The sequence below is a fragment of the Brevundimonas sp. G8 genome, assembly GCF_902506205.1.
Lineage (GTDB): Bacteria > Pseudomonadota > Alphaproteobacteria > Caulobacterales > Caulobacteraceae > Brevundimonas.
In genome coordinates, this window is the sequence record NZ_LR732816.1 from 720,061 (window position 1) to 772,348 (window position 52,288).

At 68.1% G+C, this 52,288-nt stretch carries 64 protein-coding genes and 1 tRNA gene (2 of these 65 running past the window's edge); 19 read left to right on the forward strand and 46 right to left on the reverse strand.

What is annotated here, in order from left to right:
* The 3 genes from CHRYSEO8AT_RS03505 to CHRYSEO8AT_RS03515 form a co-directional block, all read left to right on the forward strand.
* On the forward strand, window positions 1-1,102 hold the 3' portion of the coding sequence (locus CHRYSEO8AT_RS03505; RefSeq protein WP_159846321.1) for an ammonium transporter. Its footprint begins 212 nt before the window's first position; the window shows 1,102 of its 1,314 coding nt (coding positions 213-1,314); its start codon lies beyond the left edge, outside the window; its stop codon occupies window positions 1,100-1,102.
* 127 nt (window positions 1,103-1,229) lie between these two features.
* On the forward strand, window positions 1,230-1,652 hold the full coding sequence (locus tag CHRYSEO8AT_RS03510) for an Hsp20 family protein (RefSeq protein WP_159846324.1): 423 nt from the start codon (window positions 1,230-1,232) through the stop codon (window positions 1,650-1,652).
* 64 nt (window positions 1,653-1,716) lie between these two features.
* The gene (locus tag CHRYSEO8AT_RS03515; protein WP_159846327.1) at window positions 1,717-1,968 is read left to right on the forward strand and encodes a DUF1150 domain-containing protein; all 252 of its coding nucleotides are present in this window, start codon (window positions 1,717-1,719) and stop codon (window positions 1,966-1,968) included.
* A gap of 36 nt (window positions 1,969-2,004) precedes the next feature.
* On the opposite strand, the gene ptsN is transcribed toward CHRYSEO8AT_RS03515, so the two are convergent.
* The 8 genes from ptsN to CHRYSEO8AT_RS03555 form a co-directional block, all read right to left on the reverse strand.
* On the reverse strand, window positions 2,005-2,469 hold the full coding sequence (gene ptsN / locus CHRYSEO8AT_RS03520) for a PTS IIA-like nitrogen regulatory protein PtsN (protein WP_159846330.1): 465 nt from the start codon (window positions 2,467-2,469) through the stop codon (window positions 2,005-2,007).
* Between the two features lie 80 nt (window positions 2,470-2,549).
* Window positions 2,550-3,224 (reverse strand): ribosome hibernation-promoting factor, HPF/YfiA family, encoded by a 675-nt coding sequence (hpf, locus tag CHRYSEO8AT_RS03525; protein WP_236547409.1) that lies wholly within the window; start codon window positions 3,222-3,224, stop codon window positions 2,550-2,552.
* A gap of 64 nt (window positions 3,225-3,288) precedes the next feature.
* A complete protein-coding gene (gene rpoN / locus CHRYSEO8AT_RS03530) occupies window positions 3,289-4,788 on the reverse strand; it encodes an RNA polymerase factor sigma-54 (RefSeq protein WP_159846333.1) in 1,500 nt (499 codons plus the stop codon).
* 230 nt (window positions 4,789-5,018) lie between these two features.
* Window positions 5,019-5,807, reverse strand: coding sequence for an LPS export ABC transporter ATP-binding protein (gene lptB / locus CHRYSEO8AT_RS03535; RefSeq protein ID WP_159846336.1), 789 nt, complete (start codon window positions 5,805-5,807; stop codon window positions 5,019-5,021).
* Between the two features lie 27 nt (window positions 5,808-5,834).
* Complete coding sequence (locus tag CHRYSEO8AT_RS03540) at window positions 5,835-6,323, reverse strand: LptA/OstA family protein (protein ID WP_236547410.1); 489 nt, start codon at window positions 6,321-6,323, stop codon at window positions 5,835-5,837.
* 2 nt (window positions 6,324-6,325) lie between these two features.
* On the reverse strand, window positions 6,326-6,985 hold the full coding sequence (gene lptC / locus CHRYSEO8AT_RS03545) for an LPS export ABC transporter periplasmic protein LptC (RefSeq protein ID WP_159846344.1): 660 nt from the start codon (window positions 6,983-6,985) through the stop codon (window positions 6,326-6,328).
* A gap of 7 nt (window positions 6,986-6,992) precedes the next feature.
* Entirely contained in the window at window positions 6,993-7,607 is a 615-nt protein-coding gene (locus tag CHRYSEO8AT_RS03550) for a ribonuclease D (protein ID WP_159846347.1), read from the reverse strand.
* 101 nt (window positions 7,608-7,708) lie between these two features.
* Window positions 7,709-7,795: transfer RNA gene (locus tag CHRYSEO8AT_RS03555), tRNA-Leu, on the reverse strand.
* Window positions 7,796-8,019: 224 nt separating this feature from the next.
* Between CHRYSEO8AT_RS03555 and CHRYSEO8AT_RS03560 the strand changes: the two genes are divergently transcribed.
* From CHRYSEO8AT_RS03560 to CHRYSEO8AT_RS03570, 3 genes are all read left to right on the forward strand, one after another.
* Window positions 8,020-8,874 carry a WecB/TagA/CpsF family glycosyltransferase gene (locus tag CHRYSEO8AT_RS03560; RefSeq protein ID WP_159846350.1) on the forward strand — a complete coding sequence of 285 codons (855 nt, stop codon included), beginning with the start codon at window positions 8,020-8,022 and terminating at the stop codon, window positions 8,872-8,874.
* 99 nt (window positions 8,875-8,973) lie between these two features.
* A complete protein-coding gene (locus CHRYSEO8AT_RS03565) occupies window positions 8,974-10,305 on the forward strand; it encodes an FAD/NAD(P)-binding protein (RefSeq protein WP_159846353.1) in 1,332 nt (443 codons plus the stop codon).
* Between the two features lie 56 nt (window positions 10,306-10,361).
* Window positions 10,362-10,910 carry a polysaccharide biosynthesis/export family protein gene (locus CHRYSEO8AT_RS03570; protein ID WP_159846356.1) on the forward strand — a complete coding sequence of 183 codons (549 nt, stop codon included), beginning with the start codon at window positions 10,362-10,364 and terminating at the stop codon, window positions 10,908-10,910.
* A gap of 190 nt (window positions 10,911-11,100) precedes the next feature.
* On the opposite strand, the gene fliE is transcribed toward CHRYSEO8AT_RS03570, so the two are convergent.
* From fliE to flgB, 3 genes are read right to left on the reverse strand one after another with little or no spacing between them, the layout of a single operon-like run.
* The gene (fliE, locus tag CHRYSEO8AT_RS03575; RefSeq protein ID WP_159846359.1) at window positions 11,101-11,403 is read right to left on the reverse strand and encodes a flagellar hook-basal body complex protein FliE; all 303 of its coding nucleotides are present in this window, start codon (window positions 11,401-11,403) and stop codon (window positions 11,101-11,103) included.
* A 10-nt stretch (window positions 11,404-11,413) separates the two neighbouring features.
* Window positions 11,414-11,833, reverse strand: a complete 420-nt coding sequence (gene flgC / locus CHRYSEO8AT_RS03580; protein ID WP_197458415.1) for a flagellar basal body rod protein FlgC — start codon at window positions 11,831-11,833, stop codon at window positions 11,414-11,416.
* Between the two features lie 25 nt (window positions 11,834-11,858).
* Window positions 11,859-12,263 carry a flagellar basal body rod protein FlgB gene (gene flgB / locus CHRYSEO8AT_RS03585; RefSeq protein WP_135194750.1) on the reverse strand — a complete coding sequence of 135 codons (405 nt, stop codon included), beginning with the start codon at window positions 12,261-12,263 and terminating at the stop codon, window positions 11,859-11,861.
* A gap of 143 nt (window positions 12,264-12,406) precedes the next feature.
* On the opposite strand from flgB, the gene CHRYSEO8AT_RS03590 reads away from it, so the two are divergent.
* The 3 genes from CHRYSEO8AT_RS03590 (at window position 12,407) to CHRYSEO8AT_RS03600 (ending at window position 14,055) form a co-directional block, all read left to right on the forward strand.
* On the forward strand, window positions 12,407-12,682 hold the full coding sequence (locus CHRYSEO8AT_RS03590) for a flagellar biosynthetic protein FliO (RefSeq protein ID WP_159851598.1): 276 nt from the start codon (window positions 12,407-12,409) through the stop codon (window positions 12,680-12,682).
* Window positions 12,683-12,861: 179 nt separating this feature from the next.
* Entirely contained in the window at window positions 12,862-13,662 is an 801-nt protein-coding gene (fliP, locus tag CHRYSEO8AT_RS03595; RefSeq protein WP_159846362.1) for a flagellar type III secretion system pore protein FliP, read from the forward strand.
* Between the two features lie 114 nt (window positions 13,663-13,776).
* Window positions 13,777-14,055 (forward strand): HU family DNA-binding protein, encoded by a 279-nt coding sequence (locus tag CHRYSEO8AT_RS03600; protein ID WP_087120554.1) that lies wholly within the window; start codon window positions 13,777-13,779, stop codon window positions 14,053-14,055.
* A 78-nt stretch (window positions 14,056-14,133) separates the two neighbouring features.
* Here CHRYSEO8AT_RS03600 and CHRYSEO8AT_RS03605 read toward each other — a convergent pair whose 3' ends face one another.
* Window positions 14,134-16,977: a lipopolysaccharide assembly protein LapB gene (locus CHRYSEO8AT_RS03605; protein ID WP_159846365.1), complete on the reverse strand. Its 2,844-nt coding sequence runs from the start codon at window positions 16,975-16,977 to the stop codon at window positions 14,134-14,136.
* Between the two features lie 144 nt (window positions 16,978-17,121).
* Between CHRYSEO8AT_RS03605 and CHRYSEO8AT_RS03610 the strand changes: the two genes are divergently transcribed.
* Window positions 17,122-17,511, forward strand: a complete 390-nt coding sequence (locus tag CHRYSEO8AT_RS03610; RefSeq protein ID WP_159846369.1) for a DUF983 domain-containing protein — start codon at window positions 17,122-17,124, stop codon at window positions 17,509-17,511.
* Here the strand turns inward: CHRYSEO8AT_RS03610 and CHRYSEO8AT_RS03615 are convergent.
* Complete coding sequence (locus CHRYSEO8AT_RS03615) at window positions 17,508-18,095, reverse strand: nucleotidyltransferase family protein (protein ID WP_159846372.1); 588 nt, start codon at window positions 18,093-18,095, stop codon at window positions 17,508-17,510. The two genes, CHRYSEO8AT_RS03610 and CHRYSEO8AT_RS03615, sit on opposite strands and share 4 nt — an antisense overlap.
* Window positions 18,096-18,151: 56 nt before the next feature.
* Here CHRYSEO8AT_RS03615 and CHRYSEO8AT_RS03620 point away from each other — a divergent pair, with 56 nt between their 5' ends.
* Window positions 18,152-18,493: a VOC family protein gene (locus tag CHRYSEO8AT_RS03620; protein ID WP_159846375.1), complete on the forward strand. Its 342-nt coding sequence runs from the start codon at window positions 18,152-18,154 to the stop codon at window positions 18,491-18,493.
* Window positions 18,494-18,499: 6 nt separating this feature from the next.
* Here the strand turns inward: CHRYSEO8AT_RS03620 and thiD are convergent, their stop codons facing one another.
* From thiD to folP, 4 genes are all read right to left on the reverse strand, one after another.
* Window positions 18,500-19,300 (reverse strand): bifunctional hydroxymethylpyrimidine kinase/phosphomethylpyrimidine kinase, encoded by an 801-nt coding sequence (gene thiD, locus CHRYSEO8AT_RS03625; RefSeq protein ID WP_159846378.1) that lies wholly within the window; start codon window positions 19,298-19,300, stop codon window positions 18,500-18,502.
* Window positions 19,297-19,641 carry a multidrug efflux SMR transporter gene (locus CHRYSEO8AT_RS03630; RefSeq protein ID WP_159846381.1) on the reverse strand — a complete coding sequence of 115 codons (345 nt, stop codon included), beginning with the start codon at window positions 19,639-19,641 and terminating at the stop codon, window positions 19,297-19,299. Before CHRYSEO8AT_RS03630 ends, thiD begins: the two co-directional genes overlap by 4 nt.
* Before the next feature lie 53 nt (window positions 19,642-19,694).
* A complete protein-coding gene (locus CHRYSEO8AT_RS03635; RefSeq protein WP_159846384.1) occupies window positions 19,695-20,051 on the reverse strand; it encodes a DMT family protein in 357 nt (118 codons plus the stop codon).
* Between the two features lie 65 nt (window positions 20,052-20,116).
* Window positions 20,117-20,953, reverse strand: coding sequence for a dihydropteroate synthase (gene folP, locus CHRYSEO8AT_RS03640; RefSeq protein WP_159846387.1), 837 nt, complete (start codon window positions 20,951-20,953; stop codon window positions 20,117-20,119).
* A 209-nt stretch (window positions 20,954-21,162) separates the two neighbouring features.
* On the opposite strand from folP, the gene CHRYSEO8AT_RS03645 reads away from it, so the two are divergent.
* A complete protein-coding gene (locus CHRYSEO8AT_RS03645) occupies window positions 21,163-21,579 on the forward strand; it encodes a GreA/GreB family elongation factor (RefSeq protein WP_159846390.1) in 417 nt (138 codons plus the stop codon).
* 6 nt (window positions 21,580-21,585) lie between these two features.
* Here CHRYSEO8AT_RS03645 and CHRYSEO8AT_RS03650 read toward each other — a convergent pair whose 3' ends face one another.
* The 22 genes from CHRYSEO8AT_RS03650 to CHRYSEO8AT_RS03755 all read right to left on the reverse strand — a co-directional run bounded on the left by CHRYSEO8AT_RS03650 (window position 21,586) and on the right by CHRYSEO8AT_RS03755 (window position 39,833).
* Entirely contained in the window at window positions 21,586-22,182 is a 597-nt protein-coding gene (locus tag CHRYSEO8AT_RS03650) for a YdeI family protein (RefSeq protein WP_159846393.1), read from the reverse strand.
* A gap of 133 nt (window positions 22,183-22,315) precedes the next feature.
* Window positions 22,316-24,274 carry an ATP-dependent zinc metalloprotease FtsH gene (gene ftsH / locus CHRYSEO8AT_RS03655; protein ID WP_159846396.1) on the reverse strand — a complete coding sequence of 653 codons (1,959 nt, stop codon included), beginning with the start codon at window positions 24,272-24,274 and terminating at the stop codon, window positions 22,316-22,318.
* 86 nt (window positions 24,275-24,360) lie between these two features.
* Entirely contained in the window at window positions 24,361-25,605 is a 1,245-nt protein-coding gene (gene tilS / locus CHRYSEO8AT_RS03660) for a tRNA lysidine(34) synthetase TilS (protein ID WP_201304349.1), read from the reverse strand.
* The gene (locus CHRYSEO8AT_RS03665) at window positions 25,596-26,441 is read right to left on the reverse strand and encodes a tol-pal system YbgF family protein (protein ID WP_159846399.1); all 846 of its coding nucleotides are present in this window, start codon (window positions 26,439-26,441) and stop codon (window positions 25,596-25,598) included. The genes tilS and CHRYSEO8AT_RS03665 overlap by 10 nt, the downstream gene beginning before the upstream one ends.
* 41 nt (window positions 26,442-26,482) lie before the next feature.
* Entirely contained in the window at window positions 26,483-27,625 is a 1,143-nt protein-coding gene (locus CHRYSEO8AT_RS03670) for a DUF3667 domain-containing protein (RefSeq protein ID WP_159846402.1), read from the reverse strand.
* A gap of 124 nt (window positions 27,626-27,749) precedes the next feature.
* Entirely contained in the window at window positions 27,750-28,313 is a 564-nt protein-coding gene (gene pal, locus CHRYSEO8AT_RS03675; RefSeq protein WP_159846405.1) for a peptidoglycan-associated lipoprotein Pal, read from the reverse strand.
* Window positions 28,314-28,457: 144 nt separating this feature from the next.
* Window positions 28,458-29,840: a Tol-Pal system beta propeller repeat protein TolB gene (gene tolB, locus CHRYSEO8AT_RS03680; RefSeq protein ID WP_159846408.1), complete on the reverse strand. Its 1,383-nt coding sequence runs from the start codon at window positions 29,838-29,840 to the stop codon at window positions 28,458-28,460.
* Window positions 29,841-29,945: 105 nt separating this feature from the next.
* Window positions 29,946-30,827: a hypothetical protein gene (locus CHRYSEO8AT_RS03685; protein ID WP_159846411.1), complete on the reverse strand. Its 882-nt coding sequence runs from the start codon at window positions 30,825-30,827 to the stop codon at window positions 29,946-29,948.
* A gap of 5 nt (window positions 30,828-30,832) precedes the next feature.
* On the reverse strand, window positions 30,833-31,288 hold the full coding sequence (locus tag CHRYSEO8AT_RS03690) for an ExbD/TolR family protein (protein WP_159846414.1): 456 nt from the start codon (window positions 31,286-31,288) through the stop codon (window positions 30,833-30,835).
* 3 nt (window positions 31,289-31,291) lie between these two features.
* A complete protein-coding gene (gene tolQ / locus CHRYSEO8AT_RS03695) occupies window positions 31,292-32,044 on the reverse strand; it encodes a protein TolQ (RefSeq protein ID WP_159846417.1) in 753 nt (250 codons plus the stop codon).
* A 139-nt stretch (window positions 32,045-32,183) separates the two neighbouring features.
* Window positions 32,184-32,615 carry a hypothetical protein gene (locus CHRYSEO8AT_RS03700; protein ID WP_159846420.1) on the reverse strand — a complete coding sequence of 144 codons (432 nt, stop codon included), beginning with the start codon at window positions 32,613-32,615 and terminating at the stop codon, window positions 32,184-32,186.
* A gap of 27 nt (window positions 32,616-32,642) precedes the next feature.
* A complete protein-coding gene (ybgC, locus tag CHRYSEO8AT_RS03705; protein ID WP_159846423.1) occupies window positions 32,643-33,104 on the reverse strand; it encodes a tol-pal system-associated acyl-CoA thioesterase in 462 nt (153 codons plus the stop codon).
* Window positions 33,105-33,113: 9 nt separating this feature from the next.
* Window positions 33,114-33,488 carry a hypothetical protein gene (locus CHRYSEO8AT_RS03710; RefSeq protein ID WP_159851600.1) on the reverse strand — a complete coding sequence of 125 codons (375 nt, stop codon included), beginning with the start codon at window positions 33,486-33,488 and terminating at the stop codon, window positions 33,114-33,116.
* 5 nt (window positions 33,489-33,493) lie between these two features.
* Window positions 33,494-34,960 (reverse strand): alpha/beta fold hydrolase, encoded by a 1,467-nt coding sequence (locus CHRYSEO8AT_RS03715; RefSeq protein WP_159846426.1) that lies wholly within the window; start codon window positions 34,958-34,960, stop codon window positions 33,494-33,496.
* A 55-nt stretch (window positions 34,961-35,015) separates the two neighbouring features.
* The gene (ruvB, locus tag CHRYSEO8AT_RS03720) at window positions 35,016-36,053 is read right to left on the reverse strand and encodes a Holliday junction branch migration DNA helicase RuvB (RefSeq protein WP_159846429.1); all 1,038 of its coding nucleotides are present in this window, start codon (window positions 36,051-36,053) and stop codon (window positions 35,016-35,018) included.
* Between the two features lie 223 nt (window positions 36,054-36,276).
* The gene (gene ruvA / locus CHRYSEO8AT_RS03725) at window positions 36,277-36,909 is read right to left on the reverse strand and encodes a Holliday junction branch migration protein RuvA (protein ID WP_159846432.1); all 633 of its coding nucleotides are present in this window, start codon (window positions 36,907-36,909) and stop codon (window positions 36,277-36,279) included.
* Window positions 36,906-37,424, reverse strand: a complete 519-nt coding sequence (gene ruvC, locus CHRYSEO8AT_RS03730; protein WP_159846435.1) for a crossover junction endodeoxyribonuclease RuvC — start codon at window positions 37,422-37,424, stop codon at window positions 36,906-36,908. Before ruvC ends, ruvA begins: the two co-directional genes overlap by 4 nt.
* A 59-nt stretch (window positions 37,425-37,483) precedes the next feature.
* On the reverse strand, window positions 37,484-37,849 hold the full coding sequence (locus CHRYSEO8AT_RS03735; protein WP_159846438.1) for a hypothetical protein: 366 nt from the start codon (window positions 37,847-37,849) through the stop codon (window positions 37,484-37,486).
* A gap of 24 nt (window positions 37,850-37,873) precedes the next feature.
* Entirely contained in the window at window positions 37,874-38,392 is a 519-nt protein-coding gene (locus tag CHRYSEO8AT_RS03740) for a hemerythrin domain-containing protein (protein WP_159846441.1), read from the reverse strand.
* Window positions 38,393-38,470: 78 nt separating this feature from the next.
* On the reverse strand, window positions 38,471-38,749 hold the full coding sequence (locus CHRYSEO8AT_RS03745) for a type II toxin-antitoxin system RelE/ParE family toxin (RefSeq protein WP_159846444.1): 279 nt from the start codon (window positions 38,747-38,749) through the stop codon (window positions 38,471-38,473).
* Window positions 38,746-39,024 carry a hypothetical protein gene (locus CHRYSEO8AT_RS03750; RefSeq protein WP_159846447.1) on the reverse strand — a complete coding sequence of 93 codons (279 nt, stop codon included), beginning with the start codon at window positions 39,022-39,024 and terminating at the stop codon, window positions 38,746-38,748. Before CHRYSEO8AT_RS03750 ends, CHRYSEO8AT_RS03745 begins: the two co-directional genes overlap by 4 nt.
* A gap of 35 nt (window positions 39,025-39,059) precedes the next feature.
* Complete coding sequence (locus CHRYSEO8AT_RS03755) at window positions 39,060-39,833, reverse strand: YebC/PmpR family DNA-binding transcriptional regulator (RefSeq protein ID WP_159846450.1); 774 nt, start codon at window positions 39,831-39,833, stop codon at window positions 39,060-39,062.
* A gap of 204 nt (window positions 39,834-40,037) precedes the next feature.
* Here CHRYSEO8AT_RS03755 and CHRYSEO8AT_RS03760 point away from each other — a divergent pair, with 204 nt between their 5' ends.
* Entirely contained in the window at window positions 40,038-40,238 is a 201-nt protein-coding gene (locus CHRYSEO8AT_RS03760; protein ID WP_159846453.1) for a hypothetical protein, read from the forward strand.
* On the opposite strand, the gene CHRYSEO8AT_RS03765 is transcribed toward CHRYSEO8AT_RS03760, so the two are convergent.
* Window positions 40,235-41,524: an acetamidase/formamidase family protein gene (locus CHRYSEO8AT_RS03765; protein ID WP_236547411.1), complete on the reverse strand. Its 1,290-nt coding sequence runs from the start codon at window positions 41,522-41,524 to the stop codon at window positions 40,235-40,237. The genes CHRYSEO8AT_RS03760 and CHRYSEO8AT_RS03765 overlap by 4 nt on opposite strands.
* 112 nt (window positions 41,525-41,636) lie before the next feature.
* A complete protein-coding gene (locus tag CHRYSEO8AT_RS03770; RefSeq protein ID WP_159846459.1) occupies window positions 41,637-42,071 on the reverse strand; it encodes a thioesterase family protein in 435 nt (144 codons plus the stop codon).
* 133 nt (window positions 42,072-42,204) lie between these two features.
* Here CHRYSEO8AT_RS03770 and CHRYSEO8AT_RS03775 point away from each other — a divergent pair, with 133 nt between their 5' ends.
* From CHRYSEO8AT_RS03775 to CHRYSEO8AT_RS03785, 3 genes are all read left to right on the forward strand, one after another.
* Entirely contained in the window at window positions 42,205-43,338 is a 1,134-nt protein-coding gene (locus CHRYSEO8AT_RS03775; RefSeq protein WP_159846462.1) for a zinc-dependent alcohol dehydrogenase family protein, read from the forward strand.
* Between the two features lie 40 nt (window positions 43,339-43,378).
* Window positions 43,379-43,885: a DUF1993 family protein gene (locus tag CHRYSEO8AT_RS03780; protein ID WP_159846465.1), complete on the forward strand. Its 507-nt coding sequence runs from the start codon at window positions 43,379-43,381 to the stop codon at window positions 43,883-43,885.
* A gap of 259 nt (window positions 43,886-44,144) precedes the next feature.
* A complete protein-coding gene (locus tag CHRYSEO8AT_RS03785) occupies window positions 44,145-44,789 on the forward strand; it encodes a hypothetical protein (protein WP_159846468.1) in 645 nt (214 codons plus the stop codon).
* 4 nt (window positions 44,790-44,793) lie between these two features.
* Here the strand turns inward: CHRYSEO8AT_RS03785 and CHRYSEO8AT_RS03790 are convergent, their stop codons facing one another.
* Window positions 44,794-47,262: a prolyl oligopeptidase family serine peptidase gene (locus CHRYSEO8AT_RS03790; RefSeq protein WP_236547412.1), complete on the reverse strand. Its 2,469-nt coding sequence runs from the start codon at window positions 47,260-47,262 to the stop codon at window positions 44,794-44,796.
* A gap of 175 nt (window positions 47,263-47,437) precedes the next feature.
* Here CHRYSEO8AT_RS03790 and CHRYSEO8AT_RS03795 point away from each other — a divergent pair, with 175 nt between their 5' ends.
* Together CHRYSEO8AT_RS03795 and CHRYSEO8AT_RS03800 are read left to right on the forward strand one after the other, a co-directional pair.
* A complete protein-coding gene (locus CHRYSEO8AT_RS03795; protein ID WP_159846471.1) occupies window positions 47,438-48,478 on the forward strand; it encodes a cupin domain-containing protein in 1,041 nt (346 codons plus the stop codon).
* Window positions 48,475-49,170 carry a YoaK family protein gene (locus tag CHRYSEO8AT_RS03800; RefSeq protein ID WP_159846474.1) on the forward strand — a complete coding sequence of 232 codons (696 nt, stop codon included), beginning with the start codon at window positions 48,475-48,477 and terminating at the stop codon, window positions 49,168-49,170. The genes CHRYSEO8AT_RS03795 and CHRYSEO8AT_RS03800 overlap by 4 nt, the downstream gene beginning before the upstream one ends.
* On the opposite strand, the gene CHRYSEO8AT_RS03805 is transcribed toward CHRYSEO8AT_RS03800, so the two are convergent.
* The 4 genes from CHRYSEO8AT_RS03805 to CHRYSEO8AT_RS03820 form a co-directional block, all read right to left on the reverse strand.
* Entirely contained in the window at window positions 49,113-49,964 is an 852-nt protein-coding gene (locus tag CHRYSEO8AT_RS03805; RefSeq protein WP_159846477.1) for a ribokinase, read from the reverse strand. The genes CHRYSEO8AT_RS03800 and CHRYSEO8AT_RS03805 overlap by 58 nt on opposite strands.
* On the reverse strand, window positions 49,961-50,899 hold the full coding sequence (locus CHRYSEO8AT_RS03810; protein WP_159846480.1) for a nucleoside hydrolase: 939 nt from the start codon (window positions 50,897-50,899) through the stop codon (window positions 49,961-49,963). Before CHRYSEO8AT_RS03810 ends, CHRYSEO8AT_RS03805 begins: the two co-directional genes overlap by 4 nt.
* Before the next feature lie 81 nt (window positions 50,900-50,980).
* Window positions 50,981-51,655: an aspartate/glutamate racemase family protein gene (locus CHRYSEO8AT_RS03815; RefSeq protein WP_159846483.1), complete on the reverse strand. Its 675-nt coding sequence runs from the start codon at window positions 51,653-51,655 to the stop codon at window positions 50,981-50,983.
* The gene (locus CHRYSEO8AT_RS03820) at window positions 51,652-52,092 is read right to left on the reverse strand and encodes a helix-turn-helix domain-containing protein (protein WP_201304350.1); all 441 of its coding nucleotides are present in this window, start codon (window positions 52,090-52,092) and stop codon (window positions 51,652-51,654) included. Before CHRYSEO8AT_RS03820 ends, CHRYSEO8AT_RS03815 begins: the two co-directional genes overlap by 4 nt.
* Window positions 52,093-52,176: 84 nt before the next feature.
* On the opposite strand from CHRYSEO8AT_RS03820, the gene CHRYSEO8AT_RS03825 reads away from it, so the two are divergent.
* Window positions 52,177-52,288 carry the start of an SDR family NAD(P)-dependent oxidoreductase gene (locus tag CHRYSEO8AT_RS03825; RefSeq protein WP_201304351.1) on the forward strand. It continues 623 nt past the right edge of the window, so 112 of the gene's 735 nt are visible here — the first part of the coding sequence; its start codon is at window positions 52,177-52,179; its stop codon lies beyond the right edge, outside the window.

Consider the following 52,288-nt stretch of genomic DNA (forward strand, 5'->3'; position numbering starts at 1 on the left):
GAACATCATCAGCGTCATCGCCCAGTCGGCGGCCGCCTTCGCCATCGTCTCGGTGCTGTGGTTCCTGGTCGGCTACAGCCTGGCGTTCGGCAAGGGACCGGACGCGATCAACGGCTTCATCGGCGGGGTCCAGGCGGCCTTCCTGAACGGGGTGACGTCCCAGACGGCCCACAGCCTGCTGCCGGGCCTGCCCGAACTGCTGTTCGTCAGCTTCCAGATGACCTTCGCCATCATCACCCCGGCCCTGATCGCCGGCGCCTTCGCCGAGCGGATGAAGTTCTCGGCCAGCCTGCTGTTCTTCGCCCTATGGCACCTGATCGTCTATGCGCCGATCTGTCACCAGGTCTGGGGCGGCGGATATCTGGGCGGGCTGGGCGTGCTCGACTTCGCGGGCGGGGCGGTGGTCCACGTCAATGCGGGCGTCGCCGGCCTGGTCTGCGCCCTGGTGCTGGGGCCGCGTCACGGCTTCGGGCGCGACAACATGGCCCCCGCCAACCTTGTCTACAGCGCCATCGGCACCGGCCTGCTGCTGGTCGGGTGGCTGGGCTTCAACGCCGGGTCGGCTGGGGCTGCCGACGCCCTGGCCGCCACGGCCGCCTTCAACACCATCCTGGCCGCCGGGGCCGCGGCCCTCGGCTGGATGACCATCGAATGGTTCGACCGCAAGCGCCCTACCCTGCTGGGCCTGTTGTCCGGCATCGTCGGTGGTCTGGTCGCCATTACACCCGCCGCCGGCTTCGTCGATCCCAAGGGCGCCTTCTTCATCGGCCTGATCGCCGGCCCGGCCTGCTATGCGGGCGCGGTCTGGCTGAAGCATGCGCTGAAATACGACGACAGCCTGGACGCCTTCGGCGTGCATGGCGTCGGCGGCATCGTCGGCGCCCTGCTGACCGGCGTCTTCGCCACCACGACCGTCAACGCCCTGTCCGATGGCGCCACGGTGTGGAAACAGGCCATCGGCCTGGGCGGCGTCATCGTTTGGAGCGCGGCCGGCACCTTCGTCGTCCTGATGATCTGCAAGTTCACCACGGGCCTGCGCGTGACCAAGGACGAAGAGGTCGAGGGGCTGGACTATACCCAGCACGGCGAGGCCATCCACTAACCGGCCCACAGGGCGCCGGACGCGGGCGGTTGATCCCGCCCCCGTCCGCCCCCATCTTCATCTGTGACGGAAGGTCTTGCCGATTGCGGGAGACCGGCCGCTCGGTCGCTTTACGCAAGGACCTCAGATGACGACGACGCGCACCATCCTGTTCGACAGCCCCTTCCTGCTGGGCTTCGACCACACCCGCGCCCTGATCGACCGCGCCGCCAAGGCCGCAGCCGAAAGCTATCCGCCCTACAATGTCGAACAGATCGGCGAGGCGGGCGTGCGCATCAGCCTGGCCGTCGCCGGGTTTGCGCCCGACGAACTGGCCATCACCCTGGACGGCCGCCAACTGACCATCGCCGGCAAGCGCGAAGACGCGGGCAAGGGAGAACAGGCCTTCCTGCACCGAGGCATCGCCGCACGCGGCTTCGTGCGCAACTTCGTCCTGGCCGACGGCTTGGAGGTCGAGGGCGCCCGGCTGGAGCACGGCCTGCTGCACGTCGACCTTGTCCGGCCCGAGGCCGAGCGCCAGGTGCGGCGCATTCCGATCACGGCCCGCTGAAAAGCGCGGCTGTCAGAACCGCCCGTCGATATGGGCGTTGTAAAACTCAAAGGAGGCGGTCCTAATGACGCCGATGACGATGACCAAGGAAGATTTTGCAGGACTGGGCGCCCCTGACCTCGTCTATGTGCGGGAGATCAAGGCCTCCGACCTGCTTGAGGAAGCGGTCGAGATCAAGGACGTGGACCTGAACCCCGGCCAGTCCCTCTATGCCGTCCACAGCGCCGACGGTGAACGTCTGGCGGTCATGATCGACCGCGACACCGCCTTCGCCGCCGCCGTGGCGCACGAGCTGGAGCCGGTTTCGGTTCACTGATTGCAATGACGGGCGGCGCGGAACACGCCGCCTGTTTCAGGCTGCCGTGGCGGCCGTATCCTTGACGAACAGCGCCCGGATCGCATCGGTCGTGCGCGCCTGCCGCAGTTGTTCGCGCAGTTCGGGCGAACGCATGGCGCGCGACACCGCCGCCAGCGCCCGCAGATGCTCCGCACCCGCCTTGGACGGGGCGTACAGCCCAAAGATCAGATCCACCGGACGATCGTCCACGGCGTCATAGGCCACAGGCGTATCCAGCCGCACGAAGACGGCCGTCACCTGGCTCACTTCGTCCAGACGGGCATGCGGCACGGCCACGCCAGATCCCAGCCCGGTCGATCCCAGCGCCTCGCGCTCCATCAGGGCGTCGAAAATCCGTGATTCGTCGATGCCCAGGGCGTGAGACGTCGCCTCGGCCAACGCATGCAACGCCTGTCGCTTGGACGACGCGCCACCGCGCAGCACCACGCCCTTGGGCGCGAGCAGATCACCGATGTCCATCAGACAACCTCGATACACGCAGACGACAACGGCGCGGGCGCCCGTTTAGAGGCTCCCGCGCCGAAGTCAAACTTGGCTGTTCAGTTCACTGAGCCGTTGGTCTTGCCATTGCCTTGGGCCTTGCCGTTGGTCGCGCTGGCGATTTCGGGATCGATCCAGCCCACATTGCCGTCCGGGCGACGATAGACGACCGCCAGGCCGCCATGCGCCGCGTTACGGAACAGCACGACGGGATAGCCCGTCATATCCAGCTCCAACACCGCGCGTCCGACCGTGATGGTGCGGATTTCGTGCTCGGTCTCGGCGATGACCATGCCCACCGGCGGCGGGCCGTCGTTCTCGCCAGTGTCGCCGAAGACATCGTCCTCCACGCTGTCGGGATCACGCAGCACGATGCTGCGTGCGACTTCGCGGGCGGCGTTCTCGGTCTTCTCGGGCGACAGACCCTTGGGTCCGATGTGGTGATCCTTGAGCCGGCGCTTGTAGCGACGGACCCTCTTTTCGAGCCGATCCAGCGCCTCGGTGAAGGCGGAATGAGCGTCGCCGCCCATGCCGGTCGTCACCAGAGTCTGGCCCGACGCGAGGCGGACCCAACAGTCCACCTTGAAGTTGTGGCCGTCCTTGGACACCACGACTTCGGCGTCTTCACCGCCTCGGGCGAAGTATTTTCCGACCCCGTCTTCGAGTTCCTGGGAGATGCGCGAGCCTAACGCTCCGCCAACATCCACTTGCTTGCCGCTCACTTGGACTTGCATGCAGACAGAACGCTCCCGACCGGATTTGGTGTCAATCGGGATCACCGTTTTGTGGTCACGCTTGTCAGGCGGTCTTCATCATCCTGCGGCGCTCGACAGACGAGGGAATCCTCAAGGCTTCCCGGTACTTGGCCACGGTCCGGCGAGCGATGTCGATGCCCGTTTCCTTCAGGATTTCCACAATCTTGTCGTCGGACAAAACGTCGCCCTCCAGACCCTCGCCGTCGATCATCGACTTGATCCGGTGACGGACGGCCTCGGCCGAATGGGTCGATGCGCCGTCCACCGACTGGATGGCGGCGGTGAAGAAGAATTTCAGCTCGAACACGCCGCGCGGGGTGGCGATATATTTGTTCGAGGTGACGCGGCTGACCGTCGATTCGTGCATGCCGATGGCGTCGGCGACGGTCTTCAGATTGAGCGGCCGCAGGAACTCGACGCCGAAGGCCAGGAAGGCGTCCTGCTGGCGCACGATTTCGGACGACACCTTCAGTATGGTCTTGGCTCGCTGGTCCAGCGACTTGACCAGCCAGTTGGCCTGGGCGGCGCAGTCGGCGACGAAGGTCTTTTCCGTATCGGACCGCGCGCCCGCCTGCACCAGCCCGTGATAGCGCTTGTCCACCAGCAGCCGCGGCAGGGTGTCGGCGTTCAGCTCGACCCGCCAGCCGCCGGCCGGGTCGGGCCGCACATGGACATCCGGCACCACCGTCTGGGCCGGTTCGCCGCCAAAGCCCGCGCCAGGGCGCGGCGTCAGCGCCTTCAGCTCGGCGATCATGTCGGTCAGGTCCTCGCCGTCGACGTCGCAGACCTTCTTCAGCCCCGCCAGGTCGCGCCTGGCCAACAGGTCCAGATTGTCCAGCAAGGCCGCCATCGCCGGATCGAACCGATTGCGCTCGATCAGCTGCAGCTTCAGGCATTCCGGCACGGACCGCGCCATGATCCCGGTCGGCTCGAATCCATGACAGACGGCCAGAACCGCCTCGATCCGCTCCAGCGGCACGCCCAGCCGGTCGGCGAACTCGGCCAGCTCGCCGCGCAAATAACCGCCCTCGTCCGTCGCATCGATCAGGGTCAGGGCGATTCCGTGATCGGAAGGCGAAAACCCGGCCGAGGAGGCCTGGGCCTGAAGATGTTCCCACAATGTCAGTTCGTGCGTGTCGGGCCGTTCGCCGTCGCCCTCGAACATCTGGCCGCCCTTGCCGGCGCTGGACCAGTCCGACAGACCCGGCTGGGCCTCGTCGATCATCCGGTCGCTGGTGCGCTCGCCCGGCGCGGCGTCGCCATAGACGTCGTCCGAGCCGGCATCCATGCCGGACACGGACTCATGCCCGACCCCGTCGCCGAACGACATCTCGCCGTCCGCCGTCGCCTCGATGCGCTCGACCGGCTCGGGCGTGTCGCCCTCCTGCTCCTCGCGTTGCAGCAGCGGATTGCGTTCCAGCTCGGCCTCGACGAAATCGTCCAGCTCAAGATTCGACAGTTGCAGCAGCTTGATCGCCTGCTGCAGCTGGGGCGTGATGACCAGCCCCTGCCCCTGCCTGACCTCTAACCTTTGCCCGATCACGTTCGAAATCTTCCCGCCCGGCCGCCGAGTGGCCCGGAACTTGCTGGGGCAGAATGTCGCCTAACCGGTTAACGTGAGACGAACGTCACATCGTCTCCTCCTTGTCGCGCAGCGATGGGGAGGTGGCGCGGCGCTCTTCGCGCCATGACGGAGGGGTTCTTCACCGCATCGCAAGCGCCTGTAGGGCTTCCAGAGCCCCTCCACCGCTTCGCAGGGAGGAGACGTCGCGATCAAACGTAGTTTTCGCCCAGATACACCCGGCGCACTTCGGCGTCGTGGACCGCCTCGTCCGACGTCCCTTCGAACAGCACGGCGCCGTTCGAGATGATCGAGACGCGGTCGGTGATGTCCAGGGTCTCGCGCACATTATGGTCGGTGATCAGCACGCCGATGCCTTGGCTGGCCAGGTAGCGGATCACGGTGCGGATGTCGGCGATGGCCAGGGGATCGATGCCGGCGAAGGGTTCGTCCAGCAGCATGAAGGACGGCCGGCCCGCCAGCGCGCGTGCAATCTCGACCCGCCGACGCTCGCCGCCCGACAGGGCCGTGGCCCCAGCATGGCGCAGGTGGTCGATATGCAGTTCGTTCAGCAGCCGATCGGTCTCGGCGCGGATCTGGTCGCGGGGATAGTTCAGCTCGACCACCGCCTTGACGTTCTGCTCGACCGTCATGCCGCGGAAGATCGAGGCTTCCTGCGCCAGATAGCCCAGGCCCATGCGGCTGCGCTGGTACATCGGCTGGCCGGTGATGTCCTCACCGTCCAGCCAGATCGTGCCCGAGTCCGGCGGGATCAGGCCGGTGATCATGTAGAAACAGGTGGTCTTGCCCGCGCCGTTGGGACCCAGCAGGCCCGCGACCTCGCCCCGCTGCACCGTCAGGGACACGTCACGCACCACCTGACGCGGCCCGAACGACCGGGCGAGGTTCAGCACCCGCAGACCCTTTTCCGCAGGCGAAACGACGGGCGCCAGTTGGGGCCGGTCGTCCAGGTTCAGGGCTGACAGTTCCTTGCGCGCCAAATGCTCAGGTCCAGACGGCCGACGGCCTCAGTTTGCGTTGGGGTAGAAGACGCCCTGCACGCGGCTTCCGGCGGCGCCGCGCGGCGCACCATCCATGCGGGCGGCTTCGGTGTTGATATTATAGACCAGGCGCGAGCCGGTCAGGACGTTCTTGCCCTGGGTCAGGACGACATTCCCCGTCACCACGATCTCGCCATTGCCCAGATTATAGACGGCGCGGTCGCCGCGCATCGACTGGTCCGGGGTCACGAAATAGACGGTCCCGGCCGCTTCCGCCCGTTGCAGGTCGCCGCCCTCGCCGCTGACCAGGGTCAGGGTGTCCGCGCGGAAACGGTTGCCGCCCTGCGTCGCCTCGGCCCGGCCTCTCAGGATGATGCGGTTGGGGCCATATTCGACCGAGTCCGCGCCATAGGCCACGGGCTGGTTGCCCGTTTGCGATTGCGCGTCGCCGACGGCCGGCAGGGCCACGATCGTCACGACGGCGACCGCCGCCAAAGCCTTTGAAATCTTCGTCATGATCATCCGCCAGACCCCTTGGGCGTCAGCACGCCCATCACCTTGTTGTCGCCCGCGCCGTCGAAGACGACGCGCTGTCCCTGATCATAGATCGCATAGGACGATGCGTTGATGGTTCCAATAGGGCCGGAACCCTGAACGCCCTTTGAACCGGTGACGTTTCCGGTCGAGGTGTCGACCACCGCCTCGGGCGTGGTCAGGACGAAACCGGTGCCGCCGTCCGAAATCCGCACGTTCGGACCGATGGTCACCGTCTTGGCCTGCTCGTTGTATGTGCCGCCGTCGGCGGTCAGCTCGGTCACCTTGCGTCCGCCCAGGTTCAGCTTCAGCGCCGGGCCGATCAGGCGGAAATGGCCGGTCGCCGGATCGCGCACCGCCCCTTGGGCGCCGACGGTGAAGGCGCGGCCCTGGGCGTCCTGGCCGTGGAACAGGGGTGCGTCCAGGCGAACTTCCTGGCTCTGGCTGGCCTTGCGCTCCACACCCGACATCACGGTGCGGAAGACGGTCCAGGTCAGGGCGCCGCCCGCCAGCACCAGGATGACGATCGGCAGCACCCGACGCAGCAGCTTGACCCGCCGCGAGCGCGCACGCCAGCGGGCGCCGGCCAGGGCGACCCTGGCCTCGTCGGCCTCGATGCGGGACTGTTCGCCGGGTTCGGTCAAGCGCGCCTCAGCTATGGGCGAAGATGTCGATCTCGTCCCAGCCGGCGAGATCGAGCGCCGAACGGGTCGGCAGGAAGTCGAAACATTTGGCCGCCAGCTCGGCGCGCCCCTCGCGCGCCAGCATCAGGTCCAGCTTGGCCTTGGCCGCATGCAGATAAAGGACGTCCGAAGCGGCGTAATCTAGCTGCGCCTGGGTCAGTGTTTCCGCGCCCCAGTCCGACGACTGCTGGGCCTTGGACAGATCCACGCCCACCGTCTCGCGCACCACGTCCTTCAGCCCGTGCCGGTCGGTATAGGTCCGCGCCAGCTTGGAGGCGATCTTGGTGCAATAGACAGGCCGCGTCTCGACACCGAGGTGCAACAGGAACATGCCGATGTCGAACCGGCCGAAGTGGAAGATCTTGGTCACCGCCGGATCGGTCAGCACCCGCTTCAGGTTCGGACAATCATAGTCCGGTCGTCTCATCCGCACGACATGGGCGTTCCCGTCGCCGGACGACAGCTGCACCACGCACAGCGGATCGCGGCGGAAGCGCAGGCCCATGGTCTCGGAATCGATGGCGACTTCGGGCCCCAGGTCCAGGTCGTCGGGCAGGTCGCCCTCGTGCAGGTAAACGGTCATGCTCTGGCTCTTACACGGCGAACGCGGCGGGCGAAACGGGCAAGCTTGGGCGCTGAAACAACAACGGCGTCGTGTCCAAGGACACGACGCCGTCTGAAAGATGGTGCCCAGAAGAGGACTCGAACCTCCACGGCCGTTAAGCCACTGGCACCTGAAGCCAGCGCGTCTACCAATTCCGCCATCTGGGCCCCGTCGGCAGCGCCTTGCGGCGTTTCCATCGGGAAGGCGCGGACCTCTAAGGGAGGCTCCGGGCGGGGTCAACAAGGATTTTTCTCGCCATGTCGTTTTATTCCGCAAGCGGCGCTTCAAGCCTTGCCGCATAGCCTTTCGGACCCGCGTTCAACGGAGACTTAACGTCCGCTAAGCCTCTTTTCTAACCCCGTCTTGAGGTTGGGCCGCCTAGAAGCGCCCCATGGCGGACCCGTCCCTCAGCCCCCAAACGCCCGAACGCCGCGCCAAGCCGCGCGCGCCATTCCGCCAGCGCCGCCGCGCCCACGAGCGCGTGCGTATGCTCGGTCAGCCGGTCGATCTGGTGAAGCCGGAAGAGGTTCTGCACCATGTGCAGCAGGCGGTGCTTCAGGGCGAGAAGAGCCTGATCGCCAATCACAATCTGCACAGCCTGTATCTGATCCAGAAACGCCCCGAGCTGGCGGCCTTCTATGATCGGGCCGACCTGGTCGAGGTCGATTCCACCCCCCTGCTGTGGTTCTCGCGCGCGCTGGGCCTGCACAGCCGGGGCTTTCACCGCTGCACCTATCTGGACTGGCGCGACCATTTCTGGAGCGTGGCGAACCGCGAGGGCTGGCGCGTCATGTCCATCGGCGGCGCGCCCGGCGTCGGCGACGAGGCGGCCCGGCGGCTGAAGGCGCGCTATCCCGGCGCCGACATCGCCATCCACCACGGCTTCTTCGACGCCCGTCGCGACGGGCCCGAGAACGCGACGGTTCTCGCTCAGGTGACGGCCTTCCAGCCCCACATCCTCTTCGTCGGCATGGGGATGCCGCGCCAGGAGCTGTGGATCGCCGACAACTTCGACCGCCTGCCCGATTGCATCATCCTGTCGGTCGGCGCCGCCTTCGACTATGAGGCGGGCGTCCAGAGCGCGGCCCCGCGCTGGATGGGGCGGGTCGGAATCGAATGGGCCTATCGCCTGTTGCACGACCCCAAACGGCTGTTCGTCCGCTACTGCGTCGAGCCCTGGACTCTGCTGCCCTTGGCTTTGCGCGACATCCGCGACGCCCGACGCCGCCGGTCTCCCCCCGCCTGATCACTTTATTCCTACTGGTCAGATAGATATTTATCGCCATGATCGGACCCCGCCCGTCGTGTGCTATCGACACGGACGGAAACCGGAACAGGGGCGCGAATGCCACAGCAGAATGGACCGCATGTCGCCATCGTCGGCGCGGGTTTCAGCGGCCTGCTAACCGCCGTCAATCTGCTGAAGGCCTCTCCACATGTGCGGGTCACCCTGATCGAACGACGCGGCGTCTTTGGTCCCGGCACGGCCTATGACACCGGCAATCCCGGTCATCTGCTGAACGTCCGTCTGGACAATATGAGCGCCTTTCCCGACCAGCCGGGGCATCTGGCCGACTGGCTGGCGGAACAGCCGTCGTGGCGCGCCCAGGACGGCTTCATCACCCGCGGCGTCTATGGCGAATATCTGCGCTTCCTGCTGGACGAGGCGCTGGACGACGCCCCCGACCGGCTGACCCTGATCGGCGGCGAGGCCCGCTCCATCGATCGCCAGGACGACGGCTGGCATATCGCTGCCAGCGACGGCGAGATCACGGCCGATCAGGTGGTGCTGGCCCTGGGCAATCTAGAACCCGCCTCGCCCCCCGGCGTCGAGGCCGAGGTTCGGAACTCTCCCGCCTATGTCGAGAACCCCTGGCGGTTCGATCCCCACTCGGCCGGCGACGCGCGCAACGTCCTGCTGATCGGTTCGGGCCTGACGATGGTGGATGCGGCCCTGACGCTGCGCCGACCGGGACGCAGGCTGACCGCCCTGTCGCGTCACGGCCTCCTGCCCCGCGCCCACGCCACCGTCCCCCCGGGCACCTATGCCGGGACCTTTGCCGGCAGCCCCTCCCAGATCCTGAAACAGGTTCGCGCCGCGACGGCGCAGGCCGATTGGCGCGCCGTCTTCGATACGCTGCGCCATTCCGCTCGCGACATCTGGCGCGGTTGGTCGCAGGTCGAACGCAGCCGCTTCCTGCGGCACCTTCGCCCGCTGTGGGACGTCCATCGTCACCGCCTGTCGCCCGGCCCGGCGCGTGACATCCACTCCATGCTGGCCGGCGGCGAGCTGACCATCCTGGCGGGCAAGCTGACCGAGCTGAAGACCACCGACGTGATCGAGGTTTCCTGGCGTCCGCGCGGGAAGAAACGCGCCATCCGCGACCGCTTCGACCTGGTGGTGAACTGCACCGGCCCGCTGGGCGTGATCTCCAAGAGCACCGAGCCGATGATCCGCGACATCCTGGACAAGGGTTACGGCCGCCCCGACCCCCTGGGCCTGGGCCTTCAGGTCGACGACGACGGCCGGCTGATGGACGGGGCGGGCGGACCGGCCAAGGGACTGCACGCCATCGGCCCCCTGACGCGCGGCGCCTTTTGGGAAATGACCGCCGTGCCCGACCTGCGCGGCCAGGCCCGCGACCTGGCCCACCGTATTCTGTCGGATCGGTCCTAGACCCGAACAACCGACGCGTTTAGCTTCCACACCCAGGAAGTCGGGGAAGGGCTGACATGCGGCAAGGACGGCGCACCGGCATAATCGGCTTGGCCCTCATGGTCGCATTGGCGTTCGCCCTGGCCGGCTTCGCGCCCCAAACGGTCCCGGATTATCGCCTGGCCTCCGCCGACAAGGTGCGCATCGACGTCTTCGGCGAGGAAGCTCTGGGGGGCGAGTTCGTCGTCAACGCCGAGGGCAAGCTCGCCCTGCCCCTGATCGGCGAAATCCAGGCCGCCGGCCTGACGGTCGCCCAGCTTCAGGACGCCGTCGCCCAGGCCCTGCGCCAAGGCTATCTGAACCAGCCCCGCGTCACCGCCCATGTGATGGCATATCGCCCCATCTACATCCTGGGCGAGGTCAATCGGCCGGGCGAATACCCCTATGTCCCGGACCTGACGGCCCTGAACGCCGTGGCGACGGCCCAGGGCTTCACCTACCGCGCCAACACCCGCCGCATCTTCGTGCGCCGCGCAGGCTCGCAGACCGAAGAGCCCCAGCCGCTGACCGCCGACACGCGCGTCTCGCCCGGCGACACCCTGCGGATCGGCGAGCGGTATTTCTGACGTTCAGTCCGTCCGCCCCTCACCCCAATCGTCGTCATCCTAGGCCTTGTGCCTAGGATCCAGAATCCCGGTGGTGGACGGAGGGTGCGCAGCCTTCGACATCGAGCGCATGGATCCTAGGCACAAGGCCTAGGATGACGGGCTTGAAATGGAGATGTCTTTCAAGAAGCGCCGCGAGAGCGCGACGCCCTCAGATCGGCATCGCCATGATTTCCTTGTAGGCGGAAATCACCTGGTCGCGCACCGAGATCACCGTCTCCAACGACGCCTCGGCCGAACTCAGCGCCGTGACCACATCGATCAGATTGCCTTGGCCCTGAACCGACTTCGTCATCTGGGTTTCGGCCGCGCGCGACTGCTGGGTCATGTCGGTCATGGCGTTCTTGACCAGGTCGGCGAAGCCGCCGTCGCCTGCGCCCGGCGCTTGCGCTGCTGTAGGCATGGCGCCGCCCTGGACGGCGGCATAGGCCTTGGCGGCCATCATCGGGTTCATGGCCTAGTCCTCAGCGTTTGATGATGTCGAGCGTGCGGCTGTCCATCGACCGCGCCGTCTCGATGACGTTCAGATTGGCTTCGTAGGCGCGCTGCGCCTCGCGCATGTCCATCGCCTCGACCAGAGTGTCCACGTTCGGCCGCATCACATAGCCCTGGGCGTTCGCGGCCGGGTGCGACGGGTCGTAGTCCATCTTGAAGTCGCCCTGGTCGGGCCGGACCTCGGCCAGGGTGACGCCTGTCGCGCCATCGACCTCGCGCGCCTGGAAGACGGGGATCTGGCGGCGATAGGGCTCGCCGCCCGGCGTGCGGGCCGTCGACTGGGCGTTGGCGATGTTCTCGGCGATGACGCGCATGCGCGACTGCTGGGCCTTCAGGGCCGAGGCCGCCACGGCCATGGTGCTGTTCGAGGGCGCGATAGGATCAGGCATTTATCAGTCCTTCTCAGCCACGGGCTCAGCCGCCGGGCCGCTTGGCGGCCATGCGGATCATGGACATGGATTTCTGGTAGAAGCCGATGGCGGCGTCATAGGCCATGCGGCTCTCGGCCATCTTCAGCATCTGCTCCTCGACCACGACCGAGTTGCCGTCCAGCGTGGTCTCGGAATCGGGCGACTTGGTCGGATCGAACCGCACCGGCGACCCTGCCGGCGCGATATGGGCGGCGTTGGTGCGCACCATCTGCAGCCCCCCGCCCGACCGCATGGCGGCGGCGAAGTCGGTCGGCTGCTTCAGGTCGCGACCGACGAAGCCGGGCGTATCGGCGTTGGCGACGTTCTCGGCGATCACCCGCTGGCGCTCGTCCAGCCAGCCCAGCCGGCCCTTGATCTGCCCCAGCAGTGGTATGTCGGCGACGCCCATGGCGATCTCCCGTGCGACGCGGATGCGCGCGATCGGCAGAAAATGCCGCCTCCATGGTTAATAACCCCTTATCTCAACGCCTCGTTAACCGTGGTGGTTAACAGTTGTCCCCTAAGCGCCGACTGCGCGGGGCCTTGCAGCGTATGAATTTCCTCGATCTCGTCCGGGCGGTCTTCGGCCTGGCCTTCACCCTCGGCCTGATCGGGATCGTGGCTTGGGCCGCGCGTCGCTATGCGCCCCAGCTCATGGCCAAGCTCAGCGCCGAACGCGGCGCCCGCCGGCTTCAGGTGGTCGAGACCCTGGTCCTGGACCCCGCCCGCCGCCTGGTCCTGGTCCGCGTCGATGACGAGGAACGGCTGATCCTGCTGGGCGAAGGCCGCGAACTGATCGAGCCGCGCCAGCAGGGGTCCGACAAATGAGCGGCCGTAACACCCGTCCCCCTCCCCGCTCCGGGGAGGGTCGTCGCGCAGCGACGGGGTGGGGGCGGCTTGGCAAGGCCGCACTGCTGGATACAGGAAAGATCGGTGGGGCGTCGCCTTGCCCTCCCCACCCGACCTCGCTCCGCTCGGCCACCCTCCCCCGCAGGGGGAGGGAGAAGGTGTTCGCCACTCCCACGGGCGCCGAGCTGAAACGCGCGGCCCTGCTGTCGCTGTTCACCACACTGGTCTGCCTGGCCTGGCCCGTCGCGGCCCTGGCGCAACAGGCGGCGCAGAGCGGTTCGGCGCTCAACATCGACCTGGGCACCGGCGCCGGCCTGACCCAGCGGGTGGTCCAGCTGGTCGGTCTGATGACCGTGCTGTCGCTGGCCCCGTCCATCGTCATCATGACCACCAGCTTCGTGCGGATCATTGTGGTCCTGTCGCTGCTGCGCACGGCGCTCGGCCTTCAGCAGTCGCCGCCGAACGCCGTCCTGGTGTCCCTGTCGCTATTCCTTTCCGCCATCGTCATGGCCCCGACCTGGCAGGACGCCTATGATTCGGGCATCCGTCCGCTGCTGGATCAGCAGATCGAACTGCCCCAGGCCTTCGATCAGGCGTCCGAACCTGTGAAAACCTTCATGCTGGCCCAGGTGGACCGCGGCGACCTCGCCCTGTTCACCCGCCTCAGCAAGATCGAGCCGCCCCAGAACGTTCAGGACCTGCCGCTGCGGGTGGTCACGCCGGCCTTCATGATCAGCGAGTTGAAGAAGGCGTTCGAAATCGGATTTCTCCTTTTCGTTCCGTTCCTTGTGATCGATCTGGTGGTGGCCAGCGTGCTGATGTCCATGGGTATGATGATGCTGCCTCCGGTAGTGGTCTCCCTACCGTTCAAGTTGATCTTCTTCGTGCTGGTGGACGGCTGGCGACTGGTCGCCGGAAGCCTGGTCGAGAGCTTCCAGCGGGCGTCCGGTACCGGATAATCCCCCGCCCCATATGGCTTTCCGCGTCATAGGCGCTTGCAAAGCTAATCAAAATCCGTGTTGATCCCCCGGTCCTCGCCCTGAATCGGGCGACTAACACTGGAAACGCTTCTTATGACCACTCAAGCCGAACTGATCGCCGCCGTCGCCAAAGACGCCGGTGTCTCGCAGGCCGACGCCGGCAAGGTGCTGACCGCCATCGTCGAAAACATCCACTCGACCCTGAAGTCGGGCGGCGACATCCGCATCTCGAACCTGGGCGTCTTCGACACCGCCGCCCGCGCCGAGCGCGAAGGCCGCAACCCGGCTACCGGCGCGACCATCAAGATCGCCGCCTCCAAGGCCGTGCGCTTCCGCGTCTCCAAGCCGCTGAAGGACGCCGTCAACGGCTAAGCCTTTTCGGTCCCGCCAGGCGGGATCGACGATGCAAGACGGGCGGGGGTCGCGATGCGATCTCCGCCCGTTTCAATTTCAGGCGGCGGCCTTGGCGTCGGCTTCTTTTCTGAACGCCTGTTTGGCGCTGTTGACCCAGCCGACGAAGGTGTCCGCCTGGCTGGACAGGTTGGCGAAGTCGCTGGCCCCCGCCACGCCCGACAGATTGTCGTCCAGGGCCACACGAAGCGCCGCTGCGGATCGCGCACCGGCGACGTAGGGCGCATAGCGCGCATTCAGTCGTTGCAGCGCCGCCCGGTCGCCGCTCAGCGAATAGCCCACGCCCGCCCGGATCAGCCAGCTTTCCTCGGCCGGCGTCAGCGCCCCCGCCGTCTTGTAGCGTTCGCCCAGCCGCGCCTCATAGACCGGCGCCGCATCGACCCATTTCTGCTGCTTCCAGAAGATGTCGGCCCGCACCTCGCGCGCCGGGTTCGACTGGTCACGGTCCAGCACCTCCTGCGCATGATCGAACCGGCCCAGGTCCATCAGGGCGCGGGCCTCCAGCGCCCGGCGCTCGCTGTTCATCGCATTGGGCAACAGGGTGGTGCGCGAGCCCCAGATGGCCTGCAACGCCTTCTCCGGCTGGCGATCCATCAGATAGACGGTGGCCAGGTTGGTGGCGACCTGGGCCTTGGCCACGCCGTCCAGACGCTCGTCCACCTGGTGTTTCAGCAGTTCGGCGGCCTGGTCCAGCAGGTCGACGTCGATCAGGCGGCGCGACAGGCGGCGCACCATCTCGTCCCCGTCGGCCCCGATGGGCGTCAGCTCGCGGAAATCATAGAACAGGGCCAGCGCCTGCACCGGCTGCAACCCGTCCGCCGCCCCTTCCAGGAACAGGGCGCGGAAGGCGTTGGATTGATCGGCCTGGACCTCGGCCGCGCCCGGCACGCCCGCCATCCGCTTGCCCGCCCCGCGCAGGGCGTCCAGCGCCTCGCGGTATCGTCCCTGTTGCAGATAGATGCCCGACAGCTTGCGCACGACCGCCATCTCGGTCGCATCCCCGCGCCAGCGCCATTTCAGCTGTTCCAGCTGCGCCGTCGCCTGATCCGGCGTGATCGCGCCCTTGTCCAGCTCCAGACTGATGGCGCCCAGTTTCGCCGGCGTCGCGATCCCGTCCAGCGGCGCGCGCGCCACGGCCTTGTAGACCGCCAGCGCCCGGTCCTTGTCGCCGTTCAGGTCGAACATCCGCGCCTGCACCAGCCGCGCCGTCAACTGATCGACGGCCGGCGCGTCCTGGCTGAACACATAGGCCAGCAACTGCTGGGCGGCAGGCAGGTCGTTCAACTGGATGGCCGCCATGGCGTGGGCCGCGCCGAACCGCGCGCGCCATTCCTTGGGGAAGCTGTCGATGACCGAGGCCCCGGCGGCGAAGTTCCTCCGCGCCCCCTCCCAGTCGCCCATCTCCGAGGCGATATAGCCCAGCCAAACCTTGGTCGCCGGATCGTTGGTCAGCGACGCGCCCGAGAAATCGACCTGGGCCTCTTCCAGCCGTCCGATGCCGACGCGCGCCACGCCGCGCAGGCCCCGCACTTCCGGCTCGCCCTGCAGATTGGGCGCCTTGGCGATCAGGGCGTTCAGCACGCCGATGGCCTCATAGTTCAGGCCCGACCCGACCAGGAACCGCGCCAGCGCCATCCGCGCCTCGATCGGTGCGCGGGGATTGTCGCTCGCCGCGATCGTCTCCAGCCCCGCCGCGTCCTGCAGCCGGCGATACCGATCCGAAAACCCCGCCTCGCCCGTCGTCGCCCAGGTCTCGTCGATCAGGGCCGGATAGGCCGCCCGCTTGGGCGCATCAGCCGCATGGTCGCCGGTCTCCAGCCCCGCCGTCGGCGCCGACAGCGCCAGCCCGTTGGGCCGGCTCAGCGTCACCAGATCGCCCGCCGCCTCGATCTTCAGATCGTCGGCCCCGGTCTCGACCGCCAGGCCTTGGGCCGTCGGGATCAAGGTCAGATCGACCGTGCGGCGTCCCCCCGCATACCCCTTGCCGGGCGCCAGCGCCGTCACCGCCGCGAATCGGTCCCCGACCAAGGGATCGGTCAGCCAGATCGTCTTGGTCGCCCCGGCCATCTGCGCGACCAGCACCGGCGCGCCGTCGTCGGATCGGCCGACATCGACCCCCTCGACCGCCGACTGGACCCCGCCGATGGTCACGGTCCAGGTTCCGCCCTGGCCCTGGGCCGAAACGCCCAGACCTTCCGGCGCCGCGATCCGCATGGCGGTATAGCCCGGCCCCGCCGCCCAGTGCGCGTCCTTGGCCGGCCCCAGGGCCTTGGCCCCGGTCATGTCCATGCGTGCGGCCGTGTCGAACACGATCCACACCGCATCGCCCCGACGGAAGACGGCGGCCCCCACGGGCGCGCCCCAGTCGAAGGTCAGGACGGTCTTCTGTTCGCTGGATTCGGCCCGCACCGGCACCACGGCCTTGGTGGTTTCAGGCTTGGCCGCATCCGCCCCCTGCGGCGCCTTGCCCGGCGCATAGAGGTTCAGCCACACCGCCCCGTCCGCGACGCCGGAACGGGCGTCCGCCCCCTCCTCCAGCGTCAGGATCAGGTCCGTGCCGCCCGCCCGCGCCATGCGGGTCTCGACCGACTTCACCCCGGCGGGCGGATCGACCCTCAGGCGCGACACGTCGGGCGCGGCGGTCGTGCCCATCCGCACCACCACCTTGTCGCCCTCGCGGCTGATGCGCGAGCGCACCCCGATGACGCCGCCGAATTCGACGCGGGTGAAGGTGTCGTTCTGGCCGATGCTGATCGACAGCGGGTCGCGCGACCGGCCGACTTCCTGGGCCAGCGGCGCCATGGGCGCAAACACGACGGCGCCCGCCGTGGCGGCGGCCACAGTCGTCTTCAGCATGCGCTTGGTCGGCGAGGCCCCGGACATATCTCCCGACCCATGCCCCACAAGGCCTTTAATCGCGGTTAACCGCCGTTCACCGTAGTTCTACGGATAACCGCCTTTCTTTCGTCGCCCGCTAGGACAACCGGTCCACGCGACAACGTCATCTCAAACGCCCATATTAGCCCCATGACCGACTATCCCCGCCTCAGCACCCTCAAGACCGGCCTGGCCTGTCGTTGCCCCCGCTGTGGCAAGGGTCCGCTGTTCAAGGGCTATCTGACGCTCCAGACCGACTGCCCCGAATGCGGCCTCAGCTACGCCTTCGCCGACCCGGCGGACGGCCCGGCCTTCTTCGTCATGTCGGCGGTGGGGATCATCGGCATGATCTTGCTGATGGTGTTCGACTTCACCGTTCACCCGCCGATCTGGGTCCATCTGGTGGTCACCCTGCCGATCCTGATCGCCATGTGCCTGGGCTGCCTGCGCCCCTTCAAGGCCTGGCTGGTCGCCGAACAATACATCCACAAGGCCGCCCCGCCGGAGTTCTCCTCGAACGGCAAGCACGGCCCCTTCTAGGGTTCGATCACCGTCAGCTCGGGCCAGCGCGCCCGTGCGTTCTCGACAGTCTTCGCCCACCCCCTGGCCAGCGGCCGGTTGGGATTGGGCCGGATCGTCATCGCGAACACGTCGTCCAGGCCGAACGGCGCGACGACGCTGATCGCATCGTCCGCCTCCAGCCGCACCCCGACTGCGAAGGTCGGCGCCACGAACCGCCCCAGGGCTTCGTCCGTCGATCCCAGCGCCTCATAGGGTTCGCCGAACCGATCCTGGAACCACAGATGCACCCGCGCCTGGTTGCGCACCTCGACCTGGCTGCGGAACGGCGCGTCGAAGGCGGCGGCGACGCGTTTGATGACGACGTCCTCGGCGTCGTAGGACAGGTCCGATCCGTCGAAATAGGCCAGGTCGTAGTCCTTGATTCCGTACCCCGCCGGCCGCCCCGTCCGCGCGTTCCACACCGCCTGATAGACCGCCCCCGACACCAGCCGCCAATCCGGCAGGTCCAGCGCCCGCACCGTCGTCAGCACATGCATCAGCCCGGCGTCGGAGCGGACGATGTCGGTCAGACGGTTGGTCAGCTCGGAAGAATCGCAGCGCATCGGCATCCCTTAGCCGCCGGAGCCGTTCAGGGAAAAACCAAAAATGGGAGATGCGGATGCCGATCTCAAAAGTCTACGCCAACTTGTCCTGCGCCGATCTCGGCGACAGCGCGACGTGGTTCGCCACGATCTTCGGCAGGCCCGCCGACCGTGCGCCGATGACTGGCCTTCAGGAATGGGACTGCGGTGATGGCGGTTTTCAACTTTTCCAGAAACCCGAAGACGCCGGTCGCGGAACCTTGACCTTGATGGTCGACGATCTCGAAGCGGAAAGGGCGCGCCTGGAAACGGCGGGTCTGTCCATGCCAGGGATCGAGACCGCCGACTACACGGACATCATGCGGCTGCGCGATCCGGACGGAAACCTGGTTGTTCTTGCACACCCCCATCCAGGTTGAGACAACCTATCCCCGCACCGGCCAACCGTGATCCAGCGGCCCGTGGCCACCGCCCAGGCCTGGCGCGCGGCGGATCGCCTCGCCGACATAGGCCCAGGCCTCCGCCACCGCGACCTCCAGCGGCCGTCCCAGCGCCAGCCCGGCCGCACAGGCACTCGCCAGGGTGCAGCCGGTGCCGTGGGTGTGGCGGGTGTCGATCCGTTCGGCCTCCAGCACCGTCTCGCCGTCGCCGGTCATCAACAGGTCGATCACCGTCGGCCCCGACACATGCCCGCCCTTCATCAGCACCGCCCGCGCGCCCATGCCCAGCAGGGCCTCGCCCGCGCGCCTCTGGCCGTCCAGATCATGGACCGAAAACCCCGTCAGGGCCTCGGCCTCTGGCGCATTGGGCGTCAGCAGGGCGGCGCGCGGGATCATCAGCGACTTCACCGCCTCGACCGCCGCATCGGGCAACAGCGGATGGCCGCCCTTGGCCACCATGACGGGATCGACCACGGCCGGGGCGTCGGCCTCGTCCAGCAGGGCCGCGACCGTCTCGACCACCTCGACCGAACCCAGCATGCCGGTCTTGAAGGCGTCGGTCCCGATGTCCTCCAGCACCGCCCGCGCCTGGGCGGCGATCAGATCCAGCGGCAACGGATAGACACCGTGAACCCCCAATGTGTTCTGCACCGTGATGGCCGTGATGGCGGTGGCGGCGAACCCGCCCATCATCGTCACGGCCTTGATGTCGGCCTGGATGCCCGCCCCGCCGCCCGAGTCGGACCCCGCCAGGATCAGCACCCGCCCCTGATAAAGCGCACTCATGCCGCCGCTCCCGAAAACAGTTTCAGCCCGACGATGCCCGCCACGATCAGCAGGATGCACACCGCCCGCACCGCCGTCGCCGGCTCGCCATAGACCAGGATGCCCACCACGGCCGCGCCCACCGCCCCGATGCCGGTCCACACCGCATAGGCCGTGCCGATCGGCAGCTTCTGCGTGGCGACCCACAACAGGACCATGCTGCCCGCCAGCGCGACCAGCACCCCCAGCGAGGTCCACGGCCGGCTGACGCCCACGTTCTTGAGACCCGAGGCCCACAGGACCTCCAGCAGACCGGCGACGACCAGCGTCGCCCACGGATTGATCGACATCACCCAGGACATGACGACCAAATGGAACAGGCCGCCGCCCCGATCAAGCCGAGAGCAAGCCGCGATCAGGCCCCGAGCGGCCCCTTGAAGATGAAGAAGGCGCCCAGGCCGATGAAGGCGAACCCGACCAGGTGGTTCACCGTCAGCTTCTCGCCCAGATACAGCACCGAGAACCCGGCGAAGACCAACAGGGTGATCACCTCCTGCATCGTCTTCAGCTCGGCCGGCGAATAGACGTGGATGCCGATGCGGTTGGCCGGCACCGCCAGCCAGTATTCGAAGAAGGCGATGCCCCAGCTGGCCATGACCAACAGCCACAGCGGCCTGTGCTCGAACTTCAGATGCCCGTACCAGGCGAAGGTCATGAAGACGTTCGACAGGGCCAGCATGACGATGGGGGCGATGTAGGAACCGAGGTTCATGGCGGCAGACCGAGGTTGTTGCTGTCGTCGCCTCTACACCGGCTGCGACCGTCCGTCGCGGGGCTTCAACCCGCCGCCATCACCGCAGCCTGAACCTTCAGCGCCTGCACCGTCTCGCGCACGTCGTGGACCCGCACCATCCGCGCCCCGCGCCGCGCCCCTTCCAGCGCAAGCGCCAGCGACCCGCCCAGCCGATCGGTCGCCTCGACCGCCGTCGGATCTATGGCCTGGATCGTGCGCTTGCGGCTGGCGGCGTACAGCACCGGGAACCCCAGATCGACCAGCGCGCCCAGGCCCGCCGTCAGCACCATATTGTGCGCCAGGGTCTTGCCGAAGCCGATGCCCGGATCCAGCCAGATCCGCTCGCGCGCCACCCCCGCCGCCATCGCCGCCTCGGCCCGCCCGCGCAAATAGTCCCGCACCTCCGCCACCACGTCGTCATATCGCGGGTCCGCCTGCATCGTGCGCGGCTCGCCCTTCATATGCATCATCACGACGTCGCATCCCAACTCGGCCGCGACGGCCAAACTGTCCAGCGCATGACCCAGCGCCGTCACGTCGTTCCACATCGTCGCCCCGGCCGCGACGGCGGCGCGGGCCACACCGGGCTTCATCGTGTCGACGCTGATCATCCCGCCCCACCGCGCGCGAACCGCAGCGATCACCGGCGCGACCCGGTCGATCTCCTCGGCCTCGCCCACCGGCTCGGCGCCCGGCCGCGTGCTCTCGCCGCCGATGTCCAGCACGTCCGCCCCTTCGGCGACCAACCGCATGGCCCGATCCACCGCGCCTTGCGTCGAGGCCCACCGCCCCCCGTCCGAGAAGCTGTCGGGCGTCACGTTGACGATCCCCATCACCTGCGACAAGGCGGCCGTCCGCGCGGTTTGACTTTCATGGGCCATGGGACCAGCCTCTAGCCGTGATCACTCAGCCCGTCAGCCAGGCTCGACGCCTTTCTTACGCAGGACGCCTCGTCGCAGGCGACTGACCCGGAACGGCCGCGCGCCCTTCGCCCCGTTCCGGGCATCGATCCACCCCTTGAAAACTTCCAACGCCCTGCGCCGTGGCATGACCGCGCGCGCGGCGTTCGCCATCCAGCGAAAGACCCGCCATGACCCCCGCCTCCGCCACATCCGCCCGTCCCGACATCTTCCTCAGCGACAACGACTTCGACGCCCTGTCCCGCCTCGTCGGCGACATGCCCGGCGAGGGCGTCGCCGGACTGCTGCAGCAAGAGCTTGAGCGCGCCATCGTCTGCGCGCCCGGCGACCGCCCCTCCGGCGCCGCGCCGCTGCACCGCTGGCTGCATTACATCGACAGCCGCTCGCCCGAGCCGCGCCGTATCCAGATCGTCCTGCCGCATCAGGCCGACATCGACGCCGGCAAGGTCTCGGTCCTGTCCCACGTCGGCGCAGGCCTGATCGGCCTGGTGGAAGGCCACACCATCGCCTGGACCGACCCCTCGGGCGCCGAGCGCAGCCTGACGCCGGTCATGGTCGAAGACCCCGAGGACCTGTCTCAGGACTGACGCCGGTCAGGGACGCTTCTGCGGATGGGGCGTCTCACCCCGTTTCAGCATCTCGACCAGGCGCGCGATGGCCTTGGCGCGCCCGGCCGGGGTCTTGGGCGCTTGGGTGCGATAGATCAGGGCGAACCGGTTCTGGGCCGTCAGGATGTCGAACGTCGCCCGCGCCTGCGGCTGCGCGTCGATGGCCGCCATCAGGTCGTCGGGCGCGGCGGCGTCCTTGACCCGATGGGCGGCGTCCCAGCGTCCGTCCGCCCTGGCCGCCTCGACGTGCTTCAGTCCGTGTTCGGTCATCCGCCCCTCGTCGATCAGACGGGCCACATTGGCGACGTTGATCTGGCTCCAGACGCTCTTCTTGCCGCGCGGCGAGACGCGCTGCAAAAAGCTGACCTCGTCCAGGCTCTTGCGCACCCCGTCGATCCAGCCCCAACAAAGGATCACGTCCACCGCCTCGGCCCAGGTGATCGAGGCCACGCCCGACTTCACCTTGTAGATACGGATCCACAGCTCCGTCTCACGGTCATGGTTCTGGCCCAGCCAGGCGTGAAAGCCGTCCTTGTCCGCGAACGCCCGCACCTTCGCCGGATCCACCACCATGGGCGCCATTCGTCCTCCCTCTCACGTTCGGCATCAGCTCGCTTCGCAGACCGATCTGACGCAAAGCGGGTCGCAGGCAAAGAAAAACCCGCCGGGAGATCGCTCTCCCGGCGGGCCTCTTCATTTCAACCTGAACCTCGGTTCAGTGAACCGTCGGCACGCTGGTCGCGGCCGGCGCGGCGACCGGGACCTCGATGTCGGTTCCGTCCGACACCGGCGTCACCGGCACCGAGACCGAAGGCCCGGCATTGGGGAAGTTGTTCTCGTCGCGGTTCGGCGCGACGCCCTTCTCCAGCAGGTCCTTGATCTCCTCGCCCGACAGCGTCTCGTATTCCAACAGGGCCTGCGACAGCTTCTCGTGGTGATCGGCCTTGGTGGTCAGGATGGTGCGCGCCTCGTCCCAGCCCGAGGCGACCAGGCGACGCACTTCCTCGTCGATGGTGCGGGCCGTCTCTTCCGAAACGTTCTGGCTGCGGGCGACCGAGTGACCCAGGAAGACCTCTTCCTGGTTCTCGCCGTAGGCTACCGTGCCCAGCTTCTCGGAGAAGCCCCAGCGGGTGACCATGGCGCGGGCCAGTTTGGTCGCCTGTTCGATGTCCGACGACGCGCCCGAGGTGATGTTCTCCTTGCCGAAGATCAGCTCCTCGGCCACGCGCCCGCCGGCCATGATGGCGATCCGGTCGATCATCTGCTGGTATTTCATCGAATAGCGGTCGCCTTCCGGCAACTGCATCACCATGCCCAGGGCGCGACCGCGCGGAACGATGGTCGCCTTGTGCACAGGGTCGGCCATCTTGACGTTCATGGCGACGATGGCGTGACCGGCCTCGTGATAGGCGGTCAGGCGCTTTTCTTCCTCGTTCATGGCCATGGAACGACGCTCGGCGCCCATCAGCACCTTGTCCTTGGCGTCCTCGAAGTCGCGCTGGGTAACCATGCGACGGTCCTTGCGGGCCGCCGTCAGAGCCGCCTCGTTGACCAGGTTGGCCAGGTCGGCGCCCGAGAAGCCGGGCGTGCCGCGCGCGATGGTCTTGGTGTTGACGTCGGCGGCCAAAGGCACGTCCTTCATGTGGACGCGCAGGATGCGTTCGCGACCCGAGACGTCGGGGTTCGGCACCACCACCTGGCGGTCGAAACGACCGGGACGCAGCAGGGCCGGATCCAGCACGTCGGGACGGTTGGTGGCGGCGATCAGGATGATGTTCTCGGACGCCTCGAAGCCGTCCATCTCGACCAGCAGCTGGTTCAGCGTCTGTTCGCGCTCATCATTGCCGCCGCCCAGGCCGGCGCCGCGATGGCGACCGACGGCGTCGATCTCATCGATGAAGATGATGCACGGCGCATTCTTCTTGGCCTGTTCGAACATGTCGCGCACGCGGCTGGCGCCGACGCCCACGAACATCTCGACGAAGTCCGAACCCGAGATCGAGAAGAAGGGCACGCCCGCCTCGCCTGCGACCGCACGGGCCAGCAGCGTCTTGCCGGTGCCGGGAGGGCCGACCAGCAGCGCGCCTTTGGGGATTTTGCCGCCCAGGCGCTGGAACTTGCCCGGATCCTTCAGGAAGTCGACGACTTCCTGAAGTTCGTCCTTGGCCTCGTCCACGCCGGCGACGTCGTCGAAGGTCTTGCGACCCTTGTGCTCGGTCAGCAGCTTGGCCTTGGACTTGCCGAAGCCCATGGCGCCCTTCGCCCCGCCCTGCATCTGGCGCATGAAGAAGATCCACACCCCGATCAGCAGCGCGATCGGCAGGATGCCCAGCAGCAGGCTCATCCAGATCGACTGGCCGCCCGACTTGGCGTCGATCTCGACGTTGGCCGCCAGCATCTGGGCCACCAGCTGCTCGTTGGGATAGACGGTGGTGGAGGTGAAGCGTTCGCCGCTCTTCAGTTCGCCGGTCACCTTGTCCAGGCGGATGGTGACCTGCTTGACGTCGCCGGCGTTCACCCGCTGCACCAATGTGGAATAGCTCATCACTTCGGGTTTGCCGCCGGCCGGCTGGCCCGCCACGCCGTTCATGGCCCCGCCCTGGGACAGGGCAGCATAGCCCGCCAGAAGCGCCAGGATGATCACGCCGGTGATCGCCAGATTACGCAGGTTCATTGAGGTCCTCGGTCGTCCGCGAACCCGGATGGGTCGACGGTCTGGATGTGTCTGTCTGGGAAAATAGGAGCTTAATCAGCGTTACGCTATCGGGTGGCGGAAATCAGGTCGTCTTCGTGCGTCGTTTCGTCCAGCGCCAGCCTGAGCCGTTCCGCGACAAGCGCGCGCCGTTCGACCCCTTCGCCTGCAAGAACCGGCGCCAGAGCCCCGTCCCTGATCAACACAGGCCAGGCCCCGCGCGTCGCCGCCGGCAGGCGATTTATCTCGGTTCGGTCGGCATCCGACAGGCCCGCCAACCGCCCCCACGCCGCCACGACCGACCAGCCCGCCTGCTCGGTAAAAAAGGCGAACCGCCCGTCCCACACCGCCTCGACGCCGGGCGTCAGCACCAGCGGCGCTGTCCCCCGCCGCCCCAGTTCGCCAGCCTCGCGCATGACCCGCACCGCGTCGCCGGCCGCCTCGATCCGCGCGCCGCACAGGGTCGCGGCGAAATCCTCGCCCGCTTTCAGCCGCGCCGTCAGAGCCTGCAACCGCGCCCCACGCGGCGGCGTCGCCCCGCCGCCGACGCAGACCAGGGCCGCCGCCAGCGCCCGCGCCCCGATGTCGCGGGCCACGCTTGCCATCGCCTCGCCGTCCATCGCCGGACGCCCGCCCGCGCCGACCCGCACCGCATCCGGTGCCTCTGGAACCGCCCCCGCCAGCGCCTGCCGCGCACGGCTGCGGCCGAACCTGGGATCGGCGTTGGCGGGATCCTCGATCCAGTCCGCCCCCTGCCCGGCCAGCCAAGCCCGCAAAACCGCCCGCCGCTCGCCCAGCAGGGGCCGCAACAGCATCAGCCCGCGCCCCTGCGGCCAGGCCGGCGACGGCGACCATTCGCGCACCCGCCCCAGTGTCGAGCCTTCGCTTCGCATCAGATCGGCCTCGGCGATGTCGTCGGCGGTATGGGCGAACAGGATGACCCGCGCCCCCGCCTCGCGCGCCGCGTCCGCGATCAGCGCATGCCGCGCCGCCCGCGCCGCCGCCGTCAGACCGGTCTTCGGCTTGTCCCCATCCCAGCTCAGCCCACGCCAGTCCGCGCCCGCCGCCCGCGCGGCCTCGCCCGCGAAGGCCGTCCATCCGCCGCTGTCGGGGTTCAAACGGTGATCCACCGTCAGCGCTAGCATCGACCGTCCGCGCGCACGCGCCCAATCGGTCGCCAGTCGCAACAGGGCGACGGAATCCCCGCCTCCCGACAGGGCCAGCGCCACCGGCCGCCCCGTCTCTCGCGTCAGTCGCAAATCCAGCCGCGCGAACGCTCGCGCCGTCAGATCATCGTCGGGCGTCAGGCGCACCCGCCCGTGGTCTTCAACTGGGCCGCCCGCGCCTTCTGCGGGTCAGAGGCGGCGGGCGCATAGCGGCGCGTGAACTCGCCCAGGGCGGCGCAGCCCTGCGGCTTCCTCTGTGTCGCGAACAGGGCGTCGGCCAGTTTCAGCGTCGTATCCGCCGCCCAGCCGATGCGCGGCCAGTCCTTCAGCGCGGCGGCGTAATAGGGCACCGCCCCCGCCTTGTCGTTGGCCGCGACCCGCAGGTCGCCCAGGCGCGAGTTCGCCTCGCGCGACTGCGGCGTATCGGGCCAGGCCGCGATCACCGTCTCCAGCGCCCGCTCGCCGCGCGGACGGTCGCTGGACAACAGCGCCACAGCCGCCGCCAGATCCCGCGTCGCATCCCCGGTCGGCGAGGTCGCCTCGATCGGCGCATTCAGCTCGGCCGCCGTCTCCAGCTTCTGCAGACGGGTCTCGGCGTCTATCAGGCGGGTTTTCAGGGCCTGGTTATCGCGCGTGGCCTCGTCCAGTTGGAACGTCAGCCGCTCGTTGTCGCCGTTGATCCGGCGCACCGTGGCCTCCAGGTCGCCCAGCCGACGATCCATCAGGGCGAACTGCCCTTGCAGGGTCACCACCTCGGGGTCCGGCTCGACCAGAACGGGCTGACCGGCGGCGTTCCTCTGGGTCAAAGCACGTTCCAGCCGGCGCACATTGCGGTCCAGCTGGTCCAGGCGGCGATTGTCCCACTCGGTCCGCTCCATGATGTTGGGCTGGGCCTGTTGCGCGACGGCGCCGCCGCCGATCAGGACTACCCCGAGGGCGGCGGCGGCGAGAAGGTGAACACGAGAGATCGAGAGCTTGGTCATACTTCTAGCTTTCACCGATTTGGGGCCGCCGCAAGGCCGAGCTAATGCCCCAGGCCCAGATAGACGATGGCCGTGACGAACAGGCCCACCACGATGTTGCAGAACATCAACAACGCCGTCGTCCGCCACAGCGCCGAGAACCAGGACAGCGAATAGGCGCCCTTCATCTGGGCGAACATATGCACCGGCACGGCCAGCACCCCAAGCGCGATGACGATCTGACCCAGCCACCCCGCCAGCGTCGCCGACAGCACCATCAACATCAGCAGCATGGCCATGAAGGTCAGCGAATACAGGACATAGACCCCGTGATCGTACAGGGTGAACCCGCGCTTCCACAGGAACAGCAGGGCCACGAACGGGATCGACAGCGGCACCAGCAGGAAGGCGAACTTGTACATTGTCTGCTGCAACTTGTAGAGCGCCAGGTCCGGGTTCTGCAGCTTCTTCAGCACCGTAGCGCCCACACCGTGGCCTTCCTTGTTCGCGTCCTGGCCCATGACCCTCAACTTGGTCTCACCGCTATCGCCGGTCGCCATGTCCTTGATGCTGGCCTGCCAGCTTCCGGGCTTCAGCCCATCGGCGCGGCCATTACGCTCTTCGGCCTCCAGCCGCGTCAGCGCCTCGCGCCGATCCTCGACCAGTTTCTGACCGGCGTTCAGCGCCATCTGCGTCGCTCCATCGGGCTGAGCGCCGCTGTCGGCGCGCACCTGGGCCAGGGCCGTTTCGGCCTCCGTCAGGTTTTCGCGCTGAGCGGCGATCCGCTGCTGCATGTCCGCCCCCTCGCCGGTCTTGGATTCCGGGTGCGGCATGAAGCTGAGCGCGAAGAACATCACGAACAGGGTGAACAGGAAGATCGCCAGCGGCGAGACATAGCGCGACCGCTTGCCCTCGACCCATTCGCGCGTCAGCCGGCCGGGGTTCAGCCACAGCAGCGGCAGGGTGCGCCAGATGCGGGCGTCGAAATGCATGACCCCGTGCAACAGCTCTTCGCCCAGGTGCAGCAGGGTGCGGTGGACATGGGTCGGCTGGCCGCAGTTGGCGCAGAAATTGCCGCTGGTCGGGGCGCCACAGTCGGAACAGACGCCGTGGGCGTGGACCTCGCCCGCCTTGCCCGTCGGCTTCTCGATCGCGCCTGCGACCAGGCCGCCCGTGACGACGCCGCCCGCCCCTTCGATATCCATATGGTCATCCCCCAACGCCAAGCGGTGTTCTTGCCGCCCGTCCGTCCTCAGGACAAGCGCCGAAACGAAAAGAGGCGCCGGCCTGCGCCGACGCCTCTCTCGATATCAGCCGTTCAGCCGGTGTTTAGCGCGGTGCGCCCGACACGATGGCGGTGTGGGCGTTGCGGTTGCGCGCGAACGAATCCTCGCTCGACCCTTCCGCGATCGGCCGCTCCTTGCCGAAGCTGATGGTGTCGATCCGGCCCGCCGGAATGCCGCGGTTGATCAGATAGGTGCGAACCGATTCAGCGCGGCGGGCGCCGAGCGCGAGGTTGTATTCGCGCGTGCCGCGTTCGTCGGCATTGCCTTCGATGCGGATCGTCACCGACGGATAGCGTTGCAGCCACTGCGCCTGGGCGTCCAAGCGCGGCATGGCCTCGGGACGGACCTCATAGGAATCGAGGTCGAAATAGATGCGGTCGCCGACGTTGACGACGAAGTCCTGTTCGGTGCCCGGCGCGGCCGAGCCCATGTTCCCGCCGGTGACGGGGCCGGTCGGGGCGGTCGGATAGGCCGGACCCGTCGGTTGCGTCGTGCCGTCGTTGGGACCGGGCACGCCGGTCTCGACGGGGGGCTTGCGGGTGCAGGCGGCCATGGCGGCGACGGCGCAGCCCACCATCGCCAGCTTCAGAATGCGGGAAGTCTTCATGGGGTCGTCTCCTGACGGTGTTTCTTATGCGAGGCGGCGGTCCTCAAGCTTGGCGTTACTGTCTGCCTTGGGCGATTTTTCGGCGCCAGAGGCGATAACGCACAGTTGAGCTTTAAGGCTCCGACGTGATCGGGATGGGGCGGCTCAGGCCGGGCAGCTTTCGGCGCCCTGGCCGAACCCGAGATTGGTCGGCGGGCGGTCCAGCAGCGGCGACCAGGCGGGGTCAGTGCCGCGCCCGTTATAGCCAGCCTGCGACACCACCCGACCCGACAGGTCCACGGTCCACAGACGGGTATCGCCGCCGCGCGTCTGGCGCGCGAACATCACGTATCGACCGTTCGGCGCCCAGTTCGGGCCTTCCTCGAAATAGCTGGACGACAGGATGCGCTCGCCCGAACCGTCGGCGTTCATCACGCCGGTCGAGAACTGGCCGCCACCCTGTTTGGTGAAGGCGATCAGATTGCCGGTCGGGCTCCACGACGGCGCCGTATACAGGCCGCCCCCGCGCGAGATCGGCCGCTGGCCCGATCCGTCCGCGCGCATGACATACAGGCGCGCCGACCCCGAACGGTCCGAGGTGAAGACGATCTGGCTGCCGTCCGGGCTGAACGAGGGCGAGGTGTCGATGCCTGGATCGTTGGTCAGGCGCGTGATCTGACGGCTTCTCAGGTCCATCACATAGACGTCGGTATTGCCGCCCCGGATGATCGAAAACGCGATCTTGTTGCCGTCGTTGGAGAAGCGCGGCGCCAGCACCTGACCGTCGAACTCGCCCAGGCTCTCGCGCCGGCCAGTCGTCAGATTGTACAGGTAGATGCGGCTGTAATCCTTGCCCAGCGCCACATAGGTGATCTCGTCCGGCTGCGACAAGGAAAAGCGCGGCGACATGATCACCTCGTCGCCCTGCGTCAGATAGGTCGGGTTGAACCCGTCCTGATCGGCGATGGTCAGGCGGTTGATCCGGTTCAGCTGCGTGCCCTCTTCGGACACGAAGATCACACGGGAATCGAAGAAGCCGCTCTCGCCCGTCATCCGCTGATAGATGACGTCGGAAATCTTGTGCGCGATCCGGCGCCATTGTTCCTGGGTCGCGGTGAACTGATAGCTGACCAGCTGGCACTGGCGATACGGATCATACAGGCGGAAACCCACGTCCAGCCGCCCGTCGCCCCGCGTCGTCACCCCGCCGTACAGCACCGCCTGCGCCCCGATCTGGGTCCACTGCGGAAAGTTCGGCGCATTGGCCAGCGTCAGGCCGGTCTCGATGAAGCTGGACGGATTCAACGGCTCGAAGAACCCCGACCGTTTCAGATTGCTGCTGACCACGCTGGAAATGTCCGACCCGTGCGTCCCCGCAAACGGCACGACCGCGATCTGAAGCGGCCGCAGCACGCCCTGATCGACCACGACATCCTGGGTCTGGCCCGAGGCGGCAGGCATCGCCGCCTGCGCCTGGACGGAGCTTTGCACCAGAGCGCCGGCCGTCACGATGACGGCGGCGGAGGCCATAAGAAGGTTCAGTCGCATGCTTGTTTCCCTCGGTAGTCCAGAGACACGTTCGACCCTTATCGGCAGGTCGTATCGGTTTCGCCACGCTTCATGGCGATTGGGGCTTATTTTCGGACCGACGCCCTAGCGATTTCCGCATTGGCGCGCAGTTTCGAAGCGGAACGGCACTTCCTGAGCCTGGAAGCCTGCCGGTACATTGAAGGGGGCGGTGGCGCGAAGCGCGCGCAACATGGCGTCGGACGCGGCCCTGCCGGTCGCATCGCTGCGCGGCTGTTCCAGCCGGGGCGTGCCGACGATCTGACCGTCGGCGGTCAGCCGCACCGTCACGCGGATCACCAACGAATCCATGCCCGGCAGGTCGCAGTTCAGGTTCCAGTTCGGCGTGACCTGGGCGCCCAGGGCGGCCAGTTGCGGACCTGTCGCTCGGCCGGCCGTTCCCGCGCCCGTCTGCCCCGTCGCCGGTCGTCCGCGATTGTTCGTCGGGCGCGTGGGCCCGGCCAAGGCGTCCAAATCCAGGCTCGGCTCGGGGCGTTGCGGCGCCGGGCGGGCGGGCGCAGGCGTCGCCGGGCGCGGATTGGTCGGGGCCTTGGTCGGCGGCGTGGGCGTAGGCGGCTGGGGCCGAGGGGGCGTCGGACGCGGCGGGGTCGGACGCGGCGTGGGCGTCGGTGTCGGGGTAGGCGTCGGCGCGGGACGCGGAGGCGTGGGTCGAGGGGGCGTCGGCGTGGGACGCGGCGCAGGCTGAGGCGGCGTCGGCTGGGGTGTGGGCGGCACGGGATCGGGCTGCTGCACCGGCGCGGTCGCGGCGTCGTCGGGCGAGGGTTCGGGCTGCGGATTGTCGGCGGGCGCCGCCTGGATCACCTCTTCCGAGACGATGGTCACCGGCACCGAGGCGACCAGCGGCGTCTCCTCCTCGTCCACCTTGTGCGAGAACGTCACGAAGGCGAGCGCGATCACCCCGGCGTGCAGGGCGAGGGATCCGAGGATCGCGGGGCTCGGACGACGCAAGGGGCTCAGGCCTCCGGCGCCGTGTCGGTGATCAGGTTCAGCTTGGTGAAGCCGGACGCGCTCAGCCGCGCCATCACACGCGCCACCGCCTGATAGGGCGCGCGCCCGTCTGCCCGCACGAACACCGGCCGCTCCGACGCCTTGTCCGCGCCGCCGGCCTCGGTCTGCAAGCGCGCCGACAACTCGTCGAAGGCGGTTTCGCTGTCGCCGACGAAGATGGCGCCCTGCTGGTCGATGCTGACCGACAGGGGTTCCGACTTGATCTCGACCGCACTGGCCTCGGTCTTGGGCAGTTCCACCGGCACCCCGACGGTCAGCAGGGGCGCCGAGATCATGAAGATGATCAGCAGCACCAGCATCACGTCCACCAGGGGCGTGACGTTGATCTCGGTCAGAGGCCCTTTACGCCCCCGCCGTCCGCGACGCCCGCCGCCGCCGCTCGAACCACCGCCCAGGGCCATGGCTCAGCCGCCCCGCTTCAGGCTGAGATCGCTGGACGCCACGGGCGGAGGCGGCGGGGCCGAGGGGCTGCCCAGACGGCGCGCCACGGCGGCCTGCAGGTCGTCGGCGAACGCCTCCAGCCGGTTCGAGAACTTGCCCGCGTCGATCGAGAACTTGTTGTAGGCGATATAGGCCGGGATGGCCGCCGCCAGGCCGATGGCCGTGGCGAACAAAGCTTCCGCAATGGCCGGCGCCACGGTCGTCAGATTGGTGTTGCCCGCCGCCGCGATACGGCCGAACGCATTCATGATGCCCCACACCGTGCCGAACAGGCCGATGAAGGGCGAGGCCGTCGCCACGACCGACAGTACGCCCAGACCGTTCTCGATCCGCTGGCTCTCGCGCGTGATCAGGCTGTTCATCGCCCGGTCGATGCGCGTCATCAGCAGGTCGCCCTGGTGTTCGTTCAGCGCCCCGCGCTGACGCGCCTCGCGCCAGTCCGACAGGGCGATCACCAGCATGCGTGGCAGGGCGTGGTCCGGCGCCGGCCCGGCCTGGGCCGCCACGTCCTCCAGGGACCGGCCCGACTGGACCGCCTTTTCGAAGTCGTCGGCCTGTCTGTTCAGCGCCGTGAACCGCACCGCCTTGTCGATGATGATGGTCCACGACCATATCGAGGCCGCCGCCAGCCCGATCATCACCGTCTTCACCACCCAGTCGGCGGTCATGAACAGCTCGACGGGGTTCATCATCGAGGCGTCGACGGGCATTGTCATTCAGGCGCTCCGGGCGGAATCGAGTGGGTTCACGTCCTCTTCGACCCAGCGGACGTGACCATTGTGTGGCGTCCGGCCCGTTTAGCTCCGACCCGACCGCCCGTCATCTGACAGGCGCGTCATAAGGGTTAACAGGAGGTTATTCCGCGCCCGATCTGCGGCTCGGATCGACCGCGACCGCCACAGGCGCCCCGACGCTGATGATCACGCCCTCGTGGCCTTCCTTGGCGATGGAATAGGTGGCGGCGTCGCGCAGAAGCTGCTCTTCGCACAGACGATCTCCGGGGCGGCCCAGTTCGGCGCAGCCGCGTTTGGCCGCATCGGTCCAGCCCAGCACCCGGCGCGTCGCCGCCTCGGCCCGTTTGATCGCCGCCTCGTCTTCAGCGGCCGCTTGCGCGATCAGGGCCTGACGCGCGCCCTGCTGGTATTGCAGCTCGGCCTGGCCCGCCATCTTGCGTTCCCAGACCTTGTAATAGGGACAGCCCACCAGCCCGCCGCCGACCAGCAGCAGGAACAGCAGGACCGTGACGATCACCGCGCTGGTGGACATCTTGTAGGTTTCTGTGGCCATGACGTTTCTCCCCGCGTTCACGCGATCCTAATCGGCGGCCTGGCTCGCCGCCAGCCACGGGGTCACCTTCTCGACCAGCCCCTTCGAAGGTCGCCGTGGCCGGCCGTCCAGATGAATGCACACCGCCGTCACCTCGGCGCGGCACAGCACCTCGCCCGCCCGCTCCACGCTCTGGCGGATGATCAGCCGCACCCCCTTCACGCTTTCGTAGATCGTGCGCACCACCAGGGCGTCGTCGATCCGCGCGGGCTTCAGGTATTTGATGTTCATCTCCGACACGACGAAGGCCAGCGGCTCGGCCTCTTCCAGCAGGTCGGCATGCCCCACCCCGATGGCGCGGAGGAAGTCGGACCGCCCCCGCTCGAAATAGCGCACATAGTTGGCGTGATAGACCAGGCCGGTGAAATCGGTGTCCTCGTAATAGACGCGCACCGGCAACAGGTGGTCGCGCCCCTCGAAACGGCCGGCGGTGGGTTGGTCGATGCTCATGGCCTCAGTCTAGCGCACAGGAGACGGCTTGGGCCGCTCCAAAAAGCCGGGGCAATAGCGCTGACGCATCTCGCGAAACTCGGTCGGCAGGGGATCGTCGCTGAACAGGATGCGGTTGGGGATCGACACGAAGCCCACCGCCGGCCCGCCTGCGACCCGCCCCATATAGCCGCACACCGCCCGCCTCTGTCCTGCCTCAGCATAGCGCAGCTCGGCGCCGGCGCCCGCCTGGATGCGGATCTGGCGCGTAACCCGCGTCGAGGCCGGCTCGGGCGAGGGCGTGTTCGCCGGCCGCATCGCGAGCCACGCCCCAATGGCGCAAAGGGCCAGCACGACCGCCGCCGCGATCATCGTCCACCGCTGTCGCGGGCTGCGATGCGGCATCATCCTCATGCGGCGGGTGCATCCAGGGTGAAGTCCAGTGGCGTATCGGCGGCCGGCAGGCAGCTGCGATCCACCGGCTGTGACGGATCACGCAGGAAGTCGCGCGCCATCTTTCGCGTGCAGGGGCTGGCGTTGATCACGCCGTGGGTGGCGTTGGTCACGATCACCACCTGGCTGCGGGAATAGCCCTTGGCGGCGGCCTCGGTCAGGGGCGGCGGACAGCCCGGATCGATCTCGGCGGCGACGAACAGGGTCGGGATGTCGGTCTGGACCGGCAGGTTCTCGATCGGCTTGGCCGGCCGCTCGCCCACCGCCGCACAGACGTCGAACAGCCGCGACAGCGACGGGACCAGAACCTCCGCCACCGGATCACCCGCAGCCCCGGCCGCCAGCCGCGCCTTGGATTCGAACGGCAGCTCTTCCTTGCACAGGTGCGCCATGTGCTGGCCCTCGAAATAATAGGTCCGGTCTTCGGCGATCTCGGCGACAGGGCTCAGGTCGCCGGCGATGATCTTCTCCAGATCGACCGGCAGGCGCCGCACCCCCGTGGCGCTATAGGTCGTGTCCATCAGAAAGGCCGAAAGGTCGTCAACGTTGAACGTCCGCCCGTCCTTGCCCGTCACCGGCCCCGCCATCCATTTGCGCGCCTCGACCTCGAACCGCGCCTGAAGGTCGGGATGCTGCGCCACGCACGCGACTTGCGCCGTACATTTGGCCAGGATGATCTTCACCGCCGCCGACACCTGTTCCGGCGTGCCGACGGCCCAGTTCCCCTCGGGCGGCCACGGGCTGTCCATCACGGCGGCGCGCACGATCTGGGGCTGGTGGGTGATGACGGCGGCCTCGATGCGCGGCCCGTACGATCCGCCCCACAGGTCGATCTTCGACAGGCCCAGCGCCTGGGCCATGTCCTTCACGTCGTCGGCGATGGCGGCCGCGTTGTACTGGTTCAGATCGACGCCCTGCGCCTGATACCCCTTCAGACAGGCGATCAGCCCGTCGCGATCCGCATCGGACGGCGGCCCCGCATCGGTCAGTTGCACCCCTGGACAGTCCATCGACGGCTTGCTCGCCCCGCCCCCGCGTTGATCGAACAGGATCACGTCCTGATCCACGGCGAAGGCGTCCGGCCTGCGCGTCAGAGCCTGAAGCATCCGCCCGACGCCGGGCGTCAGATCCCCGCCCGGCCCGCCATGGAACATCACGATCGGCGGCAGAACCTGACCCGAGGCGTCCTTGAACGGCGCGCTGGCCTTGACGATCACGACGGCGATGTCGATGCGCCGGTCGCTGATGCTGCCATCGCGCGCCTCGTCTACCGTCAATATCCCGCACCGCACCTCGCGCAGACCCGTCGGCCAGTCGCTCGGACAGGGTTTGTCGGTGAACACCGGCGCCGCCGCCTTCGCGGGCGGAGCCAACACCGTCAGGCCGGACATGACCGCCAGGACAGCCAGGGTGCGCAGGATCATGGGACGGCTCCGGTTCGCCCCCAGCAAACCCCCGCCCGCCCCGCTTGGCAACCGCCTATTCGAACAGGTCGCCCGGCACGGGACCGGCCGTGGGCGGCGGCGGCGCGCTCAGCCCCAAATGGGCATAGGCCTTGGCGCAGGCGACGCGTCCGCGCGGGGTACGCATGATGAAGCCCTGTTGCAGCAGATAGGGTTCGATCACGTCCTCGACCGCGTCGCGCGCCTCGGCGATCGCAGCGGCCAACGTGTCCATCCCGACCGGCCCCCCGCCATAGTTCTCGATCAGCGCCCTCAGGAACCGCCGGTCCAGACTGTCCAGCCCGGCCTCGTCCACCTCCAGCCGCGCCAGCGCCCGCGCCGCCACCAGTTTCGAGATCGTCTCGGCCCCTTCGGCGGACGCAAAGTCCCGCACGCGGCGCAGCAGCCGCCCGGCGATCCGGGGCGTGCCCCGCGCCCGCGACGCGATCTCGCGCGCGCCCGCCTCGTCGATGGCCGCGCCCATCTTGCGCGCCGTGCCGCGCACCACCGCCGTCAGTTCGTCGGCCGAATAGAACTCCAGCCGAAGCGGGATCCCGAACCGGTCCCGCAACGGCGTGGCCAGCAGCCCCGCCCGCGTCGTCGCGCCCACCAGCGTGAACGGCGCCAGGTCGATCCGCACCGACCGCGCCGACGGCCCCTCGCCGATGATCAGGTCCAGCACATGGTCCTCCATGGCCGGATACAGGATTTCTTCGACGTTGGGGCTCAGTCGGTGGATCTCGTCGATGAACAGGACGTCGCGCGGCTCAAGATTGGTCAGGATCGCCGCCAGATCGCCGGCCTTGGCCAGGATCGGACCGGAAGTGGCCCGGAACCCTACGCCCAGCTCGCGCGCCACGATCTGCGCCAGCGTCGTCTTGCCCAGCCCCGGCGGCCCGAACAGCAGCACATGGTCCAGCGCCTCGGCCCGCCCCCGCGCCGCGTCGATGAAGACCTTCAGATTGCCCTTGGCCTGCGACTGCCCGACGAACTCGGACAGGGTCTGCGGCCGCAGGGCGCGGTCATAGGCTTCGCCGGGGGCGGCGTCGGCGGCGACCAGTCTGTCATCGCTCATCGCACCGCTCCCCGACGCGACGGGCCTACAGCCCCTTCAGGACCGCATAGCCTACCACCATGGCGACCAGACCGACGGCGAAGACGATTACGACCTGCAGTTTCTTGTTCATTTTCAAATCCACTCTGACGTTTCGGGGGGGCGTCCGCATAGGCTGCGTCGCGCACCCGGCTCAACCCGAACATCCCGAAACCCGGCCCGAAACCTGGGGAGTGTTCCGCCCTCACCGCCCCAACTCCTGCAAAGCCGCGCGGATCACGGCCGGCAGTTCGGCCTCCTCGCCCCCGTTTTTCGACTCAAGCCGGATCAGCGCCTGATCCACGGCCCGGCGCGCATTGACCTCGGCCACGCCCAGGCTCAGCAGGGCCGACACGGCCTCGCCGGTGATGGATGGCGCAGGCGGCGCGATCTCGACATGCATCCCCGGCGCGGTCGGCGCAAAACTGATGTCGCCCAGCGGCTTGCCCTTCAGCTCGGTCACGATCCGCATCGCCAGTTTCGGTCCCACGCCGTTTGCCCGCGCCACGGCCGCCTTGTCCTCGCGCGCCACGGCCCCGGCCAGTTCGCCCGGCGGCAACACGTCCAGCACCGCCAGCGCCGCCTTCGGACCCACCCCCTGGATGGCCAGCAGGGTGGTGAAGGCCCGCCGCTCGTCGCGCGTCAGAAATCCGTACAGGCGCGGCCCCGCGTCCTCGCTCCACTGAGAATGCACATGCACCGTCGCCTCGTCGCCCGGCGCCGGCAACCGCCCCAGCGTCCGCGCCCCGCACGCCACGACATAGCCCACGCCCGCACAGTCGATCAGGCACTCCGCCTCCCCGACCTCGGCTAGGACACCTCTCAGACGCCCGATCACGCCGCACCCCGATGCATGGCTTCCAGCAAGGACCGTTTCCTCAGTTGCGCATGGGTGACCGCCACGGCCAGCGCATCCGCCGCATCCGCCTTCACGTCCCCTGCGGTCGGCAACAGCCGCTTGATCATGAAGGCGATCTGGCTCTTGTCCGCATGACCCGCGCCCACCACCGCCTTCTTGATCAGGTTCGGCGAATATTCCGCCACCTTCAGCCCCAGCTTTGCCGGCGCCAGCATCACCGCCGCCCGCGCATGCCCCAGCTTCAATGTCGAGGACGGGTTCACGTTGACGAACACTTCTTCCACCGCCGCCTCTTCGCAGCCGTGGTCGGCGCAGATCACGCCCAGCGCCTCGAACAGATGTAGCAGCCGCTCACTGAACGGCGCGGTCTCGGGCGGAGCCACCACCCCGTGCGCGACCCACCTCAGGCGCGCGCCGTCGGACACGATCACCCCCCAGCCGGTGCGTCGCAGACCGGGGTCCAATCCGATGATTCTGACAGGTTCGTTCGCCATCCGTTCCCCTCATGCCGCAAAGAGGGTTATCGGGCAATGAACGGTTTCGGGAGGCGCGCTCAGCGCTGCATCAGCAAGGGCCGCCGACGCTCGGTTTCCGGCGGTGAAGGCGCGGGCGGCTCTGGCGTCGCCTGCTCGACAACGACGGTCCCGACATCTGCCGGGACGCTCACAGGCGCCGGCGCCGGCGGCGCAACGACCGGCGGGACTTCGACGACCAACCGTTCAGGCGCAGACGCCTCCGGTCGATCCACCAGCGCCGTCTGCACCCGCGAGACCAGCCAGGTCGCCACGGCGGCGGCGCACAGAAGCACGACGATCGCCCCGCCCCAGGCGCAGACCTTCACCCACGCCCACTGCCGCCCCTCCACCGGCGGACCGGCGGCGCCCGGCAGATCGGACCTCGGATCGCGATCCTGCGGCATCGTTCGTTGCTCCCCGCCTCTGCCTCAGCCGTGCTTCTCGATATAGGTCTCGGGGTCCTTGTTCACCGGTTTGACCCCTGTGATGTGCTCGGCCTCGAAGGCGGCGAACCTGACCGCCAGCGCATGGCGCGTCTCGATATCCGCATTCATGCGGAAGTCGGTCAGCCCCTGCCGCTCCTCTTCGCCCATATGTTTGGAGTTGACCACGTTCGCCTCGCCCACGGCGTCGAACCAGGCCTTGGTCCCCACCTTGTGTTTCTCGACCGCCTTGACCGCATCGCGCAGCTTGTTGTGGTCCTCGATGGCGTCTTCGGTCTCGCCCTCGACCGTGCCGTCCTCGGCGTCGTTGGCGCCCTCGCCCTGTTTCAGCAGCTCGGGATAGAAGAACCGCTCCTCGGCCTCGGCATGCACGTCCAGAAACGCCGACAACCTCAGCCACACGGCGCTCAGCGCATCCACATCCTTGGGATCGATCTGTTCGATGATCGCGAACAGCCGGCGCTGTTCGGCATGGTCGTCGAGGATCAGCTGGGTGATGTCCATGGGGCGCTCCAGGCGTAACGGTGAAGCCTCGTTACGCCTGCGCCGCCGCCCGGTTCCGTGCGAACGACTCGCTGGTCGTCAGGCAAAGGGTTCGCGCGCCCTGTGCCACAGGCGCAGGATCGTGACCGCCTCGTCGCCGACCGTGTAAACCATCAGATAACGTGTGCCTGAGACCTTCAGTTCGCGCGTTCCGCCCCGGCTACCTTCCCGGCCTCGATTAGGCAGCTCGCTGAGGGTGCTCGCGGCCTGGACCATACGATCCTGCACCCGTTCGGCGGCGGATGGATTATCGGCGGCGATGAAGGCGTAGGCGTCAAGAAGGTCCGCCAGCGCCTCGTCCGACCAATCGACCCTCATTTCCTGCGGGCGGCACGCTGCGCGGCCAGGGCGGCGACCACGTCTTCGTGCGAATGAACCCGGCCTTCGGCCAAGGACTTCAACCCTTGATCCACAGCCGCCTCGAAAGCCGCTTCCTCGTCTACTGAAAGGAATGGCGCCGCCTCTTCCTCCACCGCCATCTCCCACACCGCCATGGCGACGATATCGTCGATCGGCGCCTGCCTGGAATCCGCCAAGGCGTCCAGCTTGGCCTTCACGGCCTCATCCAGGGCGATGGTCACGTGCACGGTCATGCGCGGACCGTATCACAGCCCCCGCTCGCCGAAAATCACCCCGCGTATTTCGCCGCGTCCTCGTCCGAGATGTCCTCGTTGGAATAGACCGACGATACGTCGTCCTCGGCGTCCAGCGCGTCCAGCAGCTTGAACAGCGTGCCGACCGCGTCGCCGGTGACCGGCACGTCCGACTGCGGCTTCCACACGATGGCGGTGGATTTCGGGTCGCCCAGCACCTTGGACATGGCCTCGGCGACCTCGTTCAGGTCCTCAAAGGCGGTCCAGATCGTGTGGCCCGGCGCGTCCTCGTAGATGTCGGGCTTGACCAGGTCGCTCTCGACGTCCTGGGCGCCGGCCTCGATGGCGGCTTCCATGACTTCGTCTTCGGTGCCGGCCTCGGCCTTGTAGATGATCTGGCCGACCTTATCCCACATGAAGGCGACCGAGTTCATCTCGCTCAGCGCGCCGCCGTTCTTCTTGAACGCCGCGCCGATGTTGGACGCCGCGCGGTTGCGGTTGTCGGTCAGGGCCTCGACGATGATGCCCACGCCGCCCGGACCCCGGCCCTCGTAGCGGACCTCTTCCATCGTATCGACATCGCCGCCCGAGGCCTTGTTGATCGCACGCTGGATCACGTCCTTGGGCAGGCTTTCGGCCTTGGCGTTGTTGACCGCCAGACGCAGGCGCGGGTTCAGCGCCGGATCGGGCATGCCGTTCTTGGCCGCCACGGTGATGTCGCGCGACAGTTTGGAGAACAGCTTGGAGCGCTGCGCATCGGCGCGCCCCTTGCGGTGCATGATGTTCTTGAATTTCGAGTGGCCGGCCATGGGATCGTCTTCGTGCGTTCTGGAACCTGAGCGGGCGGTCATAAAGCCTGATCCGCAGAAGTGGAAGCGCTGCGCGCTTCAACGAGACGGTGAATCAGGCTTCAAGGTTCACTCCAACAGCGTCATCCTGTCACGATGGGTGACAGGGGTGGAACCTCGACCGTTTGCGCGTATTGATCCCCCGCAGACAGACGGAGCGCAGCCATGACCGCAGACGACACCATCTACGAGGCCGAGGGCTTCATGGACGAAGACCTGCACGAGGCCGACATCGTGGAATGGTACGAGGCCCGCCCCGTCACCGTCCCCGCCGCCGTCGCCGCCGGCTCCATCATCGCCGCCTTCACCCTGGGCGCCCTGACCGCCGTCGGCGCCCTGTTCCTCATCGGCCGCCTGGACGACTAGTCGGCCGTCGAATTGCGCGGCACGTCGCGCAGACGCACCTTTTCCAGACTCAAGGCCATTCCGGCGTTGCGACCGGCCAGGGTCGCAACCCGGTATTCAGCCGCCGTGCCCAGGATCAGCGAAGCCTCGGATACGCTCAATCCATAATCCTGCTCCAGCCACTGGATCATGGCGGCTGTCGCAGCCTTCACCGCTTCGTCCATGGATGACGATTGCCCCAGGACCGTGATCCTGTCGGCCGTCTCTATGCGGGGCGCCGCAAGCGGACGCGACGGTAGGATGTCCACGCTGAACTCGACATCCAGCGAGGTCTCAAGCGCCCACTGCGTCGTCTCGCCGTCACCCTGCAGCGCATGGCCATCGCCCAGGAACAGCATGGCGCCCGGCTGGAACACGGGCAGATAGACCGTCGCCCCTTCGCCGATGCCGTTGAAGTCCATATTGCCGCCCCAGCGCCCGCTGTCGCCCGCCGACTGCTCGGCGAAACCAAAGTCCGGCGCGACGCCCAGACCGCCCAACATGGGCCGGACGGGAACGACGTAATTCTCCAGGCGCTCGGGAGGGTTCTCCAACCGCGCTGTGCCGGCCTGTCGATCCAGACGCCAGCGCACCCGTTTCCCCAGGTCCGTCGCGCGCGCCGCCAGGCCCAGAGACATCGCCCGCCCGGTCACCCCATCCAGACTGTCGGCAAAATCGCGGTTCAGCCGAAGCCGCCGGATATGCACCGCCAGCACGTCGCCCGCCTTGGCGCCCGCCACGAAGAAGGGACCCGTCTGGGGATTGCCGTAGAGGGCGACGACATCGCCGTGTTCGTCGATGCCGCCGGAATCGATGGTCCGCGTCGCCACCACATCGCCCGGCCGGATCACCATCGCCGGCGCCAGATCGGCGGTGAAGGTGTTCGAGAACCGCTCCGGCGAATAGGTCCGCCGTCCCGGCGCGCCCGTCGGAATCTCCAGCCGTTGCGCGCGGAACCCGTGGCGCACGCGCGGTCCGACGTTGCTGGTGTCGGGATAGTCGGCCCACCCGCTCAGCACGCCGTCGGCCTGCGTCCCCTCGAACTTGTAAGGCACGCCGTCGCCGTCCGTCGCAGAGAAGACGAGACGATCCCCGTCCTGACGACCCTCCAGAGCCCAGTCGCCGAAGCGGCCCGACAGCACGCCGTCCACCGTATCGAGCGTCAGCAGCGTATGTTCGGCGTTACCCCAACGATCAACGGACATCAGCCAGGTCTGGGGCGCGGCCGCAGCCGGGCTCGCCACGGCCAGAACGGTCAGCCCGATCATCCAATGTCGCATCTTGGCCGCCCTCGTCAGACCTCGATTTCCGAGGCCGAACGAACGCTACCGGGCCAGACATCGCCGCCCTAGTTAAGCTTTGGACAGGCGCCGAGGCGCTTCACCCCGCCCGCAGGTTCTCCACCACCGCCCTCAGCTTGGCCGGCAGCGGCTTGGGCCGGCGCGTTTCGGCGTCGACATAGACATGCACGAAATGGCCGATGGCGGCGGGGACGTCGGCGCTGCGCTTGAACACGGCGAAGCCGTAGGTGACGCTGGACGTGCCGACCTTGTCCACCTTGATCCCGACCTCGATCACGTCGGGGAACTTCAGCGACGAGGTGTAGCGGCAGCCCGAATCCACCACCAGGCCGATGGACTCGTCCAGCGCATTGGCGATCAGCAGATGGGCGTTCACCGCCGAGTCGACGAACTCGTAGAATTTGGCGTTGTTGATGTGCCCGTACTGGTCGTTGTCGGCCCAGCGCGTCGAGACCATGTGAAAGGCCTTGTAGGTCGCGCGGTGGGCCAGGGCGCCCTCGTCTCTTTTCGGCATCGTCGTCTCCCTCGGCGACGCGAACCGTCGCTCTCGATCACGACGCTCTAGCTTGGACGACGTTGCGTCAAGCGCCTATCGGTAGACGCCTGATCACGAACGCGCTGGTCTTTTCGGACATGAGGACAAGAGCATGAGCATCCCGACCCGCGTCGCCGTCCTGTCCCGCATGGGCGCCGCCCACCCCTACGCCGACAGCCGCCCCCTGTCGGTCGAGACCGTGACGCTGGCCCCGCCCGGCCCCGGCGAGGTCCTGGTCGCCATCAAGGCCGCCGGCCTGTGCCATTCGGATCTCAGCGTCATCAACGGCGACCGCCCCCGCCCTCTGCCCATGGCCCTGGGTCACGAGGCCGCCGGCGTGGTCGAGGCCCTGGGCGAAGGCGTCACAGACCTCGTCGTTGGCGACCACGTCGTCATGGTCTTCATGCCCTCGTGCGGTCATTGCGATCCCTGCGCCGGCGGCCGCCCCGCCCTGTGCGAACCCGGCGCCGCCGCCAACGGCAAGGGCGAGCTTCTGTCCGGCGCCCGTCGCCTCTTCCGCGAAGGCGAGCCGGTCAACCACCACCTCGGCTGCTCCGCCTTCGCCGAACGCGCCGTCGTCTCGCGTCGCTCGCTGGTGAAAATCGACCCCGACCTGTCGTTCGAGGAGGCGGCCCTGTTCGGCTGCGCAGTCCTGACCGGCGTCGGGGCCGTGGTGAACACCGCAGGGGTCAAGGCGGGCCAGAGCGTCGTCGTCATCGGCCTGGGCGGCGTCGGCCTCGCCAGCGTCCTGGGCGCCCTGGCCAGCGGCGCCTCCCCCGTCGTCGCCGTCGATCTGTCGCAAGACAAGCTGGCCCTGGCCCGCACCCTCGGCCCCGTCCACACCGTCGACGGCGCCGATGCCGACGCGGTCGATCAGGTCCGCGCCCTGACCAATGGCGGCGCCGACTTCGCCTTCGAAATGGCGGGTTCGGTCCGCGCCCTCGACAACGCCTGGAGGATGACCAAACGCGGAGGAACCACCGTCACCGCCGGCCTGCCGCCCGTCGACGCGGCGCTGGCCGTCGACGTCGTCTCGCTGGTCGCCGAAGAGCGCACGCTGAAGGGCTCCTACATCGGAACCTGCGTCCCCAGCCGCGACATCCCCCGCTACGTCGCCCTCTATCGCCAGGGCCGCCTGCCGGTGGACCGCCTGATGAGCGGCGTCATTCCTCTGGACGACATCAACGCCGGCTTCGACCGCCTGCACGCCGGCGAGGTGGTGCGGCTTGTCGTGACCTTCCCCTGAAGCGGGTGTACAGCCACGTCAGTCCGCAAAGGAAAGCTCCATGGCTACTGAACTCTACAGCCTGACTGTGCCTGTCTTCACCCGGGGTCTGACCGCCCTTTCCGCCATCCTCGACAAGGCCGCCGCCCATGCCGCCGAAACCGGAGCGGACGCCGACGCCCTTCTGGCCTTGCGCCTGATCGGCGACATGAACCCGTTCAGCAAACAGGTTCAGACCGCCTGCGACAGCGCCAAACTGTGCGTCTCACGCCTGTCCGGCGTTGCGGCGCCCGTCATGGACGACAGCGAGGCCACGCTGGATCAGCTCAAGGCCCGCATCCGCGCCACGCTCGACTACCTCGCCTCGGTCCCGCGCGACGCCATCGATGGTCAGGAAGGCCGCGAAGTCGTTCTGACCTTCCCCGGCGGCGAGATGAAATTCCTGGGTCAGGCCTATGTCATCGACTTCGCCCTGCCGAATTTCTACTTCCACCTGACCACCGCCTACGCCCTACTTCGCGCCGACGGCGTCCCGCTGGGCAAGCGCGACTACCTGGGCGGTCGCTAGAGGCCGTCACCGCCCAGCCTGCCGCGCGCGCCGACGCCGCCCTCGTGGCCGAGGAGCGCACGCGTAGGGCTCCGACATCGGAATCTGGATCCCCTGCCGGGTCGCCCTGTACCACCAGAGCCGCTCGCCGGTAGACCGCCTGCACGCCGGCGAGTTGGTGCGGCCGATCCTGAGACCCTGTCGACACCGTAATCTCACCGCCCGGATTCGGCCGCAAATCCCCGATCAGTCTCCGCTCAAGCTTCAGCGGAAATCCTCCATGCGCCCGTCCAGCCGCCCATCCAGCCGCCTGTCCTGCACCGCCGCCGTCGCGGCCCTCGTCCTGTCCCTCAGCGCCCCCGCCTTCGCCCAGAACGCCCCGGTCCAGGACAACGCCGAAATGGCCGCCATCTATGCCGCCGACCAGGCCATCCGCCAGGGCCCGCCGGACCGGTTCCGGGACCGCGCCTTCGTCACCGAAATGCACGCCGCCGACGCGGCCCGTCGCCTCCAGACCCGCGCCCTGCTCGACGCCGATGCGCTTCAGACCGGCGAGGACTACCGCGCCGCCGCCTTTGTCTTCCAGCACGGCTCCACGCCCGAAGACTATCTGCTGGCCCACAGCCTGGCCGTCGCCGCCGTCGCCAAGGGCGCGCCCGAGGGCGCCTGGATCGCCGCCGCCACCTTGGACCGCTATCTGCAGATGACCGACAAGCCCCAGATCTACGGCACCCAGACCCGCAAGACCCGCGACGCCCCGGCCACACTTGAACCCTACGACCGCGCCTTGGTCCCCGACAGCCTACGCACGGCGCTCGGCGTCCCGCCCCAGTCGGAACAGGACGCGCGTCTGGAGCAGGTGAACGCCGCCGCTGCCGCTATCGCAGCATCTGTCGCGGCAGGTCCGGCAACGCCCAAACCTTAGCCCCTCACTCCGCCATCTTCGGCGGGGCGTTCTTCACATACTGGTCCAGCCAGCGGGTCATCTCCCACAGGGTGTGACCCACCGATTCCCGCGCGCGATAGCCGTGCGCCTCAAGCGGCAGGGTGACGTAACGCGCCGTCGCCCCCAGCCCCTTCAGCGCCGCATAGAATCGCTCGGACTGAACCGGGAAGGTGCCGGAGTTGTCGTCCGCCTCGCCATGGATCAGCAGGATCGGCTCGTTCAGCTTGTCCGCATAGGTGAAGGGTGACATCTCGGTATAGACCTCGGTCGCCTCCCAATAGTTGCGCTGCTCCGCCTGGAAGCCGAACGGCGTCAGGGTGCGATTATAGGCCCCCGACCGCGCGATCCCGGTCCGGAACAGGTCGCTGTGCGCCAGCAGGTTCGCGGTCATGAAGGCGCCGTAGCTGTGGCCCCCCACGGCGATCCGGTCGCGATCCGCCACCCCCATCGCCACCACCGCATCGACCGCGGCTTTCGCGTCGGCGACCAGTTGTTCGACATAGGTGTCGTTCGGCTCGGCCCCGTCCTTGCCGATGATGGGCATGGAGGGGTTGTCGAAGATCGCATAGCCTTGCGTCAGCAGGAACAGGTGGCTGGACCCGCCCGGCCGCACGAAGCGGTTCTGCACGTCCACCGTCTGGCCCGCCACGGCCGCATCAGTGAACTCGGCCGGATAGGCCCACATCAGCATCGGCAGCGGCCCGTCGCGATCCTTGTCGTAACCGGCCGGCAGATACAGGGTCCCCGACAGCTTGACCCCGTCGGCCCGATCATAGGTCACCAGCTGGCGCGTGGCCTCGGCCAGTTGCGGCGCCGGATCGGGGAAGTTGGTCAGCTGCGTTGTCTGGCCCGTCGTCAGGTCGCGGATCTGCAGGTTGGGCGGATCCAGCCGCGTCTCGCGCTGCGTCACCACCCGCTTGCCGTCCGCATCCAGGAAGCCGACCACCGCCTCGTAATCCGTATTCGCCGAGGTCCACAGGCGCTGGCTCTCGCCCGTCGCCGGGTCCATGGCGGCCAGGAAGGGGAACTCGCCCTGCGGCGTCGCCCCGGCGCCCGACATCAGGATGCGCCCCTGGGGATCGAACCGGATCACCGACCGCCCCGCCGCATTCGGCTGGGTCACCGGCTGGCCCGGATTGTCGTATCGCGCCTGATAGTTCCGCTCCAGCAGCACCCGACCCTCGCCGGGGTTCGACGGATCGACCACGAACCGCGTCTCGTGCCGGGTGTTGAACCAGCGGCTGTTGACGATGGCCAGGTCGTCGCGCCCCCATACGATCCCGCCGAACCGCTCCTTCAGGTCGATCAGCTTGACCGGCTCGCCCGTGAACGGCGCCGCCTGCATGAAGACCCGGTCCCGGAACTCCGCCTCTCGCTTGATGTCGCCGCCGTCCAGCGCCTCGACCCAGGTCAGCGTCGCCGGCGCGTCGGCCCGCCACCCTACCGAGCGCGGCCCCGGCGCCACGGCGTCGAAGGCCGTCGGCACGTCGTCCCTCAACGGCAGGTCGGCGATGGTCCGCATCACCCGGCCGTTCAGGTCCGTCACCACGATCTCGGTCGGGAACAGGTCGTCCGGCACGACATAGCTATACGGCCGCTTGGCGATCTCATGCAGGATGTACTGGCCATCCGGCGACACGGCGCTGTCCAGATAGACCGCCGGCGCTCCGATCGTCCGTGCACGGCCGTTCAGCGGAACCAGGGTCAGCTGCGACGTGAAATAATGGTCGAACAGAGCCTCGTCGCCGGGGTTCGACAACAGGTCCTGATAGGTCCGCACCGGCGCCACGCGCCCGGCCGTCTCCTCGATGTTCGGCCCCGTCGGCGCCGCCGTCACGTCGGGCGCTGGACCGCGTCCCGCCGGAACCGCCTCGACCAGCAGGCCCGAACTGTCAGGCAGCCACTCATACCCCGACCCGCCCGTCATATTGACCACCGGCTCGGTCAGTTTGCGCGCCCGCGCCGAGGCCACGTCCACCACCCACAGCTCCAACCCCGTCGGCCGATCCAGAACGAAGGCCAGCGACTTCGCATCGGGCGAGAACCGCGCCGCCGTGAACCGCGCACCCGCCGGCAGGGCCACCACGCGCGCCTGCCCGCCATCCACCGCCTGCAACGTCAACCCCGTCAGCCACGACACGCGGCTCTCGGCCATGCCGTTGTTCCTCGGATTGATCCGCGCCCCCGCCAACCGCAGCATGGGCTCTGCCAGAGCCTTGATGCTGGGCAGGTTCGACCGATCCATCAGCACCAGGGTCGCCCGATCCGGGCTCAACATCGACGACGGCGTCGGCTTGGCGTCCAATATATCCGCGATCGGCGCCGGCGGCTGCTGATAGACCGAAACCGCCGGGGCCGCCGTCTGAGCCAGGGCCGCCATCGGCAGGGCCATCGCCGTCGTGGCGAGCAGGACAGCGGCGAACGACGACCGGATACGGTGCGAAGACATCATGTTGGAACCCCACGGAAAACCTGGCGACACCCTAAGGCGCCCATGCCGCCTGACGCCAGCCCGCAACGCCTGAGCAGAACCAATCAAATTCTGACGGTCGTTCCGTCCACGATCACACCTTCGTCCGGGCCTAGGGTCGATGCATCGCCCCCTGCGCAGATCGTCGAGCCGTTCCATGTCCCAGCCCCGCGCCTCCCGCCACGTCCGCTCCCTGCTGACCGCTCCCGTCGTCCACGACAGCGACCTGGGCCGGATCCGGCGTCTGAACGGCGACGACTTCCCCCTGCTGAAAGGCTTGTCGATCAAGCGGCTGCAGCTTGCGCCGGGCGCGATCCGCGAGCCCCACTGGCACGTCAACGCTAACGAGTTGGGCTATTGTGTCGCCGGCGAGCTGCTGCTGACCGTGGTCGATAATGGCAACGTCGTCTCGCGCTTCACCGTCGCGTCGGGCCAGATGTTCTTCGTCGATAACGGGTCCCTGCACGCCATCGAGAACGTCGGCGACATGGACGCCGAACTGATCATCGCCTTCAGCCACGAACGGCCGGAGGACTTCTCCTTCCACGCCTCCATGGGCGCCATGACCGACGCGGTCCTGGGCAACACCTACGACCGCCCGGCCTCCGTCTTCGCCCAGCGCGATCACGACCTGGGCTCGCCCTATCTGATCCGCCGCCCCGGCCCGACCTATGTCCCGCGCGACGCCGCCTTCGCCAATCCGCACCGCTTCGACATCGAGGCCGAAAGCCCGCCCATCGACTTCCCCTACGGTCAGGCTCGCGTCTCGCGCACCCAGTTCTGGCCGGTGCTGAAGAACATCTCGATGTATTCGATCAAGGTGCCCGACGACGGCATGCGCGAGCCCCACTGGCACCCCACCACCGCCGAGATGGGCTATGTCGCCGAGGGTCGCGCCCGCATGTCCATCCTCGACCCCGACGGCTCGCTGGACACCTATCTGCTCCAGGCGGGCGACGTCTATTTCATCCCCCGCGCCTACCCGCACCAGATCGAGGTGCTCAGCGAGCGGATACATTTCCTGATCTTTTTCGACCAGCCGACGCCCGGCGACATCGGCTATCGTCTCGCCGCCTCGGCCCTGCTGCCCGACACCTTGGCCGCCACCCTGGGACGGACCAAAGCGCCGGACATTCCCCTGACCACGGTCGATCCGCTGATCGTGCGCCGGATCAATCCGCTGGACCCGGTCGAGTGAACACGACGGCCCATCCCCTGCCCGGCCTGCTGGTCGCCCTGTCCCTTGCGGCCGGGGCGACCGACGCCTTCGCCTTTCTGGCGCTGAACGGCGTCTTCACCGCCAACATGACCGGCAATCTGATCCTGGTCGCCCTGTTCCAGCGCGCCCATTTCGCCACCACCCTGGCCGGCGCCGGCTGGGCCATCGCGGTCTTCGGCCTGGCTCTCTATGTCGGATTTCGAGCGTCACGCGGCCAGACCGGCGTCCGCTCAGGCTTTGGCCCGCTGATCGGCGCAGCCGTGTTTCAGGCCCTGACCGCAGCCCTGTGGCTGGCGTCGCGCCAGACCCCGGCCCTGCCCATCGTCCTGGTTCTGATCGGCCTGTCCTGCATCGCCATGTCGCTTCAGACCGTCGCCGCCAAACGCATGGGCGCCGACCGCAGCATCTCCACCACCTTCGCCACCGGCACAATGACGGGCCTGGTGCAGGATATCGCAGACGGCGTCCCCGGCGAGCGCGCGCTTCGCCTGGGCATCGTCCTTGCCCTGCCGACCGGCGCCTTGATCGGCGCGGGGCTGATGCAGGTCTCCCCCGCCCTGACGCCTGTCGTCCCGACGCTGGTCCTGATTGCGTGCGTGCTTTGGACCGCGCGTCAGCTCCGCTTAGCCAACAGCGCCTCAATCTCATCCCGCTCCGGCGCCGAGGGCTGAGCTCCCGCGCGCGTCGCCGCCAACGCCCCGGCCGCACAGGCGAACGTCAAGGCCTCGGCCGGGTCCATGCCTTCCAGCAGGGCCACGACGATGGCCGCCACGAAGGCGTCGCCGGCGCCCGTCGCATCGACCGCCTCGACCACGGGCGGGGTGGCCCAGGCCATTTCGACGCCGCGCTGGTACATGGCCGCGCCCTTGGCGCCCTTGGTCACCACCACCCGGCCGCCGCCCCGGTGCAGACCGTCGCCATAGAAGGCGGCCTCGGTCTCGTTGACCACGATCAGGTCGCAGCGGCGCAGCAGCATTTCCGACACTGGCGCGGCGGGCGCCAAGTTGGCGCAGACGAAGCCCGTCGCCCGGCCCACCGCCGCCTCCACCGTCTCGATCGGCACCTCCAGCTGGACGATCAGCGCGCCTTCGATCCGCTGCGGCAGCTGTTCGGGCGTCACGAAATGATTGGCGCCCGCCGCCACCACGATCTGGTTCTCGCCCGTCGGATCGACGGCGATCAGGGCCACGCCCGTCGGCGCCGCCACATCCGTCTCCACCCCCGACAGATCGACGCCCATGTTCGCCATCAGGGCCAGGGCGTCGCCCGACATGGCGTCGTCCCCGACCCGCCCGATCAGGCACACCTCGGCCCCCAGCTTCTCCGCCGCCAGCGCCTGGTTCGCGCCCTTGCCGCCCGGATGCTGCGTCAGCGTCGCCCCCGTCACCGTCTCGCCCGGCGCCGGCAGGCGGGGCGCCGTGGCGACCAGGTCCAGGTTGATCGAGCCGACGACGGTGATCCTCATGCGGCAACCCTCAAGGTCTCCACGATCAGGTCGAACACCCCCTGCCCGTTCGCAGACACCGCCCAGCGATGCCGCGCCGTCGCCGGATCGACCCGGAACTCCACCGCCGTGTGACCGCGCGTCAGTTCCGACGTCGTCTCCACCTCGATCCGGCACGCCCGCGTCTCGAACAGGTCGGGCCTGATCAGCCAGGCGATGGTGCAGGGGTCGTGTAGTGGCGCGGAATCCCAACCGACGACCTCGCGCTCGACCCGCTGCGAGAACCTCAGCATCGACGCCGTCGTCCGCGCCGGCTCGCTGTCGATGGCTTCGATGGCGGCGATCCGGTCTTCGGTCGCGCGCACCTGATGCGTCGCGTCCAGCCCCAGGGCGATCACCTCGCACCCCGATCCGAACACCACCGCCGCCGCGTCCGGGTCGGCCCAGATGTTGAACTCGGCCGACGGCGTGATGTTGCCGCCCTCCGAGCGCGCGCCGCCCATGATCACGACCGGCCCCAGCCAGTCGGCCAGCCGCCGCTCGCGTCGCATCGCCAGGGCCAGATTGGTCATCGGCCCCATGACGGCGACCGCGACCGACCCCTGAGGCCGGCTCATCACCAGGTCGACGATGGCGTTGGCGGCCGGCCCGTCGCCGACGATACCCGTGGGGGTGAACGGCTCCAGATCGCCCAGACCCTCCGGCCCGTGGAACGCCCCCGCCCCCGCCGGAGGGCGCTTCAGCGGCCGTTCGGCGCCGCCATGCACCGGCACGTCCTCGCGCCCGGCGATCTGGCGCACGATCCGCGCATTGCGCTGGGTCAGGGCGCCGGGAACATTTCCCCCCACGGTGGTGACCGCCAGCAGGTTCAGTTGAGGCGCCGCAAAGGCCAGGAACAGCGCCACGGCGTCATCCACGCCGGGGTCGCAATCGATGATAAGGGACTGAATAGACACCCGCTTCGTTTGACGCCCCAAACGCCGGGTAGCAAGCCCCGTTCGGCTTTCGTCAACATCCCCGACGGATGAGATCGGAGGTCAGAGACACGCCCCGACGCACGCCCGCGCCAGCACCTCGGCCGAATCCGTCAGCACCACCGGCGCATCCTCCGCCCGCAGCAGCAACGGCACCTCCGTACATCCCGCGATCAAGGCCTGCGCCCCCGCATCCGCCAACACGCCCGCCAACCGCAACATCCCCGCCCGCGCCGCCTCGCCCAAATCGCCGCGCTTGACCCCATAGACCAACCCCATGAAGGCCTCGCGATCCGCGCCGTCCAGCAGCACCGCCTCCACCCCGCGCGCGTCCAGCGCCGCCTGATAAAGCCGTTCCCCGCCCGGCGTCGCCAGCACCCCAATCCGCTTCGCACCCGCCATGACCGCCGCATCCGCCGTCGCCGCGATCATGTCGATGAAGCTCAGGCCCTGCGCCTCGCACACGGCGCGTATCCCGCCCGCCTGCCCATGGGCGGTGTTGCACGGCATGGCGAACACTTGCGCGCCCGCCGCCGCCAACCGCGCCGCCATCTGACCCAGCACGGCCTCCGCCTCGCCCGGTCGCGTGTTCCGATCCGGCACCTGCGGGTTCAGGTCCATCAAAACCCGTATGTGATCCGCATCCCCCTGCGCCGGCGTCAACGCCTGCACCCGCTCCAGAAACGCCACCGTCGCCGCCGGCCCCATGCCTCCGATCACGCCCAGGATCTTGCTCATGCCTTTGCGCCCTTGCCGTTCGACGGATCACGCTGGGCGAACAGGCGCGTCACCTCGGCCATGTTCTCCACGCCCCATGTGCACAGCGGCACGAGCGCCTGCGCCAGGCTGACGCCCAGCGGCGTCAGCCCATAGTCCACCCGCGGCGGCACCTCCTTGTAGTCGGTGCGCTTCACCAGACCGTCGGATTCCAGCTCCTTCAGATGCTGGATCAACACCTTGTCGCTGACGTCGCGGATCGCCCGTCGCAGCTCGCCGTAACGGGTCGGACCGTCCTGGGCCAGGAAGTACAGGATCAGCGGCTTCCACTTGCCGGACACGACCCGAAGCGTGGCGTCCAGCCCACAGGTGAAACCGGGCAAGGTCGGGGTGCAAACCGACGTCGAGGGCGGAGCCGACACGGGGGCGGCGGAGGTTTCTGGATGATCGAGCGACATTTCTAGGCACTTACCAAATGGTGCATACTTGTCGATAGGTGGGTGGCCCCTCAGCTCAGTGCAACCTCAATGAAGGAGCACATCATGAGCAGGCTACAAGGCAAGACGGCGGTCATCACGGGCGGTGGAACCGGCATAGGACTGGGCGCGGCCAAACGGTTCGTCGAGGAGGGCGCCTTCGTCTATCTCTTCGGAC

Coding starts and splice junctions, on each gene's coding strand:
- CHRYSEO8AT_RS03600 (WP_087120554.1), top strand. CDS start 13,777: ATGACCACTCAAGCCGAACTGATCGCCGCCGTCGCCAAAGACGCCGGT.
- folP (WP_159846387.1), bottom strand. CDS start 20,953: ATGGCCCATGAAAGTCAAACCGCGCGGACGGCCGCCTTGTCGCAGGTG.
- CHRYSEO8AT_RS03645 (WP_159846390.1), top strand. CDS start 21,163: ATGACCCCCGCCTCCGCCACATCCGCCCGTCCCGACATCTTCCTCAGC.
- fliE (WP_159846359.1), bottom strand. CDS start 11,403: ATGAACCCGATGATGGCCGCCAAGGCCTATGCCGCCGTCCAGGGCGGC.
- CHRYSEO8AT_RS03540 (WP_236547410.1), bottom strand. CDS start 6,323: ATGACGAAGATTTCAAAGGCTTTGGCGGCGGTCGCCGTCGTGACGATC.
- flgB (WP_135194750.1), bottom strand. CDS start 12,263: ATGGGCGTCGCCGACATACCACTGCTGGGGCAGATCAAGGGCCGGCTG.
- CHRYSEO8AT_RS03710 (WP_159851600.1), bottom strand. CDS start 33,488: ATGCCGCATCGCAGCCCGCGACAGCGGTGGACGATGATCGCGGCGGCG.
- CHRYSEO8AT_RS03650 (WP_159846393.1), bottom strand. CDS start 22,182: ATGGCGCCCATGGTGGTGGATCCGGCGAAGGTGCGGGCGTTCGCGGAC.
- CHRYSEO8AT_RS03805 (WP_159846477.1), bottom strand. CDS start 49,964: ATGAGGATCACCGTCGTCGGCTCGATCAACCTGGACCTGGTCGCCACG.
- pal (WP_159846405.1), bottom strand. CDS start 28,313: ATGAAGACTTCCCGCATTCTGAAGCTGGCGATGGTGGGCTGCGCCGTC.
- ruvC (WP_159846435.1), bottom strand. CDS start 37,424: ATGGCGAACGAACCTGTCAGAATCATCGGATTGGACCCCGGTCTGCGA.
- ruvB (WP_159846429.1), bottom strand. CDS start 36,053: ATGAGCGATGACAGACTGGTCGCCGCCGACGCCGCCCCCGGCGAAGCC.
- ybgC (WP_159846423.1), bottom strand. CDS start 33,104: ATGAGCATCGACCAACCCACCGCCGGCCGTTTCGAGGGGCGCGACCAC.
- CHRYSEO8AT_RS03700 (WP_159846420.1), bottom strand. CDS start 32,615: ATGGCCACAGAAACCTACAAGATGTCCACCAGCGCGGTGATCGTCACG.
- hpf (WP_236547409.1), bottom strand. CDS start 3,224: ATGCAAGTCCAAGTGAGCGGCAAGCAAGTGGATGTTGGCGGAGCGTTA.
- ptsN (WP_159846330.1), bottom strand. CDS start 2,469: ATGGACATCGGTGATCTGCTCGCGCCCAAGGGCGTGGTGCTGCGCGGT.
- CHRYSEO8AT_RS03615 (WP_159846372.1), bottom strand. CDS start 18,095: ATGCGCTGCGATTCTTCCGAGCTGACCAACCGTCTGACCGACATCGTC.
- CHRYSEO8AT_RS03750 (WP_159846447.1), bottom strand. CDS start 39,024: ATGACCGTGCACGTGACCATCGCCCTGGATGAGGCCGTGAAGGCCAAG.
- CHRYSEO8AT_RS03795 (WP_159846471.1), top strand. CDS start 47,438: ATGTCCCAGCCCCGCGCCTCCCGCCACGTCCGCTCCCTGCTGACCGCT.
- ftsH (WP_159846396.1), bottom strand. CDS start 24,274: ATGAACCTGCGTAATCTGGCGATCACCGGCGTGATCATCCTGGCGCTT.
- CHRYSEO8AT_RS03765 (WP_236547411.1), bottom strand. CDS start 41,524: ATGATCGGGCTGACCGTTCTGGCCGTGGCGAGCCCGGCTGCGGCCGCG.
- CHRYSEO8AT_RS03620 (WP_159846375.1), top strand. CDS start 18,152: ATGCCGATCTCAAAAGTCTACGCCAACTTGTCCTGCGCCGATCTCGGC.
- CHRYSEO8AT_RS03780 (WP_159846465.1), top strand. CDS start 43,379: ATGGCTACTGAACTCTACAGCCTGACTGTGCCTGTCTTCACCCGGGGT.
- thiD (WP_159846378.1), bottom strand. CDS start 19,300: ATGAGTGCGCTTTATCAGGGGCGGGTGCTGATCCTGGCGGGGTCCGAC.
- CHRYSEO8AT_RS03690 (WP_159846414.1), bottom strand. CDS start 31,288: ATGGCCCTGGGCGGTGGTTCGAGCGGCGGCGGCGGGCGTCGCGGACGG.
- CHRYSEO8AT_RS03670 (WP_159846402.1), bottom strand. CDS start 27,625: ATGGATATCGAAGGGGCGGGCGGCGTCGTCACGGGCGGCCTGGTCGCA.
- CHRYSEO8AT_RS03785 (WP_159846468.1), top strand. CDS start 44,145: ATGCGCCCGTCCAGCCGCCCATCCAGCCGCCTGTCCTGCACCGCCGCC.
- CHRYSEO8AT_RS03820 (WP_201304350.1), bottom strand. CDS start 52,092: ATGTCGCTCGATCATCCAGAAACCTCCGCCGCCCCCGTGTCGGCTCCG.
- CHRYSEO8AT_RS03605 (WP_159846365.1), bottom strand. CDS start 16,977: ATGTCCGGGGCCTCGCCGACCAAGCGCATGCTGAAGACGACTGTGGCC.
- CHRYSEO8AT_RS03760 (WP_159846453.1), top strand. CDS start 40,038: ATGACCGCAGACGACACCATCTACGAGGCCGAGGGCTTCATGGACGAA.
- tolB (WP_159846408.1), bottom strand. CDS start 29,840: ATGCGACTGAACCTTCTTATGGCCTCCGCCGCCGTCATCGTGACGGCC.
- CHRYSEO8AT_RS03590 (WP_159851598.1), top strand. CDS start 12,407: ATGAATTTCCTCGATCTCGTCCGGGCGGTCTTCGGCCTGGCCTTCACC.
- CHRYSEO8AT_RS03745 (WP_159846444.1), bottom strand. CDS start 38,749: ATGAGGGTCGATTGGTCGGACGAGGCGCTGGCGGACCTTCTTGACGCC.
- CHRYSEO8AT_RS03665 (WP_159846399.1), bottom strand. CDS start 26,441: ATGACCAAGCTCTCGATCTCTCGTGTTCACCTTCTCGCCGCCGCCGCC.
- CHRYSEO8AT_RS03610 (WP_159846369.1), top strand. CDS start 17,122: ATGACCGACTATCCCCGCCTCAGCACCCTCAAGACCGGCCTGGCCTGT.
- flgC (WP_197458415.1), bottom strand. CDS start 11,833: ATGCCTGATCCTATCGCGCCCTCGAACAGCACCATGGCCGTGGCGGCC.
- tolQ (WP_159846417.1), bottom strand. CDS start 32,044: ATGACAATGCCCGTCGACGCCTCGATGATGAACCCCGTCGAGCTGTTC.
- CHRYSEO8AT_RS03565 (WP_159846353.1), top strand. CDS start 8,974: ATGCCACAGCAGAATGGACCGCATGTCGCCATCGTCGGCGCGGGTTTC.
- CHRYSEO8AT_RS03755 (WP_159846450.1), bottom strand. CDS start 39,833: ATGGCCGGCCACTCGAAATTCAAGAACATCATGCACCGCAAGGGGCGC.
- CHRYSEO8AT_RS03515 (WP_159846327.1), top strand. CDS start 1,717: ATGACGCCGATGACGATGACCAAGGAAGATTTTGCAGGACTGGGCGCC.
- CHRYSEO8AT_RS03510 (WP_159846324.1), top strand. CDS start 1,230: ATGACGACGACGCGCACCATCCTGTTCGACAGCCCCTTCCTGCTGGGC.
- CHRYSEO8AT_RS03715 (WP_159846426.1), bottom strand. CDS start 34,960: ATGATCCTGCGCACCCTGGCTGTCCTGGCGGTCATGTCCGGCCTGACG.
- CHRYSEO8AT_RS03635 (WP_159846384.1), bottom strand. CDS start 20,051: ATGAACCTCGGTTCCTACATCGCCCCCATCGTCATGCTGGCCCTGTCG.
- CHRYSEO8AT_RS03790 (WP_236547412.1), bottom strand. CDS start 47,262: ATGATGTCTTCGCACCGTATCCGGTCGTCGTTCGCCGCTGTCCTGCTC.
- CHRYSEO8AT_RS03630 (WP_159846381.1), bottom strand. CDS start 19,641: ATGTCCTGGGTGATGTCGATCAATCCGTGGGCGACGCTGGTCGTCGCC.
- CHRYSEO8AT_RS03735 (WP_159846438.1), bottom strand. CDS start 37,849: ATGCCGCAGGATCGCGATCCGAGGTCCGATCTGCCGGGCGCCGCCGGT.
- CHRYSEO8AT_RS03770 (WP_159846459.1), bottom strand. CDS start 42,071: ATGCCGAAAAGAGACGAGGGCGCCCTGGCCCACCGCGCGACCTACAAG.
- CHRYSEO8AT_RS03570 (WP_159846356.1), top strand. CDS start 10,362: ATGCGGCAAGGACGGCGCACCGGCATAATCGGCTTGGCCCTCATGGTC.
- CHRYSEO8AT_RS03560 (WP_159846350.1), top strand. CDS start 8,020: ATGGCGGACCCGTCCCTCAGCCCCCAAACGCCCGAACGCCGCGCCAAG.
- CHRYSEO8AT_RS03815 (WP_159846483.1), bottom strand. CDS start 51,655: ATGAGCAAGATCCTGGGCGTGATCGGAGGCATGGGGCCGGCGGCGACG.
- CHRYSEO8AT_RS03550 (WP_159846347.1), bottom strand. CDS start 7,607: ATGACCGTTTACCTGCACGAGGGCGACCTGCCCGACGACCTGGACCTG.
- CHRYSEO8AT_RS03740 (WP_159846441.1), bottom strand. CDS start 38,392: ATGGACATCACCCAGCTGATCCTCGACGACCATGCCGAACAGCGCCGG.
- CHRYSEO8AT_RS03775 (WP_159846462.1), top strand. CDS start 42,205: ATGAGCATCCCGACCCGCGTCGCCGTCCTGTCCCGCATGGGCGCCGCC.